Origin of the sequence: Dyella telluris, assembly GCF_014297575.1 — a bacterium.
Classification (GTDB): Bacteria; Pseudomonadota; Gammaproteobacteria; order Xanthomonadales; family Rhodanobacteraceae; genus Dyella; species Dyella telluris.
The window spans coordinates 3,889,420-3,944,217 of the sequence record NZ_CP060412.1; the positions used below are offsets into that span (position 1 = coordinate 3,889,420).

Consider the following 54,798-nt stretch of genomic DNA (forward strand, 5'->3'; position numbering starts at 1 on the left):
CGGCAAGGTCGGCGCCGCGCAGCATGATGCCGCGGATCAGCCGGATGAAGTGCGTCAGCGGCAATGCCTCGGAGATCCACTGCGCAGGCAACGGCATGCCGTCAAAGGGAAACATGAAGCCGGACAGCAGGATCGACGGCAGGAACACGAAGAACGTCATCTGCATCGCCTGGAATTGCGAGCGTGCCCGGGTGGAAATGAGCAGGCCCAGCGACAGGTTGGCGAGAATCAGCAGCACCGACGCCAGGTAGACATCCCACAGGCTGCCGCGGATAGGCACGCGGAACAGCCACACGCCCAGCATCAGCACCAGGGTGGTCTGCACCAGGCCGATGGCCGCATACGGCAACACCTTGCCAATCATGAGTTCCGTGCGGCTGACTGGCGTGGTGATCAGCAGTTCCATATTGCCGCGCTCTGTTTCGCGCACGATGGCCACGGCGGTGAACAGCACCATGGTCATGGTGAGGATGACGCCGATCAGTCCGGGCACGATGTTCACCGGGGAGCGTCGTTCCGGATTGTAGAAACTGACCACGCTGATCGGCGTCTGCGTCCGTGCGTGGAAATCGTCAGGCTGGTTGAGCGGGTATTGCGCCAGTTGCGCAGCGGCCGACTGCACCACGTTGTCGCTGCCGTCCACCATCACCTGGATGGCTTCGCGGCCGTCGAGCTTGCGGCGTTCGAAATCCGGCGGCACCGCGATGCCCACGCTGATGCGTCCTTCACGAAGCAGGTCCAGCAGTTGCTGCGGCGATTGCGCGCTGGCTTCGACCTTGATGACGCCGCTGGCGAGCAGGTCCTGCACGGCGGCGCGCGAACCGGCGGTCTGCGCCTGATCGACGACGGCGGCGGGCAGGTCGCGCAGGTTGAGGTTGATCGCGTAGCCGAACAGCAGCAACTGCATGATCGGCATGCCCATGATCATGGCCAGCGTCACGCGGTCGCGGCGCAGCTGGCGCAGCTCCTTCATGATGATCGCCCACAGCCGCCGGAAGTTCATGCCGGTTGCCCTTCGTGCTGTTCCGGCTTGCGCGTGGCAACGACGAACACGTCCTCCAGGTTCGGCGTCACGCTTTCGACGTCCATGGCGGTGTCCACGCCATGCAGACTCTGCCGGAACGCATCGAGGGTGACGTCGTCGCGGCGCATGAGCACGCGCAGTTCATTGCCGATCTGCGCCACGCTCAGGACGTCCGGATGGCCATCCAGCGCTTCCTTGGCCCGGCGGGGCGAGTCGGCACGGATCACGAACGTGCGGCCTTGCAGCTTCCCGGTGAGTTCCTTGGGTTGACCATCGGCGACCAGATTGCCGTTGTCGAGGATGGCCAGGCGGTGACAGCGTTCGGCTTCGTCCATGTAGTGCGTGGAGACGAGGATGGTGGTGCCCGCATCGGCGAGTTCGAACAGCTTCTCCCAGAAGTCGCGGCGCGACTCCGGATCCACCGCGCTGGTGGGCTCGTCCAGGAACAGCAGTTCGGGCTTGTGCACGATGGCGCCGGCCAGCGCCAGGCGCTGCTTCTGGCCGCCGCTCAGGGTGCCGGCCAGCTGTTCCTGCCGGTCGTCCAGGCGGTAGCGCTGCAGCAGTTCGTCCACGCGCGTGCGCGTGTCCTGGCGCGACAGGCCCTGCACGGTGGCGAGGAATTCCAGGTTCTGTCGCACCGACAGGTCGTCGAATAGCGAGAATTTCTGCGTCATGTAGCCGATGCGACGCTTCAGTGCTTCGGCCTGCCGTGGAATGGCCAGCCCCAGCACGTTGATCTCGCCGGCACTCGGCGTCAGCAGCCCACACAGCATGCGGATGGTGGTGGACTTGCCCGAGCCGTTGGGGCCGAGGAAGCCGTACACGCAGGCACGCGGCACATCGAGATCCACCTGGTTCACCGCCACCAGCGCACCGAAGCGCTTGGTAAGCCCCCGCGCGTGGATGGCCGTGTCAGTCATGAATGCGCTTGCCCGGAAACTCGGCGGAAACGGGGAAACCCTGCGGGAGTTCGCGTGCATCCGTGCCCAGGGCAATTTCGGCCAGATAGCTGAGCCGCGTGGCGTCATCGCCGCTCAACGCGTAGTAGGGCGTGAAGGTGGGTTCGCTGCGAATCATGCGCACCTTGCCGCGAAACTGGCGCTTGCCGTCATGCAGGGTGACGATGGCTTCGTCACCCACCTGGATCGATGGCCGCAGCGCAGCGGGCACATACACACGCGCATAAGGCGTGTCGCTGGCAAGCAGGATCACCAGGGGTGTGCCCGGTTGCGCCTGGTCACCCAGCTTGTAGGGCAGGCTGTCCACGCGCACGTCGCGCGGCGCGGTGAGGTCCAGCTTTTCCCGGTCCACTGCACGCGATGCCGCGTTGGCGGCTGCGGCGGCCACCTGGGCCTGGGCCTGCGCGATGTCTTCCACGCGCGAACCGTTGACCAGCTGGTCCAGTGCGGCGCGGTCGGCTGCCACGGCGGCATCGGCATTGCCGGCGGATGCCTTCGCGCGATCCAGGTCTGCCGCGGAGATGTAGCGCTGCAGCGACAGGGCGGAGAGCCGCTGGTAATAGGCGTTCGCGTCGCGCGCCTGCGCCTGTGCGCCGGCGAGGTTGGAGCGCGCCTGGCGGATCTGTTCCTCGCGCGGGCCGCGCTGCAGTTCAAGCAGCGCCTGTTGCTGCTGCTGCAGGTCGGCACGCGCAGTGTCCAGCGCCGCCTGTGTGCGCGTGGTTTCCAGCTGCATGATGCGTGTGCCGGCGGGCACGTATTGGCCCTCGCGCACGTCGATGGTCACGATGTGTTCGGCGGCCGGCGCGGGCAGGGTGATGCGGTCGAATTCCACCGTGCCCAACACCTGAGGCGGCGCAGGATGGCAGCCGGCAAGCGCGATGGTGGCCAGCAGGCCCAGCAGGCGACGATCAGTCTTCATGACGCGGCTCCATGCCGTGCCCCAGCAGGGCGAGTGCGTGTTGCGCGAGAACCTCGGTACCCAGATCGGCCTGGAAGATCTGCCGCCAGATCGGTGCGCCGGCGGCGGGGAACATGGTCAGTCCAATCAGCGAGACCACCAGCAGACGTGGATCGAGCGACGGGTTGATGACACCCTCTCGCTGCGCTTCGGCGAAGCGGCTGGCCAGGAAGCGCGGCAAGTCGGGCCCGATGCGGGTGAGCAGCAGTTCGCGCAGCGCGCCACCTTCGCACAGCACTTCGCGCACCCAAAGGGAAGGGAGCCATGGATGGGCGTCGACCAGGCCGAGCATGCCTTGTACGAAGCGCGTGACCATGGTGCGCACATCGTCGCCGGCGGTGGCGACGCCTTCGCGCAGCTGCATGATCGCGGGCATCAGGCGCTCGTCGAAGATCGCGTCGCGCAGCGCCTGCTTGCTGCCGAAGTAGTAGTTGAGCATGGCGGGCGTTACGCCGGCCTGCGCGGCGATGCCACGCAACGAGGTGGCCGCGATGCCGTCCCGGACGAAACAGGTCAGCGCCGCATCGAGCAGCTTGGCGCGCAGGTCAGGGCTGTCGGTGCCGGGGCGGCCGGGGGCGCGGCGAGGAGGACGGGTCGAGGAGGTCATGGTGACCGTAATTAATCATATGTTTAATTAATTTCAAGTCATTGATGGGTGGTGATTTTGTCGCAGCACAAAAAAAGGCCGGCGCAATGGCCGGCCTTTGGGTGAGGCAGTGACTGAGGGCTTCAGCCGTTGGGGACCACCGGCAGGCTGATCGAGCTGGCCGTGCCGGGGGTGTGCCACACGCGCTGCGTCGCCTTGCGGTAGTCGGCAGGCTTGGCGTCGAAGATGTTCGGCACGAAGGTCTGCGGGTTGCGGTCGTACAGCGGGAACAGGCTGGACTGCACCTGCACCATGATGCGGTGACCCGGCTGGAACACGTGGTTGGTGGTGGGCAGGCCGAAGCTGTAGAGCAGCGGCTGGTCGGGCGTGAGCGCGGCCGGGTGCTCGAAGCTGGTGCGGTAACGGCCACGGAAGATGTCCAGCGACACGGCCAGCTCATAGCCACCCATTTCCGGGTTGGACGGGACGGTATCGGGGTACACGTCGATCAGCTTCACCACCCAGTCGCTGTCGGTGCCACTGGTGGAGGCATACAGGTTCACCTCCGGCGCGCCGCCGATGTGCACCGGTGCGGTGAGCGGCTCGGTCACATAAGTGAGCACGTCCGGACGCCCATCCGCAAAGCGCTGGTCGTTCACCAGCCAGCGGGTCCACGCGTCGTGGTCGGCGAAGTGTACCGGGCGCGGCTGGTACGGCACGGGCTTGGCCGGATCGGACACGTACTCGTCGAACTTGGCGGCGTCCGCGGCCGGCGCGTTGAACGACAGCGCACCGTTGGCGCCCAGATAAAGCGCCTTGGGCTTGTTCGCGCAGCCCTTGTCGCAGCTCAGCGGCCAGGACTTGTAGCGATCCCAGTGGTTTTCACCGGTGTTGTAGATCAGCACGGGCGGCGTGTTCGCCTTGGGCGCACCGGCTACCAGATACTGGTCGAAGAACGGCTTGAGCACGTCGCGGCGGAACTGCAGGGCGGTGTCGCCGTCCCATTGCAGCGGGCCCAGCGAGCGGCCTTCGTAATTCACCTGGCTGTGGCGCCACGGGCCCATCACCAGGTAGTTCTTGTCGTTGCCCTTGTCCTTGGGTTCGGTGGCTTCGTAGCTGTGGATGGCACCCCACATGTCTTCCTGGTCCCACAGGCCCTGCAGCCACATGGTGGGCACGCTCAGCGGCTGCGCGGCCATGATCTTGTCCAGCGCCTGGCCCTGCCAGAACGCGTCGTAGGCCGGGTGTTCGTCCAGCTTGCGCCAGAACGGCAGCTGCTCAAGGCCGTGCGCACGCGCGTAATCGCCGGCGGAACCGGCGCTGAGGAAGTTGCTGTAATCGTCATAGCCCACGCGCGGCACGCCGCTGCCCTTGCCCTTCTTCTCGGTCTGGCCGGTGATGTAGTCGAAGTTGGTCTGGCGGTAGGCGCCGTAATGGAACCAGTCGTCACCCATCCAGCCGTCCACCATCGGGCTTTCCGGTGCGGCCACCTTGAGCGCCGGGTGCGGGTGGATCAGCGCCATCACCACGGTGAAACCTTCATACGACGAACCGAGCATGCCCACGCGGCCGTTCGATTCGGGCAGGTTCTTCACCAGCCAGTCGATGGTGTCGTAGGCGTCGGTGGAGTGGTCCACTTCACTGGAGTTGAGCGGGCCGCGCAGCGGACGCGTCATCACGTACTCGCCTTCCGAACCGTACTTGCCGCGCACATCCTGGAACACGCGGATGTAGCCGCTGTGCACGAACACCTCGTCGCCCTGCGGCAGGGTGGCGTCCATGTGCGGCGAGACGAAGCGCTCGGTGCGGCCGCTGGCGTCATACGGCGTGCGCGTAAGCAGGATCGGCGCGTTGTGCGCGCCCTTGGGAATCACGATGACGGTGTGCAGCTTCACGCCATCGCGCATCGGGATCATCACCTCGCGCTTCACGTAGTCGTAGCCGGCGGTGTCGGCGACGAAGGCCTTCTGCGGCACGTCGGGCGTGAGCGGCGCCGTTTGCGCATGGGCCAGGGCGGCGGTGAACGCGGCAAGCGTGGCCACGGCGAGCAAGGTGTTGCGGATGGGCATGAATCCTCCAGGCGGGCAGCCGCGCGGGCCGGTCCGGTGAGTGAAGCGGAAGGGTGGTTCAGTCATGGACTGTAAGCGAGCTGTCATCCGGCTCCCACCATGACTTCCTGCCTATGCCGATCTTATGCGCAAGAATGGGAACGCCGTCATCGTCTGCGCTACCCACACTGGCTGCCACCGTACCGGAAGGCCCCGCCATGAAAGCGAACACGCGAGAGGACTACCTGCATCGCATCGACCGCGTGGTCGCCGTGCTGCAGTCTGCGGTAGAGCAGGGCGGCGAGCTGCCCGAACTGGTGCAACTGGCCGAGGTGGCGCACCTGTCGCCGTTCCACTTCCATCGCATCTACCGGGCGCTGTCGGGTGAAACGGTGGGACAGACGGTGGCCCGCCTGCGCCTGCTGCGGGCCCTGCAGTTGCTGGCCGGGGCAGGCGAACGCATCACCGACACGGCGCTGGCCGTGGGCTATGAGACGCCGCAGGCCTTCGCCCGGGCATTCCGCCAGGCATTCGATGCCACGCCGAGTGAACTGCGTGGGCAGCGGGAACGCCTGCACGAGGCGATGCAGCGCCTGCGCCTTCCAGCCACGCCGGTGCAGGCGAGCGAGCCGGTGCTGAAGGTGGAGGTGGTGTCGGTGGAGCCGTTTCGCGTGGTGGCCGCCCGATACGTGGGCGATCACCGGGCGCTGGATCAGGCGTATGGACGGCTGTTCGAGTGGGCCGCCGGCCACGCGCTGCTCGAACGCATGGCCGGCATCTACGGTGTGCCGCACGACGGCATGCCGGACAGCGTCCCTGACGAGGGTGCCTTCGACTGCGCGCTCGCCTTCGCAGGCAATGAGGTGGCGATCGACGCCCATACCTTTGCGCTGCAGCTCGGCGGCGGCCTGTGGGCACGCTGGCGGCATATCGGTTCCTATGACCGCCTGGGCGTGCTCACCGACCGGCTCATCGCCGGCTGGTTGCCGGGCAGCGGTTACCGGCTGCGCGACGAGCTGCCGTTCCGGCACTTCCTGGACGATCCGGAGGACACGCCCGAAGCGGTGCTGCGGGCAGATATCTACCTGCCCGTGGCGCCTGTCTGAAACTCGGTGGGCTCAGCCGCCGCCCCCGGCCCACGGGTCATAACTGCCGAACGACCACAGATGACCTTCCAGGTCGCGGCAGCTGTAGCCGGCGCCGCCGTAATCCTTCTCGGCGTATTCGTCGATGATGATGGCACCGGCGGTCCTGGCCTGTTCGTAATGCGCCTTGCAGTCCGTCACCACGACATAGGGACATTGCGTTTCGCGTCCGTCGGCCTGGTCCGGCTGGATCACGCGCTTGCCGAATTCGTTGTCCCGCACCGAGCCCAGCATCAGCATGCCGTTGCCATAGGTGAGCTGGGCATGCGCCACGCCGCCCTGGTCGTCGTCGTAGACCGCGTGTTTCTCGAACCCGAAGGCCTTGCACAGCCAGTCGATGGCGGCATGCGCATCGCGATAGCGCAGGCCGGGGATGATCGTGCTGCCGGAAACGCGAGATGTGCTCATGGCCGTGGGCTCCGTGGTGGGATGCGTCCAGCCTAGCCCTTCCGCAAGCGTTGTCTTGTGGATTTTCCGAGTGCACGGGGGAGCAAGCCGCATCCCGGGCGGGGACGGTCTGGCGAAAGATCACAAGGCATGACAAGGGATCACGAGGGATTCACCGGCCCGGGTGCCATGCTTCGTCTTCCCCATTTTTTCACCCTCGGGAGCAAAGGCATGAGCAAGATCCGTGTGGCCGTCTTGGTGGGCAGCCTGCGCAAGGATTCCTTCAACCGCCATCTGGCGCGTGCGGTGGAACGGCTGTCGCCGGCCGACTTCAGCTTCGACCATGTGCGCATCGACAATCTGCCGCTGTACAACCAGGATTTCGACGCCGACTACCCGCCCGAGTGCAAGCGGCTCAAGGACGAGATCGCCGCCGCCGATGCGCTGCTGTTCGTGACGCCGGAATACAACCGCTCCATTCCGGGTGTGCTGAAGAACGCCATCGACATCGCCTCGCGCCCCTGGGGCACCAACTCCTTCGCGGGCAAGCCGGGCGCAGTGATCGGCATTTCCGTGGGCGCCACCGGCACGGCGCTGTCGCAGCAGCATCTGCGCAACGTGCTCTCCTACCTCGATGTTTCCGTGCTGCCGCAACCGGAGGTATTCATCCAGAACAAGGATGGCCTGCTCGATGCCGACGGCAAGATCGGCAACGAAGGCACGCAGAAGTTCCTGCAGGGGTTCGTGGACCGCTATGTGGCCTGGGTGAAGCTGCACCTCAGGCGCTGAGCCTAATTGTCGTCTGTAGGAGCGCACTTGTGCGCGACAGCCGCGCCTCGTTGTGAGGCCGACATGCTGCGGTCGCGCACAAGTGCGCTCCTACATGGACACGGTGGCGTGTTACGCCTCGGTGCCCGCGGCCCCCGAGCCGCAGAGTTTCTCCAGCATCTGCACCTGCACGTTGCGCACCGCTTGGGAGAAGCTTCACCTCAGGCGCTGAGCATTACTGTCGTCTGTAGGAGCGCACTTGTGCGCGACAGTCGCGCCTCGTGGTGAGGCCGACACGCTGCGGTCGCGCACAAGTGCGCTCCTACATGGACAAGGTGGCGTGTTACGCCTCGGTGCCCGCAGCCCCCGAGCCGCAGAGCTTTTCCAGCATCTGCACCTGCACGTTGCGCACGGCCTGGTTGCTGGCCGGCTTGATGCGGCTGTAGCGACCGTCGGCGTGCAGCATCCATGAGCTGGAGTTGTCCGCGAGGTAGAACTCCAGCTCCTTCTTCAGGCGAGCCTGCAGCTTCTTGCCTTCCACCGGGAAGCCAGTTTCCACGCGACGATCCAGGTTGCGTTCCATCATGTCGGCGCTGGCAAGGTAGAACAGTTCGTCGCCGTTGTTGAGGAACCAGTACACGCGGCTGTGTTCCAGGAAACGCCCCACGATGGAGCGGACGCGGATGTTGTGCGACACCCCCGGCACGCCGGGGCGCAGGCAGCACATGCCGCGTACAATCAGATCCACCTTCACGCCCGCGATGCTGGCCTTGTACAGCGCCTTGATCATCTTGGCATCGGTTACTGCATTGACCTTGATGATGATCTGCGCCGGCTTGCCCGCCAGTGCGTGCGCGGTTTCGCGGTTGATCATCTCCAGCAGCGTCTTCTTCAGGGTGAAGGGCGCATGCAGCAGCTTTTTCATCTGCAGCAGCTTGCCCATGCCGGTGAGCTGGCTGAAGAGTTTGTGCACGTCTTCGCACAGCGACAGGTCGGAGGTGAGCAGGCTGTAATCGGTGTAGAGGCGGGCGTTGCCGGTGTGGTAGTTGCCGGTGCCCAGGTGCGCGTAACGCACCAGTTCCTCGCCTTCGCGACGCTGGATCAGCATGAGCTTGGCGTGTGTCTTCACGCCCACCACGCCGTAGATCACCATGGCGCCGGCCTGCTGCAGGCGAGAGGCGAGCGAGAGGTTGGATTCCTCGTCGAAGCGCGCACGCAGCTCGATCACCACGGTGACCTCCTTGCCCGCGCGCGCAGCGTCCACCAGCGCGTCGACGATTTCGGAGTTGGCGCCGCTGCGGTACAGCGTCTGCTTGATCGCCAGCACGTTCGGGTCTTTCGCTGCCTGGTGCAGCAGGTCCACCACCGGGGCGAATGATTCGTACGGATGGAGCAGCAGCACGTCGTGGCGGCCGATCACCTGGAACAGGTCTTCGGCCTTCTTCAGCGCCTTGGGAATGGATGGCGTGAACGGCGGGTACTGCAGTTCCGGGCGGCTGCTCTTGGTGATCAGGCCGAACAGGCGCGCGAGGTTTACCGGGCCGTTCACCTCGTACATCTCGGCGGCGGTCAGGCCGAACTGGCGCAGCAGGTAGTCGGTGAGTTCCGGCGGGCAATTGTCGGCCACCTCCAGGCGCACCGCGTCGCCGAAGCGGCGCGAATACAGCTCACCGCGCAGCGCGCGTGCCAGGTCCTCGACGTCTTCCGGGTCGATGGTGAGGTCGGCGTTGCGGGTCAGGCGGAACTGGTAGCAGCCACGCACGGACATGCCGGGGAACAGCTCCTCGGCATGCGCATGGATGATGGAGGAGAGCAGCACGAAGTTCTCGCCACCCTCGGACACGTCATCCGGCAGGCGGATCAGGCGGGGCAGTACGCGCGGCGCGGGCACGATGGCCAGGCCCGAATCGCGACCGAAGGCATCGGTGCCTTCCAGCTGCACGATGAAGTTGAGGCTCTTGTTGACCAGCAGTGGGAACGGATGCGTCGGGTCCAGGCCAATGGGCGTCACCAGCGGCGCTACCTCATGGCGGAAATAGCGACGCACCCACATCTTCTGCTTGCTCGACCACTCGTTGCGGCGAACGATGCGGATACCGTTGCGTGCCAGCTCCGGCAGGATCTTGTCGTTGAGGATGGCGTACTGGCGTTCGATCTGCTTGTGCGTGATCTCGCTGATCTCGGCAAGCGCCTTGCGCGGCGTCACACCGTCGGAGCCGACGATTTCGTGGTCGAAGGCAATCTGGCTCTTCAGGCCTGCCACGCGGATCTCGAAGAACTCGTCCATGTTGCTGGAGAAGATCAGCAGGAACTTCAGGCGCTCCAGGATCGGCTTGCTCTCGTCCAGCGCCTGCTCGAGCACGCGGATGTTGAACTGCAGCTGGGAGAGTTCGCGGTTGATGTAGAGAGAAGGGTCGTTCAGGTCCGGAGCGACAGGTGCGCTCGGCACCTCGGGAGCCGCGGCGACGGGGCTGCTGGTTTCGGTGACGCGCTCTGCGCTCGGTCGGACGACATCAGTACTCATCGGTTCACCGTTCGATGGGCGGGCGCGAGGGGAGCCGCGCTGATCCGCGAAGAAACATAGTAAGGCGCGGATTACGACCGGGCCATGGCAGAACAGCGCGGCAGCGCGCTGTCACAGGATCGACATATTGACGAGTGGATCTGACCAAACCGTGACACTGCCTTCACGCATGTCACGAAGCCGTGATGTGCAAGGCCCAAGCCCCCGACTTTTCCTGTAGGAGCGCACCCTGTGCGCGACCTCCGACGGAGCGATATCGACACGGCTCTGCGGTCGCGCACAGGGTGCGCTCCTACAGGAGGCGCCACCGCGCTCAGGCGGCAGGCGATGCCAGGTAGCGACTCGGTGCCATACCCAGCACGCGGCGAAACGCGGCGGTGAACGCACTGGGGTTGCCGTAACCCAGGTCCACCGCAACCTGGGTGATCGCTTCGCCGTTGCTCAGCCGCGTGAGTGCGGACAACAGGCAGGCCTGTTGCCGCCACGCGGTGAAGCTCATGCCGGTTTCCTCGCGGAAAGTGCGGGTGAAGTGGCGGCGGCTCATGCCGGCGCGGCGGGCCATGTCGTCGATCCGCACTTCCTGCGAAGGCTCCTCGAGCAGGGCGCGGCACAGTGCGGCGAGGCGCTTTTCGTGCGGCAGCGGCGTGCTGAGCGGCAATACCGGCATGCGCCGGATCTCGTCCAGCAGCAGCGCCATGATGCGTCCGTCGCGGCTGTCCAGCTCGTACTCGGGCGGCAGATCCACCGCTTCCAGCAACAGCTCGTGCAGCAGGGGAGAGACGGCGATGACCTGGCAACGATCCGAAAGACCGGCGGCCTGAGCGGCTTCCGGCGTGACATAGGCGCTGCGCGTGGTCACCGGGCCGCCCATGTGCACCTCGTGGGTGACGCCGGGGGGAATCCACAGTGCGCGCCGCGGCGGCACCACCCAGCTGCCTTCGCTGGTGATGGTGGTCAGCACGCCGGTGGTGGCGTAGAGCAACTGCCCCCGGCGGTGGGAATGCGGGGGCAGCACATGGTGCGAGGGGTACTGGTTGCCCGTCGCGAGCACGTCGCGGGGCGTCTGGTCATACGCTTCGACAAGGGCGTTGCGCACGGGTTTGGCCCATTTTCAACAGAAATTGACCCGGTGATGTGTGCGGGCCTGGCTCCCAGACTCTAAGGTGTCGTCCCGGGCGGCGCAACCGCGTCGTCCTGCCGCACCCGTCCCCTCTGCGAGTCCTCATGCAAACCCGTGTCGAAGACGTAGCCCTGTCGCCCGCGCCGCCTGCCGCGCCGCTGGCCACCCCGCCGCCCGCCGCCTCTGCGGCCACTGCCGAGCACGCCACCGAGTTCGGCATCCTGGGCGCGATCAGCTTCTCGCACCTGCTCAACGACATGATCCAGTCGTTGATCCTGGCCATCTATCCGCTGCTCAAGAGCGGTTTCAACCTGAGTTTCGGCCAGATCGGCCTGATCACGCTGACCTACCAGATCACCGCATCGCTGCTGCAGCCGGCGGTGGGCATGTTTACCGACAAGAAGCCGATGCCGTATTCGCTGCCCATCGGCATGGGCTTCACGCTCTGCGGCCTGCTGCTGCTCGCGTTTGCACCGAATTTCCCGGTGTTGCTGGTGGCTGCCGCGCTGGTCGGTACGGGGTCGTCGGTGTTTCACCCGGAATCCTCGCGCGTGGCGCGCATGGCATCGGGCGGGCGTCACGGCCTGGCGCAGTCGTTGTTCCAGGTGGGCGGCAATGCCGGCTCGTCGCTGGGGCCGCTGTTGGCGGCCTGGATCATCGTGCCGCATGGCCAGCACAGCGTGGCGTGGTTTTCGCTGGCGGCACTGCTGGCCATCGTGGTGCTGCTGCAGGTGAGCGCCTGGTATCGCGACCATCACGCCGTGCGTGGCAAGGCCAAGGCGCGCCATGCATCGCACGTGGTGCTGAGCAAGGCACAGGTGGCGTGGTCGATTTCGATACTCGGGCTGCTCATCTTCTCCAAGTATTTTTATCTGGCCAGCATCAGCAGCTATTACACCTTTTACCTGATCCACAAGTTCGGCGTGTCCGTGCAGAACGCCCAGACGCACCTGTTCGTGTTCCTGTTTGCGGTGGCGGCCGGTTCGCTGATCGGCGGTCCGGTGGGCGATCGCATTGGCCGCAAGTGGGTGATCTGGGCATCCATCCTGGGCGTGGCGCCGTTCACGCTGTTGTTGCCGCACGCCAGCCTGTTCTGGACCGGCGTGCTCACCGTGATCATCGGCCTGATCCTCGCTTCGGCGTTCTCGGCCATCCTGGTCTACGCGCAGGAGTTGATCCCCGGTCGCGTGGGCATGGTGTCGGGCCTGTTCTTTGGCTTCGCCTTCGGCATGGGCGGCATCGGCGCGGCCGTGCTCGGTCACATCGCCGATGCGCGCGGCATCGAATACGTCTACGGCCTGTGCGCCTATCTGCCGCTGATCGGCATCATCACCGCGTTCCTGCCCAACCTGGAACGCAAGACCGCCTGAGTCGGCCTCAAAGGGTGTGCGGTTGCACACCCTCGCGGGTCATCTTCACCGGCTCGATCGTGCCATCGGCATTGAAGATCATCTTGTCGATGCACACCTGGCGATGATTGCCGTTGGTGTCACCCAGCGGATGGCGGTGGTAGACGATGAACCAGCTGTCGTCGCGCTCGACATGGAACAGCGAGTGGTGGCCCGCACCGGTGCCGATGGTCGCATCCTGCTGCAGGATCTTCCCGATGCGCTTGAACGGTCCCATCGGCGAATCACCGATGGCGTAGGCCACCGAATAGTCGGGCCCCGTCCAGCCGCCTTCGGACCACATGAAGTAGTACTTGCCGTTGCGCTTGAACATCATCGGGCCTTCCACGTACTCCGGCGACGGCGTGATTTCGCGCCAGGTCTTGCCGTCGGGCATGGCTTCCACGCCGGTGAAATCCGGCTTGAGCTTGACGATGTTCGCGTGCTTCCAGCCGCCGTAGATGAGGTACCAGCTGCCGTCGTCGTCATGGAACACGTACGGGTCGATCGGCTGTGCACGGTTGTGGAAGGCATCCACCAACGGATGGCCGAGCAGGTCCTTGAACGGTCCCTCGGGGTGATCGGCCACCGCCACGCCAATGCCGCCGACCTCCTTGTCGCTCTGGATGTCGTTGGCGGCGAAGAAGAAGTAGTACTTGCCGTCCTTCTCGGCCATGGCCGGTGCCCACATGGCTTTCTTCGCCCACGGCACATCGGCCATGCGCAGCACGCCCTCATGCCTGGTCCAGTGCACCAGATCGTCGGAAGAGAACGCGTCGAAGCGGGTCTGCTCGCTGTAGCGCTCCGACGTGGTCGGGTAGATCCAGTACTGGTGCTGGAAGATCGCCGCTTCCGGGTCGGCATACCAGCCGGGGAAGACCGGATTGGCGGCGTGCGCGAATCCGGTCAGGGCAAGCCCGGCGGTGAAAGCGGCGAGGTGGAACAACTTCCTGCACTGACGCATGCGATGGGCTCCGGGCGTTTGACGAGAGCGTCCGAACCTAGCGCATTCTGCTTTTAGACGGGGCGATTATTGCGTGCCCCTCACTGTAGGAGCGCACCTTGTGCGCGACCGCGGCGCCATGTCGTTTCGGTTTCGTCAGGTGGTCGCGCACAGGGTGCGCTCCTACATGGGGAGCATCGAGCCATGGGGTGAGGCTGTGTCAAACCACCACCGGCTCCGGCTCCAGCTGCACGCCGTACTTCGCGCGCACGCCCTCGATCACCTTCTGCGCGAAGGCCCACAACTGTGCACCCGTGGCACGCCCGTGGTTCACCAAGACCAGCGAGTGGCGGTTGGAGATGCCGGCGTCGCCATCGCGCTCGCCCTTGAAGCCGCTGGTTTCGATCAGCCACGCGGCGGAGAGCTTCCAGCGCCCATCACTGCCCACCCACGAGACCAGCTCGGGGTGTTCGCGCTTGAGCGATTCGCCCAGCGCAGCGTCGACGATGGGGTTCTTGAAGAAGCTGCCCGCGTTGCCGACCACCGCCGGGTCCGGGAGCTTCTTCGTGCGCAGGTGCACCACGGCCTCGGCCACGTGGAAGGGCGCCGGCTTGGCGATGCCCATGCGGGCCAGTTCCTCGCGGATGCCGGCGTAATCCATCCGCAGCTCGCGGGTGCGGGGCAGCGCGAAGCGCACGGCGGTGACGATGTAGCGGCCCGGCTCGTGCTTGAACACCGAGTCGCGATAGGCGAACTTGCAGGCGGTGCGATCGAGCACGGCCACGCGGTGCTCCTGCGTGTCCCAGGCTTCCACGCTTTCGATGAACTCGGCCACTTCCGTGCCGTACGCACCGATGTTCTGGATCGGCGCGGCACCGACCGTGCCGGGAATCAGGATCAGGTTTTCCAGGCCGGCAAAGCCCTGGCCCAGGGTCCAGCGCACGAAGTCGTCCCAGCGCTCGCCCGCGGCCACGGCAATGCGGGCCACGTCGCCATCCTGCTCCACCTGCACGCCGCGCGTGGCCATGGCCAGCACGGTGCCGTCGAAGTCGCCGGTGAACAGCATGTTGCTGCCTTCACCCAGCACCAGCAGCTTGCCGTCGCGCACGGCGGGGAAGTCGAGCAGTTCGGTCAGCTTGGTGGCGTCGTGGATCTCGGCCAGCAGGCGCGCACGCGCATCGACGCGCAGCGTATTGCGGCTGGCGAGCGAGGCATTTTCAATCAGCGTGTAGCCGCCCATGTCGATGCGTTCAGCCGGCATGCGTGTCTTCCCGCTGGCGACGGATTTCGTCCACGCATTCGCCGACCAGCGCCGGTCCGCGATAGACCATGCCCGAGTAGATCTGCACCAGCGAGGCACCGGCGTCGATTTTCTCGGCCGCATCGCTGCCGTCGAGAATGCCGCCCACGCCGATGATGTCCAGCTGGTTGCCTACGCGCTTGCGCATGCCGCGCAGCACGGCGGTGGAGCGCTCGAACAGCGGCTTGCCGGACAGGCCGCCGGTTTCGTTGCCGTGTGGGTCGCTGGCCACGGCCGAGTGGTCGATGGTGGTATTGGTGCAGATCACGCCATCCACCTTCGCCGCCAACAGCACGTCGGCAATGGCGTCCAGTTCGGTCTCGCTCAGGTCCGGCGCAATCTTCAGCAGCATGGGCTTGCGCGCGCCGCTCTGCGAACCCAGGCGTTCCTGTGCCTCGCGCAGCGTATCGATGAAGCGGCGCAGCGTGGCCTCTTCCTGCAGGTCACGCAGGCCCTGGGTGTTGGGCGAGGAAATGTTCACCGTGATGTAGCTGGCCAGTGCGTAGACGCGCTCCAGGCAGAACAGATAGTCGTCCACCGCCTTGTCGTTGGGCGTGTCCTTGTTCTTGCCAATGTTGATGCCGAGCACGCCGCGATAGCTGGACTTCTGCACATTGCGCACCAGCGCATCGACGCCTGCATTGTTGAAGCCGAGGCGGTTGATCACGGCCTGGTGGTTCGGCAGGCGGAACATGCGCGGCTTGTCATTGCCCGGCTGCGGGCGCGGCGTGGTGGTGCCCACTTCAACGAAGCCGAAGCCCAGCGCGCCGAGCGCGTCCAGGTGGTCCGCGTTCTTGTCCAGGCCGGCCGCAAGGCCCACCGGGTTCGGAAAGCGGATGCCGAAGGCCGTGGTCGGCAGCTCGGCTGGCGGCTTGGCCAGCAGATGGATGAAGTTGCTGCGATGGGCAACGTCCAGGCCGTAAAGGGTCAGGCCGTGAGCGGTTTCCGCATCGAGCGCGAACAGTAGCGGGCGGATGAAGTTGTACATGGTCAGGTCAGGGTGCCCACGAAAATAACGGTGTCGTAGTCGAAGCTGATGCGCCCGTCGACGGCGGTGCGGTCGAACAGGTCGCGCAGGGCGCGCATCATCGGTTCGTGTTGCGGATGGCCCTCGCGCGGTGCGTAGGACGAGGACAGCAGGCGTCCGGCCACGCCATCGTAGTCCAGCCGCTGGCCGTGGTCGAAACGGCCCATGGCGCGGTAGCCGCTGCCGAACCATGCACGCATGCCCGGTTCGTCGCCGTAGCGCTCGGCCACGCTGGTGTAATCGGTGCCGTACTGCTTCAGCAGGGCCTCGTAGCCTTCCAGGAACGGCGTGCCCAACAGACGGCGGGAATTCCAGATGATGGCTGCCAGCCCGTCGGGGCGCAGGATGCGGGCGAACTCGCGGCGGGCGGCGTCCTGGTCGAACCAGTGGAACGCCTGTGCCGCGATGACCAGATCGATGCTGCCGCTGTCCAGGCCGGTGCCGGTGGCCTGGCCGTCGACGGCCCTGAAGCGAGGGTTGTCGCCCAGCCAGCTCTCCGCGGCCTCGCGCATCGGCGCGTTGGGTTCCACGGCGGTCACGCGATAGCCGCCATCCAGGAACAGTTTGCTGGAGATGCCGGTGCCGGCGCCGATGTCCGCCACCTGCCACTGGGGCGTGACAGCGAAGGTGTCCTGCAGCCAGTGCAGCATGGCGACGGGGTAATCCGGCCGGTAACGCACGTACTCGACCACGCGGTCGCTGAAGCGCTCAGTCGATTTGAAGTCGGTCATGGCATTACCCCGTGAGCAGTTGGCCGCCGTCGACACACAGCGTCTGGCCGGTGATCCAGCGCGCGAACGGCGAGGCGAGGAACAAGGCGGCGTGAGCGATTTCTTCGGGCTGGCCGAAGCGGCCGAACGGAATCTTGGCCAGGGTGCGCTGGTAAAGCTCGGGAGCGTCCGTCTTGCGGCGATCCCACAGCCCATCGGGAAACTCGATGGAGCCCGGTGCGATCGCGTTGACGCGGATGCGGTGTTCGGCCAGCTGCAACGCCTGCGACGTGGTGTACTGGTTCAGCGCCGCCTTGACCGCCGCATACGCAGGCCCGCGCACGCCGGGGTGAAACGCCGCAATCGACGAGGTATGCAGGATGCTGCCGTGCGACGACTGTTGCAGCCAGGGCAGGGCATGGCGCGAGGCGCGCACCGCGGCCATCAGGTCCACGTTGAAACCGGCGGCCCAGCCTTCGTCGTCGTCGGCAAAGCCATAGCCGCTGGCATTGTTAACCAGCACGTCGATGCCACCGAGCACGTCGGCCGCTTCTTGTACGTAGCTTTCGATGGATGCCGCGTCAGCAAGATCGCAGGAGCGTGTGTGCGTCGTCACGCCGAACGCGGCCATGGCATGGCGCACCTCGTCCAGCGCGGCCGCACCGCGCGCGCAGGTGGATACCGACGCACCTGCTTCGGCAAAAGCGAGTGCGATGCTGCGGCCTATGCCCTTGCTGCCACCGCAGACGACGACGCGATACCCGTGGAAATCGAAGGGGCTGGAGGCCGCATTCGCTGGCGTGCGCGTGTCTGTCATGGACGTGGTCAATGCGGAAGGTTGTGAAGCAGGCTGGCCCCGAAGCCGAAACCGAACACCAGCAGGACAATGACGAACACGGTGCAGGCCAGTGCAAAAGCCACCTGCGCATAGCCAAGCACCAGCCCGGCCACGGCCAGGCCGTCACCGTCGACCGAGCCGGGCTGAGCCCGCCGGATTTCGCCGCGGGCCATATGCCCGCAGACAATCGCTACGATGGAGCCGATCAGCGGCAGCAGCGTCCATCCAGCGATGCCGAAGACCAGACTGAGCACGGCCAGGGTGCTCGTGGTGCGTTGGGCGGTGGGCTGGTAGCTCATGTCACGCGAGTCCTGCATGCAGTGGAAAGGGGTGAGTTACCAGCGGGTGGCGTGGTTTTTCAACACCACCACCTGCAACACGACGAACGTGGCGATGAGAACAAGCAATGCGACCTGCGTGTATGCCAGGAGACGTGCAGCCTTGGCCAGGCCCGCACCGAGCAGTGCACCGTTGGCGCGGCGGATCTGCCGCTGTGCCGTCAGCCCGCAGATCAATGCAATGAACGATCCGGTCAGTGGCAGGGCGATGAAGTTGTAGAGCCACATGCTGGCCATGAGCATCCCGGCCACTGGCAACGCCGTCCAGGCCAGGACTCCAAAAGCCAGCCCGAAAATGGCCAGGGAACTGTACGTGGGTACTGCCTGGATTGCCTGCGCCTGCTCCATCGTTACAACTCCCCTGTCGTTGTGAGGCGTGCCGGACTTCCCGTGTCCACGCACCCCGGCCTGGGCCGGGGTGCGCCTGTTACCGTGTTACAGATCGAACTTGATGCCCTGCGCCAGCGGCAACGAATTCGAGTAGTTGATGGTGTTGGTCTGGCGGCGCATGTAGACCTTCCATGCATCCGAACCCGACTCGCGGCCACCGCCCGTTTCCTTCTCGCCACCGAAGGCGCCGCCGATTTCCGCACCGGACGTGCCGATGTTGACGTTGGCGATGCCGCAATCGGAACCGGACGCCGACAGGTACTGCTCGGCCGACTTCAGGTTCTGCGTGAAGATGGCCGAGGACAGGCCCTGCGGCACGGCGTTCTGCAGATCGATGGCTTCATCCAGCGTCTTGAACGGCATCACGTAGAGAATCGGCGCGAAGGTTTCCGTCTGCACCACTTCGTCGCTGTTCTTCACGCCCGACACGATGGTCGGCAGTACGAAGTTGCCCTTGCGGTCGGTGAGCGCGGCGCCGCCGGTGAGCACCTTGCCGCCCGTGGCCTTGGCCTTTTCGACGGCGGCGAGGTAAGCCTTCACGGCCTCGGGGCTGTTGAGCGGGCCCATCAGCGTAGTGCCCAGCGTCGGGTCGCCGATCTTGCCTTCCACCTGCTTGTACGCGGCCACCAGCTTGTCGGTGACGTCGCCGATGATGGACTCGTGCACGAACAGGCGGCGCGTGGTGGTGCAACGCTGGCCGGCGGTGCCGACGGCGCCGAACACGATGGCCGGGATGGCGAGCTTAAGGTCCGCGGTTTCGTCCACGATGATGGCGTTGTTGCCGCCCAGTTCCAGCAGCGAACGACCCATGCGCTTGGCAACGCGCTCACCCACGTGGCGGCCCACCTTGGTGGAACCGGTGAAGCTGATCAGCGGAATGCGGTGGTCGTCGACGAAGGCGGCCGAGAGATCCGTGCCGGCGTCGTTGAACAGGAAGAAGATGTCCGGGAAGCCGGCTTCCTTCAGCGCATCGTTGACGATCTTCATCGTGGCGATGGCCGACAGCGGGGTCTTCGGCGACGGCTTCCAGATGCAGATGTCGCCGCAGATGGCAGCAAGGAAGGCATTCCACGCCCACACGGCCACGGGGAAGTTGAACGCGCTGATGATGCCCACCAGGCCCAGCGGCTGGTACTGCTCATACATGCGGTGGCCCGGGCGCTCCGAATGCATGGTGTAGCCGTAGAGCATGCGGCTCTGGCCCACCGCGAAGTCGGCGATGTCGATCATCTCCTGCACTTCGCCGTCGCCTTCGGGCTTGATCTTGCCCATCTCCAGCGCCACCAGCGAACCGAGCGCATCCTTGTGCTTGCGCAGCGCTTCACCGCACAGGCGCACGGCCTCGCCACGGCGCGGGGCAGGGGTGGTACGCCACACCTTGAACGCTTCCTGCGCGCGCTTGACGATCACGTCGTAGTCCGCCGCACTCGAAGCGTGCACGGTGGCAATCACGTCGCCAGTGGCGGGATTGACCGGGTTCAGCGTGCCAGCGTCGGTCGTCTTCGACCACTCGCCATTACCCAGGTACGTGCCCGACTGCGTGTTGCCAAGCCCGAGGGCGGTGAGGATTTCGTGGGACATGCTTCGCTCCAGACCGTGGCGCCAAGGAAGCGCCGGGATGAAAACGGCCATTCTAGCAGGGGGCACCTGACCGGGTTCGCGCCGCTGGTCGATCCATGACAGAATCCCCGCCGCTGCCCCCGTAGCTCAGTTGGATAGAGCGTCCCCCTCCTAAGGGGAAGGTCGTACGTTCGAATCGTATCGGGGGCACCATTTTCAACCACTTGCGTGGTTGCTGCGGCGCGCCATCCCGGCGTCAGTCGCTCGATTCGCCGCCGTGTCCATCCGCGCCCGCGCGAAACAGCCGGCGCATCCCGTCGCACAGCCGCTGGATGTCGGCCGGCGTGCGGATGTCGCGGGCATCGTGGTCCAGCAGGGGAATGGAGGCTGTCGAAAGCTTCGGCAGTTCCGACTGGGCCAGCTCAAGCAGCCCCTGGGCCGATTGCAGCAGATCCTTCAGCCATGCGTCCCGGTGCTGTTCCCGGGCGCCTCGCGATAGCTCGCCAAGCCCGTGCGCAAGATCGTCTACCCATGCCAGCAGTACGCGTTCAGTCGAAAAAGGCATTACCCACTCATGCAGCAGCTCGGGACGCGGTGCACGCGCGTGATACGGGTGCCGTCGTCGGATGTCGCTTCTCGTCAGGGCCGTGACGCTGTAGGTCAGCTTATGGCGAAAATGCCCCGGTCGAGCACTTCCGCCTGCACGTGTCCGGACACCGCGTCCTGGTCCACGGCTTCACCGCTGAGTTCTTCCTGTGCCGATCCAGCGCCATAGATATGGGCGCGCCATGCCACCCGTCCCTGCAACTGATCGACCTCGCAAAGCACCTGGAGTTCGTGGTCTGCCTCGTCCACGACGTTGAAATTCATGTTCATGCGTGGGCGCCCCTGACGCCCGCGGATCCGTGCTGCGGTTGAAGTGAAAAAGAGTCCGCGCGTAGCCGTGGTCGGCGGCTTTTGTACCCCTGGCACGCGGTGCTTCCGTTTATGGCAATCAAGGAACGTGCCATGCCGGAGAGGTCGCTCCATTGACAGCGCAGGACATCCGCTGGCGCATGCGAATGCATCGATGCCGCGCTAGGCTAGGCGCCTGCTGCGCTTGCTTGCCACCAGGGAATGCCACCATGCGAATCCACTCGCGCCGTTCGGTCGTTGGCCTTCTGTTGGCCTGCCTGTGCGGGGTCGCAGCGCAGGGGTGGGCGCATGCACAGGAGCTGCAGCAGGCCAGCTACACCGGCACGCTGGGGCCGCAGCGCATTGGCCTGATCCTTCGCATGGACGGCAAGCAGGTGGCGCCCAGTCGCTACTACTACTTCCGTCATCTGGTTGACATCCCGCTCACCGGCGAACTGCGAGCCGGCACCTTCACCCTGCATGAGCAGGACGCCACCATGACGCTGCATTTCGTGGGCAACGACAGCGAAGAGGGTGAGGCGCTGGATTTCGACAACAGCATCGGTCTTGAAGGCCAGTGGACCAACGGCAAGGTGACCTTGCCGGTGAGGCTGCAGGGCGGTGGCCTGTTTTCCGCGCCGCCGGCCGGGCATTGGTATCAATCCATCACCGATGAAGCGGACGAGGTGTTTGAAGCGCGCACCAAGGGCTTCTGTGCCGCCGTGGCCAAGGGGGACAGCGCACAGGCCGCGCGCTACGTGCATTTCCCCTTGCGCGTGAACCACGGGCCTGGCCAGCACGAGCAGATCACCGATGCCCGGCAGCTGGCGGCGGAGTGGAGCCGCATCTTCACGCCCGCGTATGTGGCCGGCATCGCCGATGCGTCGCCGCACAGCATGGATATCGTGCAGGGCAGTGCCATGCTGGGCAACGGGCTGGTGTTCTTCAGCGACAAGGGCGCCGACGTTCTCAACCTGCCGTAGCGACGGCCGGTTGCCCCGGCTTCATGACGTCAGGCGAGGATGCCGTGCTCGCGTGCGTAAGCGTACACGTCCAGGTCGTTCTTCAGCCCCAGCTTGTTCATCGCATCCATTTTCTGGCGGCTGATGGTCTTGACGCTGCGATTGAGCTGGCCGGCAATTTCGGTGACGGTGAAACCCGAGGCAAACAGTCGCAGCACTTCGGTTTCGCGCTTGGACAGCGCCGGGCGATCATCGGCATGCCCGCCGGGGCCGCCTTCGTCGATCAGGTGGCTGATGCTGGTGCTGAGGAACGATCGCCCGTGTGACACCGCCTGCACGGCCAGCGTGAGTTCCGACAGCGCATCGGTCTTGCTCATCAGGCCGCGCACACCGGTGGCGAGGATGGCCTTGAGCACGCCGCCGTTGTTCACCATGGTGAGCACCACGATGGGCAGCTCGGTCTTGCGGCGGCGGATCATGCCGAGCATCTGCAGGCCGTCGGCCACCTGGCCACCGGGCATGCTGAAATCGGTGATCAGCAGGTCGCAAGGCTGTTTTTCGACCGCATCGATCAGCTCGGCCGGCGAGCCGACCTCAGCGACGACATGCGCGCTGTTGCTGTTTTCGAGCAGCGCGCGTACGCCACTTCGAAAAATGGGATGGTCGTCAGCAAGAATGATCCGAAGGCCCACAGTTTGCCCGTCCGAGAGTTCGTCTAGCCAACATAGGGTAGCTGTTCGAATTAATGCGCCATGTAGGCATGCGCTTACAAGGCGTTTGTAGTCTTCAGACAGCGCTCATGAAACCTGATACGGCTGGCATGTCCGGTGCCCACCGGGTTACAAACCCGCTTGCCCCGATCACGCTGCAGCGGGTGCATTTTAAAGCCGAGAGTACTCCTTTCGTCATTGCGAAATTCTACTTAGATGGCCATCTGCGTAGAGCGAATCGTCACCTTGGTTCACGGGGATTCGACAATTTCTCGGCTCTAATCGATTCAGGGAGGCGCTCGCGCTGTACGGCGGTGTGTATCTCGCTACGACACGGGGGCCGAAGGAATGATTCCCGGCCTGTTCGTTCGAGATCGCGTTCGGTAGCTACCCACTGAAATCCCCGTGCACCTCAGCTCGGGTGCGCGCTCGTCTTGTACGGCTCCCCCTTGGCGTTAGAACAGGAGTGTTCCTATGCAGCCATGGCTTTGCCCAGAGAACCCCCGGGCATATCGAACGCGTGCGCTTCGCACCCTTCTTGCCGCCTCATGCGCCGTGGCGCTTGCCCCGGCCGCATTTGCCCAGTCGTCGGATGACCTCAAGGCCGAAATCGCCCAGATGCGCCAGCAGATGCAGGCGCAGCAGCAGGTGATGCAGAAAATGCAGCAGCGCCTGGATCAGCTGGAAGCCAAGGAATCGGCACAGGAGAAGACCGCGCAGGCTGCGCCCGCCACGCCTGTCGCGCCCACCGGCACGAAGGCGCCGGCGACGCCCATCGTGTCGTCCGCCTCGGCGCCCGCGCCATCGACACCACCGGTCTATCGTCCACCCTCGGCTCCTGCGGGCGTGGCGGAACCTCTGCCCGAGGGTTACGTACGGCTGGGCGATACAGGCAACCTGTTGAAACTGGATCTGGTGGCGCAGCTCGACACCATGATCGACAACAAATACATGGGCTCGGCTGACCTGTTCGTGCCGTCATCGATTCCGGTACGAGGGCAGCCGTTCTACGACAGTGGCTGGCGCACCAACCTCAGCGCGCGGCAAAGCCTGTTCCGCATGGATTTCCGCCGCGATACCGACTACGGCACGCTGAAGGTGGTCTACAAGAACAACTTCTTCGGCAGCGGCAGCGGCGACATGCCGTACAACATGCAGCTCTTCTACGGTGAGCTGGACAACGACCGCTACACCCTGTTGGCCGGCTACAACATTTCCGCGTTCACCGACATCGACGTGTTCCCCAATACGCTCGATTACGAAGGCCCCAACTCCTTCACCTTCAAATACGGGCCGCAGATCCGCTTCTCACCGGTGCTCTATCGCTCGGGCGACAGCAAGCTCACGCTGCCGCTGTCGATGGAAAAGCCCAACGCCGACATCACGGCCATCGCCAACTATTCGCCGTATTCGCGCCTGGCGGACTTCACCGCGGGGCTGCGCTGGCAGGCACCGGACTGGCATATCCAGTGGTCCAACCTGTTCCGCAACCTGGGCATGCAGAACAGTGAAACCGGCCAGACCCAGCGCACCAAGGCCTTTGCCACGCAGCTCACCGGCAGCACATCGCTGTTCGAGCGCGACAGCGCGCAGGGCTGGGTCAGCAACGGCCATGGCTATGCCAACTTCCTGCAGGACATTTCCGGGCTGGGCCTGGATGCGGCCTTCACCACCAACGGCGAGCTGCGCGCCATCCGTGCGCGGGGCTACGGCGTGGGCTACACCCATGGCTGGACAGACAGCCTCAGCTCCAGCGCGTCCTATGGCTATCTGCGCGTCAGTCCTTCGTCGGACATGCTGATCAATCGCGACGAGCTGCCCAAGAGCACCAAGTTCGCGTCGCTCAACCTGGCCTGGCAGTTCAGCCAGCGCGCGATGCTGGGCATCGAATACCTGTGGGGCCAGAACATCCTGCTGACCGACGCACGAGGGCAGGGGCAGCGTGTGCAGACCACCTTGCGCTACGACCTCAACCCCTGACGGGGCACGCATGCGCCACGCCACCGGCCACGTCGCGTGACCGGTGGCCATCAGGCAAGGGACGACATGGCCGCGCAACCGGTAAAGAAAATGGGCCTGCTTGCTGCCTCGTCGCTGGTGGTAGCGAACATGGTGGGCACGGGCTTGTTCCTGCTGCCCTCGAGCATGGCAGGCGTGGGCAGCATTTCGCTGCTGGGCTGGATCGTCGCCGCGATCGGCGCCAGCGCGCTGGGTCTGGTATTCGCCCACCTCGGCATGGTCGAACCGCAGGCGGGTGGGCCCTATGCCTATGCCCGCGATCACCTTGGGCCGTTCGCCGCATTCCAGACCAACTTCCTCTACTGGGGCGCCAACGTGATCGGCAACGTGGCGATTGCGGTGTCGGTCACCGGCTATCTGGCCGTGTTCTTCCCCATGCTCAAGAACCCGTGGTTCGCCAACGCCAGCACGGCGGCCATCATCTGGCTTTTCATCTGGCTCAATACGCGCGGCGCCAACGTAGTGGGGCACTTCACCACCATCAGCACGGCGGCGGGCATCCTGCCCATTGCGTTCGTGGGTCTGCTGGGCTGGTTCTGGTTCCGCACGGATGTATTCCAGGCTGGCTGGAATCCGGAAGGGATGTCGACCTTCAGCGCCGTCCAGCGCAGCGCCTCCATCGCCCTATGGGCCTTCCTGGGCGTGGAAAGCGCCGCCGTGTCCGCCGGTGTCATCGAGAACCCCAAACGCAACGTGCCGCTGGCCACGGTGGTCGGACTGGTGGTGTCCACGCTGATCTACATCGCCTGCTGCACGGTGATGATGGGCCTGCTGCCCAACGACGAGCTGCGCATTTCCGGCGCCCCGTTCGCCGATGCGGCGCGTGTGATGCTGGGCAACTGGGCCGCCATCGTCATTTCGCTCGCTGCCATCCTGAAAGCCGCGGGAGCGCTGGTGGGGTGGATCCTCATCGTGGCGCAATCGGCGCAGGCCGCCGCACAGGACGGCATGTTCGCCACCACATTCGCCGTCACCAACCGGTATGGCATGCCGGTGCGCAACCTGGTCATTACGGGCGTGTTGATGTCGTTGCTGCTGGTGCTCACCACCTCGCCGGATATCGCCACGCAGTTCGCCACCATCACCAGTGCCACCGTGGTGCTGATGGCGTTGCCGTACATCTATTCGGTGGTGGCCATGTGGCGGCTCAACCGCACGCTGGGCCTCACGCCGCGTCGGCGCAATTTCCTTATCGTGGTCGGCTTGCTGGCCTGCGCGTATTGCGTGGGCGTGGTGCTCGGGCAGTCGGCGGAGCTCAACCGCAAGGCGCTGGTGGTGTTGCTGGTGTCCACGCCACTGTTCGCGCTGGTGCGGGTGCAGGCGGTGATGAAGACCCGGGCTCATCGCCACCGCGGCCATCGGCGGGGCTGAACCGCCACGGGCAACCGGGTCTGGGTGTTCGCCGCTGCGCAACATCCGTACGGTCGGGGGCCGCCCGGCGTGCCTCAACAGAACCCTTCAGCCCGCCCCGGGCCTGGTTCCGGCCTGGCGTGGGTGCGATGGTGCCCTGCAAAAGGGGCGTAAAAACATGCGCTTGCATCCATGACCTTTGCCACGCGAGGGTTTTGGTCAGCTAGGCGTAAGTTGCCGTGGAAAGTTTCCCCCCAGTACGCCATGTCGCCGCGATTCCCCTCATCGCCGGCTCCCCCCGACCTGGCGCCGTAGGCGAAAAGGAGTTCCAGATGGCGGTACTCGTCGGCATTTACCTGATCCAGGGCGACGCGTTCGATATCGTGCGCCAGGGCAAGACCCAGTGGACGGGTACCTGGACACTGTTCCGATCCCCCGGGCTGGACCGCACGCACTGGGAACCACTGACCAGTGGCGAGGCGGCAACCCTGTTCGCCACCGCTGCCATGGCCGCCCGTGCGGGTGAGGACGAGGGCGTGGCCTTCGCCCGCGAGCTGCAGGGTGACGATGGGCTGGAGCCCATGTTGTGGAACGCCGCGCCGACCACGCCGGTGGTGTCGATGCAGAAGAAGACTTTTGCGGGCGGCTGGTGCTGATCCGCGCCGGCTGAGCCGGTTGCCCGGCGACACCTGTACGGTGGTTGAGTCCTCACGCGGCAGGCCGTCCGGCGAGTGTGGTCACGTGCGCCGGTAGCGCGATAATGCTTTTCCACGGCAACTTGCCGGGACACAGGAAGGCAACGGGCCGACCATGGCGCGTACCCTGCTAGCGCTGTTGGTGCCCGAGGCCGAGCCGGTCGTCGGCAGTTTCCGCGAGCAGCACGATCCTGCCGCGCGCCGCGGACTGGGCGCGCATATCACCTTGATCTATCCCTTCATGGACAGCGAGCTGTTCACGCCCGCCGTGCTGGGGCGGCTGCGCGATGTCGTCGCGGATATTCCCGCCCCCATGTTCCGCCTGGAACAGGTGAAGACCTTTCCTTCGGTGGTGTGGCTGGCCCCCGAACCCGCCAGGCCGCTGATCCAGATCGCCACTGCGCTGGAGCGTGCCTTTCCCGACTACCCCAGGGGCGGCGGCGCCTTCCCCGACTACGTGCCTCACCTGTCGGTGGCGCGACATGTGCAGCACGAGCAGCCGGCCATCATCAACGAACTGCAGGCCCGCCTCGCCGATCACGGGCCGATCTACGGCTGGTGCGAAACCCTGTCGTTGCTGGTCAGCGAGAACCGGCGATGGCGGGACCTGGCGCACTATCCCTTCATGCACTGACGTCATCACACCAAGGAGCAACCATGGCAAACCCGATGAGCGACGAAGACATCATCCAGGAAGCCTACGCCGAGCGCCTGAAGGCCGTGTTCGACAACTACGCCGATGTGGCGCCTTCCGATCCTGATGGAGCGAAAGCGAAGTTCGTGGCGGGCGTGACGTTCCTGCGCAAGGTGCGTGCCAGCGCGTTGCAGGCCCTGCCGCCGGATGCCGCGCCGGCGGCATCGGCCATGGCCACGCGTGCCAGGACGGCCACGAAGGCGACCAAAAAGAAGAAGGCGTAACTGCCGGTCCGCGGCAACATCAAACCGGGTTCGCGCTGATTCCGATAGCGGCTGCGCGCAAGCCATCGTCGCGGATGGATGGGGCAGGGGCATCTATCCGCGGAGTGCTTGGCGAGCCATCCAATTCAGAAGTGTCCCATGTCGCCCCGCGCGGCACGCTCTCTATCATTCCGGCTGCCGATCCCAAACCGCGGCTCGGTTCGCTCAGGTGCATGTCCGATCACATGGCCTGCCATTCGTGCAAACACTCGCTGCGCTCCGGAAGGTCGCCATGACTGAGAATTCATCGGTGCGGGAATTTCCCGTGGTGCTTTGCGCGAGCGAAGACAGCACCGTGCCGACAGACGCGCACCATGACGACTCGGCCGCCCCGCACGACGACGACCTTGCCGACGTGGCCACGGTCACCGCCCACTGGCGGCACCCGTATGCCGACGGCGACCTCGTCGATGTCGCCGACGTGGAAGAGGTCGAGTGGCTGGAGCGGGAAACCGCCGTCATGACCATGCGCGAGCTGCACAGTTTCGGACACGGCGTGCGGCTCTATTTCCATCCCGCCGAACTGATGTTCTACGCCGCCATCTACATGGACGACCTGTTGTGGCGGGCGGTGAAGTCAACCGAGTTCGACCTGGCCGAAAAGGCCTTCGAGGAATTCGCCGTGCAGGTGAACAGCCGCGCCCGCGCGGAAGTGCGTCGCGTGCAGCTGGAAGCGAGAAACGTGCAGCTGAAACGGCATATCGCCGAATCGGAAGCCAGGGCCGAGCGGCTGCGCGTCAACATGCAGCGCAACGCCGCCCAGAAGCAGCGCGCCATGCAACGCGACAACGCGTTGCGAAACGACATCAAGCAACTCGAGGCCACGCGCGTACAGGCACAGCTGCATGCCAACCGCACCCTGCGGCAGATCGGCCAGCTGCATTCCAGTTGCGCCGCCGAGCTGCCACGGCCGCGCAGCCTGGGCTCGATGTTCCGCAGGCGTTGAGCAGGCTGGCGGCATAGCACCGTGATGGCCACGAAGAGGCCCGGCATAACCGGGCCTTTGGGTATTCGCCATGTCACCGGATCAGCGGCATCGCCAGACCCGGTGTGCAACGTGGTTCAGAACGAATAGGCCACCGTGGCGCCGACACCCCAGTCCGGGCTGCCATCGGTGAAGCCCTTGGTGACATAGGCCTGCGCCTTCCAGCCGGCAGCGAACTTGTAGGCGTAGTAGCCGGTGAGTTCATTGCGGGCGAAGCTGGTATCCGATGCCTTCTCGCGATAGTCGTAGTACGCGCCGAAGCTGCTGTGGGTATCGAGCTTGTAGCTGGCGCCCACGTTGGCACCGAACACATCGTTGAGACGGAGGTACTGCGAGCTGCCCAGCCACGTGTAGCTCACGCCACCGAACACCGTCCACTTACCGAAGCCCTTGTACGAGTCCACGGCAAAGCTGTAGTCGTTCTTGCCAGTGCCCAGGCCCTTGTCCGCGTCGGCCGTACCGAACTTGATCTTGCCGGTGACGTCGATGCCAAACTGCGCGCTGGTATCGCGGTAAGCCTCGTAGGTGGCGGCGGCGGTGATGTCGCCCAGGCCAGAGGCCGAGCCGGCCGTTTCGGTGGTCGGCGTGGTGCTGCCCGACGCATTGCCCTTGCCGTGGCCGCGACCCTTGGGGTTGCTGTTCTTCACCGGACCAATGCCGGGGATGACGTTGTCGGCACCCGTGACGTGGATATACGGCACGTCCAGCTTGAACGACCAGCGGTCGATGTCGTAGCCGAAGATCACCGGCACCTGCGTGATGTCGGTGGTGGTCGAGGTGCCGTAGTTGCCGGTGGTGTAGTCGATGCCCGCGCCCACCTTGATGGTGGAGCTGTCATCGGCGTGCGCGGCTTGTGCCATCAGGCCCAGTACGCCGAGCGCGCAGAGGGTGCTGGTGTTCTTGAGGTTCATGGGTTTTCCTGGGGTGTAGCAAGGAGCACGGAGGCCCCGAAGGGACCTCCGCGTGGTTCGGTAAAGGAAAGGAATCAGCGACCGCCGCGTTCGGGCTTGTCGGGACGCTCGGGCTTTTCGGGCTTGTCCGGATGCTCGGCCTTGTCGGGGCGATCGGCCTTGGCCACCTTGTCAGCGTGATCGTCCTTGTCGGACTTGTCAGCCTTGTCGTTCTTGTCGGCCATCTCCGACTTCTCACCGTGCGCCATGTCTGCCTTGTCGGGCACCGGGCCGTGCGTCTTAGCGTCGGCCAGCACATCGCCCAGCTTCAGGCCCAGCGTCTTGCTGACCTGGCCCCAGCCCTTGTCTTCACTGCGCAACGTGAGCACGCCGGTGAGCTCTTTCGTTCCACTCGGGCCGGCGATCGCACCGCCGTTCAGTGCCGCTGCGATCTGTGCGGCCGTGGGCTGCGTGATACCCGCCGCCTTCAGTTCGGCCTGCGCCAGCGACAGCGCAATGTTGACGTTGCCATAGCCCAGCTGATGCGTGGTGGGCGTAAAGCTGACCTGCGACGCAGGCGTGGTGGCCGTGGCCGGCGTGGTGAGCACCACGGTGCTGCCGCTGTGCAGGCCAGTCACCAGCGCCTGCGCATTGGCAGTAGAACCGGCAAACGTGGTGTACGAACCGGTGAGCCGGGTGCTGTCCTGCGTGCCCTTGGCCGAAGTGGATGTCGCGGTGGTGGCAGTGGTGGTCGTGGCCGACGTGGTATCGGCCCATGCCGCGGCGCTGGTAACACCCAGGCCCATGGCGACGCTCAAGGCGGTAAGTACATGCACTCTTTTTTTCATGGTCTGCCTTCTGAAGGTAGTGAACCGATTTCCTTCGAGGCACCCCAACGGGCACAAGATGAACTCCGCACCTGCCGCGCGGTGGTGTAGCAGGAACCTGCTTACCGAACGGCCTCGGCGCGGATACTGGCCGAGCGCAAAGCGCAAGAAAAGAGCGCGGATTCGCAGGTTCAGGAAGCAAGCAAAAGTGCTTCAGCTGCCAGTCAAATAGCCGTCCATTTCGTGAATTTCATCGCATAAAACAGGCCTTTCCTTGCTGCAGCCTGTCCGCATCCGAAGGTGTTGCTGAACGACAAAAGCCGCTGCTGGCTTAACGCTGGCTTGCGATACCTGATCTGGCACGCACTTTTCTGTGCGATGTTGTATGCGACGGATGTAAGCGCATGCGGTGAAGAACCGTCACTGCCTTGCGATACCCGTCGAAGGTTTCCAATTCCAGCGAGGTTCCATACATGAAACGCCTTCTTTCGTTCGCCATTGCAGCAGCCTTGCTTGCCAGTAGCGGACTGGCCATGTCCACGCCGCAGGACGACCACGATCACGGTCACGGCGACGACAAGCACTGGGACAACGGTGACCACGGCCACAACCCCAAGGACGAAGGGCGCCATGACAATGGCAACCACAAGGGCTGGTACAAAAAGGGTGATCGCCTGCCGCCGCAGTACTACGGCCGCGAGTACTACGTCACCGACTACGACCGCTACCACCTGCGCCGTCCGGACCCGGGTTATCGCTGGGTACGCACCGATGGTGGCCAGTTCTATCTCACGCTGATATCCAGCGGCGTCGTCATCGACGTTTCCGGCGGCTACTGATTGATGCCTTATGCGGTGAGCCGGGGCAGGGGCATGTTGCGTGATGGCCCCTGCTTCGGTGGTTTCCCTATCCACGGTCAGTGATGCGCCTAGTTGCATGGGTTTGACAGTCAGGGGCGGCGCATCGGCAGGCAGCCGATGCGCCAGGGGTATCGGCGCCGCGGGGGCTCATGTGCGCGGCCACGGCGTGCGCCACACCGGCCAGGCGCGGCAGCTAGGCGAGCCCGCGAATCTTTCTTTCCGCATGAATCACGGCGATCAGCTCGGTGGCCACATCGGACCAGCGCTGGACCGCGCTGTCGTCGCGGGCAATGGTGTCGTGCACAAAGGCGAATTGCGTGCCATCCCGCCAGACCTGCGCAATGTAGGTAAGGGTGACCGGCGATCGGGTGGTGGTGAGTTCGTAGCGGAAAGTCGATCCTGCGTGATTGAACCAGTGCGACGATCTCGCCACGGCATAGCCTCATGTCCCCTGTTCCCACCCATCTAAACGGGCGCATCATTCGCTGAATACCCTGACTAACGGCCTAGGCCGCGCACGTGCGCGTGCTGCGCGAAATTTCAGTCACGCGAAAGCTTCGGGGCTGCCATTGATACTGGTTCTTGTTCAGCGCCTCGAACCCACGGTGGATGCGCAAGGCCACTGACTCGCCGCATTCATCGCAAAGTGGCTATTGAGGGCGCCGCCTCGTGCGCGCTTCATGGCGCACGGGGCGGCTCGAGCGAATTGCCCGCGCGCCCGGTGCCGCCATCGCAGAAGGACCCACCCATGAAAGGTTTTCGCGTTGTGTTTATCGCTGCCGTCTTCCTTGGCCTGGGCAGCGCCATAGCGCCGCTGCACGCCTCGCAGGACACGCCCAAGGCCCAACAGGGCAAGGCCAACCTTGCCGGCGTGCACGACTTCGATTTCCTGGTGGGCAACTGGCGCAGCCACCACCGCAAGCTCCGCGAGCGACTGGCCAACAGCCACGACTGGGAAGAGTTCGACGGCACGCTGAGCATGCACGAGCTGATGGACGGCCACGCCAACGTGGACGACAACGTGTTCTACACCAAGGAAGGCACCTATCGCGGCGTCGGCCTGCGTTCCTACGACCCGCAAACCGCGCAATGGGCCATCTGGTGGCTCGACGGCCGCGACCCGTTCGGCCAGCTCGACCCACCCGTCAAAGGCCATTTCGAGAACGGCGTCGGCACCTTCTATTCCACCGACACCCTGCGCGGAAAACCCGTGCGCGTGCGCTTCGTGTGGTCAGGCATCACCAAAACCACGGCCCACTGGGAACAGGCGTATTCCGCTGATGACGGCAAAACGTGGGAAGTGAATTGGGTGATGGATTTCACGCGAGCACCGTAAGGGCAGGGCGTCCCACAACCCCGTAGCCCGGATGGAGCCAACGGCGGAATCCGGGGTTCAACGATGCGGTGCATGTCGTGCTTGCGCGGGCGTGGCGATCCCGGATTCTCGCTGCGCTTCATCCGGGCTACGAATGCGCGCCTGACCCCGTAGCCCGGATGGAGCCAACGGCGGAATCCGGGGTTAAACGATACGGTGCATGTCGTGCTTGCGCGGGGGGGGGCGATCCCGGATTCTCGCTGCGCTTCATCCGGGCTACGGATGCGCGCCTTGACCGTAGCCCGGATGGGGCCACCGGCGGAATCCGGGGTTCAACGATGCGGTGCATGTCGTGCTTGCGCGGGCGTGGCGATCCCGGATTCTCGCTGCGCTTCATCCGGGCTACGGATGCGCGCCTTGACCGTAGCCCGGATGAAGCCAACGGCGGAATCCGGGGTTGCGCGGCCTCGCACACTCCTTCGCCCTTCCTACTCCACGCCTCGCACACCTCGACTGTTACTTCGCATCACCCGATCAAGGTCATAGCGAGCCTGCAACAGCAGAGTGATGTGTGGATATACCCCCAGCGCAAGCAGCTTCTCCTTGCCTGCGATCCTGTACTTCATTCGCCAGTAACGCGCGCCATCAGGTTTCACTAGCAGATATAAGCCGCCGCCATCTGCGAGTTTGAAGGGTTTGGTAGAGGGCTTCGCCTTGCGTATGGCGGTATCGGTAAGCATGTGGGGGTACCTGTGCGGCAAGTGCTGACGCGCACCCCGAAAAGCGGGGGTATTAGCAAGTTCTTGCGAACCGTATCACTGCCATGTACCCCCGTAAATACCCCCTGATACCCCGAGCTTGGCTGATATCTCGTGGGACGCCCTGATACCTTCGGGCATAAAAAAACCAGCTATTACGCTGGTTTATCTTCGTTCTCGGGTTTCGGTGGTAGTGCCTGAAACCCCTTACTGGTACCGGTGATAGGACTCGAACCTACACTCTGTCGCCAGAAGCGGATTTTGAGTCCGCCGCGTCTACCATTCCGCCACACCGGCATTGCAAGCGGGCCATTATGCCGGGTTCAGTGGACGGGGTCGAGCCCCAGCTGGCGGTCGGTGCGCTGGTATTGGTTGTCGCCCAGCGGCTGGAACACGGCGCAGTGGGTCATCTGGCCGGAGTAGATGTGCAGGCTCACGGCCACGGCGTCGCCGCTGGGGTTGCGGATGGTGTGGTACTCGTGGGGCGGGATCAGGCTGCCGGCGGAGCCGGGGCCGGCCTGGATGGAGCCCACGGGCTGGAAGCAGTAGTTGCCGTCTTCATCGGCCAGGCGCTCGTACTGGACCACTTCCAGCGCGCCGCTCCACACGCCTTCCACGCACCACATGCCGCAGTGGTCGTGGATGGGGGTGCCCTGGCCGGGGCCCCAGGTCATGGCCACCACGCAGTAGCCGTGCTGTTCGCTGCGGTAAAGCTCGCGGCGGGCGTAGCGGCCTTCGGCGGTCTCGAAGACGCAGTCGGGAAGCTTCACTTCCTGGCCGCGGATGAGGTTGCACAGGCTGTTGCGCAGGCTGTCGGTGACGGCGCGCGTGGTGCCCTGCGAAACAGCATCGTCGATGGCGTCGATGAGCTGGCGGGAGCCGGGGAAGTCCAGGGTAAGCATGGTGTTCTCGGTAGGTCGTGCAGCCGGTCCATCTTAGCAGCGCCGAGGCAGGGGCGCTGTCAGCCGTTCATAATTGGCCGAGAAAGCCTCCGATGGCACGGCTGTAGTTGGGAATGTCCACCAGGAAGGCGTCATGGCCCTGCGGGGAGTCCAGCGCCACGAAATCCACGCCGGCGCCGGCGGCGCTCAAGCCCTGGGCGATCTGCTCCTGCTGTTCCAGCGGAAACAGGATGTCGGTGCTCACGCCGATCACCATGGCCTTTTCCACGCGGATGCGGCTGAGGCCTTCCATCACGCTGCCATTGCCGTACTCGGCCATGTCGAACCAGTCGCTGGCGCGCGACAGGTACAGGTAGCTGTTGGGGTCGAAGGTGTGCACGAAACGCTGGGCGTGGCCTTCCAGGTAGGACTCCACTTCGAATTCCGCGCCGAAGGGGTTGTCGTCGCGCCGTTCGGGATCGAGACGGATGCGTGCGAAGCGGCCGTTCCATTCCATGGCGGAACGGTAGGTGATCACGCCGAGCTTGCGCGCGATGCTCATGCCGTCGGTGGGGTAGCTGTCGTCGCGGTAGTGGCCCTTGTTCCAGTGCGGGTCGAGGCGGATGGCCTCGCGCTGCAGCGAGCGGATAGCGATGGCGAAGGGCTGCGCCTGCGGTGCGGTATCCACGCTGATGTGCGCGCGCACGCTGCCGGGGTGCAGCACCATGTAGGCCAGCGCACTCATGCCGCCCATGGAACAGCCGATGAGGCAGGCGAGCTGATCGATGCCCAGGCTTTCGATAACGACGTGCGCTGCGTTGGCCACGTCTTCCAGTGACAGCTCGGGAAAGTCGAGGCGATAGGGTTCGCCGGTGGCCGGGTTGATCGATGCGGCGCAGGTGGAGCCCTTGTCGCTGCCCAGCGAATTCACGCAGATGACGAACCAGCGCGAGGTGTCGATGGCCTTGCCGGGGCCGATCATCGCCTCCCACCAGCCCTCGGAGGGATCTTCCGCGTTGGAGGCGGCGTGCGCGCTGGGCGAGAGGCCGGTGAGGATGAGCACGGCGTTGTCACGCGCGTCGCTCAGCATGCCCCAGGTTTCGTACGCCACGCGGGCATCACGCAGTGCTCCGCCGCGTTTCATCGCGAAGGGCGAGGGCAGGGCGCAGTAGCGGCGGGCGTCGTGGGCCATGGATGTCCTTTGGGGCTGCTGACAGAGCGTTGCGGGCGGCCGGCAGGGCGGGCGTGGACGGCGCGCAGGACATGGAGTTTACACACCCGGGGATGGTGATTCCGAGGGTGGGCGGTGTTGGCGGGCGGATGGCGCGGGTGTTTTAGTGGTGGCTGCTGGAGGCGTTCCGCGATCTGGGCGAGACCACATCCGCCCTCACCGTCATCCCTGCGAAAGCAGGGATCCAGTGCCTTTCAGACGCTGCGGAAAATCGAAAAGTCGCTGGATCCCTGCTTTCGCAGGGATGACGGTGAGGGTTCGTGCAGGTGAGTCGCAAACTTGAGCGACGAGCGCAAACAGGCGCTCAAATGGCCGCGCAAACCGGCCCTCAATGAACCTTGTCGATGCTGATCTTGATCGGCACATGCGTGTTCACATCCACCACGCCGGCATCGCCTTCCAGGTCACCCGGCTGGGCGATGGCTTGACCGCTCTTGCTGATGCGGGCGCCCACGAACACGCGCGATGCCGAGGACAGTTTGAGTTGCGGCGTCATGCCCATGCCATCGTTGAGGGTGACGGTGGCGGGCAGGGCGGTGGCGTCCATCTTTGCCACGGCCAGCGGCATCGGCGGGCCCTGTTCGGCGCGGGCGTAGACGAACAGGGTGTCGCCCTGCGCCAGCTTGTCCTTCAGCGCGGGCGACAGCGCCACCTGCACCTGCAGCGAGGGCTGCGTGGCTTCCGCGGCTGGGGTTTCCGGCGCGGCCTTGCCGCCGTTGGCGCGTGCGTCGGCCACGGCGATCTGCTCCTGCACGGCCTTGGCCACGTTGGAGTTCGGGTCGAGCTGGGGCTGCAGCTGGCGCCACGTCGTCGCCGCCTGGGCGAACTGGTCGTGCTGGAACTGACTGATGCCGAGCAGCCACAGGCCACGCTGGCTTTGCGGGTCAATCTTCACCGCGCGCTCGAGCAGTTCCTGCGCGCGGCCTTCGATGCGGTGGTCGTCGCGCAGCAGCGAATCGGCTTCGGCCCAGCCGACCATGGCCACGGCGTTGTCCGCGTCGAGCTTGAGCGCGTGATCGTAGGCATCGCGTGCTTCGGCGGCGCGATGCATCACGCTGTAGGTCTGGCCCAGCAGCATCCAGCCCTGCAGGTCGTCAGGCTGTTGCACCAGATGCGCTTTCAGCTCATCCACGGCCTGGTCGATGTTCATGCCGGCGCTGGCCTTGGGCACGCCATTGAGCGCTACCGGCGTACCCACGGCGAGATACAGCCCGATGGCCGCCACCGGCAGGCAGAACGCCATCACCATGGCCAGTGCGAAAACATTGCGCGGACGGCCCTGCTGGCGCCCGTGGCGCAGCATGGGCAACAACAGCAGGAGCAGCGCCGCGACGATCATCGCCGCGGCGATCAGAAAGAAAGCCAGCCTCACCAATCGTCCCCTTCTTCAGCAGGCTTGTCGTCCACGGTGGCGACGGGCGCGGCGCGAACGCGCCGGCGCACGGTCACCACGACCACGGCCGCACCGGCCAGCAAGATCACCAATGGCCCGAACCACAACAGCAGCGTGCCGCCTTTCACCGGCGGGTCGTACAACACGAAATCGGAATAGCGGTCCACGAGGTATTGCTTGATCTCGTCGTCGCTCTTGCCCTGCTGCATCAGGTTGAACACTTCATGCCGCAGGTCGCGCGCCAGGTCGGCGTTGGAGTCGGCCAGGTTTTCGTTCTGGCAGACCAGGCAACGCAGCTCGCGCGTGAGGTTCTGGAAGCGGACTTCTTCGGCGTGATTCTTGAAGGGCAGCGGGTCGATGGCCTGGGCGAAGGCAAGGCCCGCAAAGAACAACAAAGCCAACTGTAGGAGCGCACCCTGTGCGCGACCCCATGCTCGCCGCTTCGTCCGGTGGTCGCGCACAGGGTGCGCTCCTACAGGAGAGCTATGGATGTCACCGCTCATGGCTGCTCCTTGGCGAGCGCAGCGATGGCCGGCTTCAATTCTTTTTCGATCACGTCCGGCGTCAGCGGGCCGATGCGCTTGTAGCGGATGATGCCCTTGCCGTCGACGAGGAAGCTTTCCGGCGCGCCATACACGCCGAAGTCGATGGCGGTGCGTCCTTCGCGATCCACGATGACCATGTCGTACGGGTTGCCGTGCTTGGCCAGCCAGCCCTTGGCGTCGCCTTCGTCATCCTTGTAGTTGTAGCCGATGACGGGCACGCCGATGGACTTGCCCTGCGCCATCAGCACCGGGTGTTCTTCGCCGCAGGCGATGCACCAGCTGGCGAAGACGTTGATGAGGTAGGGCTTGCCGAGCAGGTTGTCGCGGCTCACGGTTTGCGCGGGATCATCCAGCTTCGGCAGCACGAAGGCGGGCGCCGGTTTGTTGATCAGCGGCGAGGGCACCTCGCGCTGATCGTGCTGGGTGTTCCACCAGATGCCGAAGCCGAACAGCACCACCAGCAGCAGGAAGCCGAAGAACGGAATCAGTCGGCTCATGCGCGCGACTCCTGCAGCACGGTGGCCGGGGTGGCCTGCGTTTCCGCCACGCGCTTGGTGCGGAAGCGACGGTCAGCGGCCGCGAAGAAACCGCCCAGCATCATGAACAGGCCGCCGGCCCAGATCCAGCGCACGAAGGGCTTGTCGTAAAGGCGCAGCGCCCATGCACCTTCCGGCTGCTTCGGATCCATCGGTTCGCCCAGCGCCACGTACAAGTCGCGGAACAGGCCGGGGTTGATGGCCGATTCGGTCTGCACCTGGCCGCGCGTATAGGTGCGCTTCTGAGGATGCATCACGGCCACTTCGCTGCCGTTGCGCATCACAGTGACCGTGCCCTGATCGCCCTGCCAGTTGGGGCCCTGCGTGTGTTGCACGCCGTCGAAGCGGAATTCGTAGCCACCGATAGTTTCGGTCTGGCCTGGCGCCACGCGCACGTCGCGCTCCACGCTGAGCGCATTGGTGAGCAGCACGCCGGCAAGAAACACGCCTACGCCGAAGTGTGCGAGCAGCATGCCGGCCATCTCGGCCGGGTAGCGGCGACCCGCCGGCATCTCGCGCCAACGCTTGAACACGTAAAGCAGCGTGCCGAAGCCGCACCACACGGCGGCAGCGGTGCCGGCAATAGCCTTGGTTTCACCGCCGGTGGCGAACGCCGCGAGGATGGCGCAGGCAACGGCTGCCAGACCGGCACGCCACATCACCTTCTTCAGCACCGGCACGTCGCTCTTGCCCCAGCGCAGGTAGGGGCCGAACGGCAACAGCAGCACCACCGGAATCATCAGCAGCGTGAACAGGAAACCGAAGTAGGGCGGGCCTACCGAAACCTTGCCGATGTTCAGCGCATCGCCCACCAGCGGGAACAGCGTGCCGAGCAGCACCATGGCCGCCGCCACGGTGAGCATCAGGTTGCCGATGAGGATGGCGGTTTCGCGCGACACCACGCTGAAGGGCTTGCCGCCGGCCACCTTCGGCGCGCGCATGGCGTACAGCAGCAGCGAGCCACCGACGACCACGGCGAGGAAGCAGAGGATGAACAGGCCGCGACGCGGATCGGAGGCGAAGGCATGCACCGAGGTGAGCACGCCCGAGCGCACCAGGAAGGTACCCAGCAACGACAGCGAGAAGGCGAAGATGGACAGCAGGATGGTCCACGCGCGCAGGCCGCCGCGCTTTTCGGTCACCGCCTGTGCATGGACCAGCGCCGCGCCAACCAGCCACGGCATGAAGCTGGCGTTTTCCACCGGATCCCAGAACCACCAGCCGCCCCAGCCCAGTTCGGCATAGGCCCACCAGCTGCCAGCGACGATGCCGGCGGAAAGAAAACCCCAGGCCACATTGGTCCACGGACGCGCCCAGCGCACCCAGGCCTGCTCCAGTTCGCCGCCAAGCAACGCAGCGATGGAGAACGCGAACGCCACCGAGAAACCGACGTAACCCATGTAGAGCACGGGCGGGTGGAAGGTCATGCCCGGGTCCTGCAGCACCGGGTTGAGGTCACCGCCATCGGGCGGCATCGGCAGCAGGCGCGCGAACGGGTTGGAGGTGAAGATGATGAAGGCGAGGAAGCCCACCGCCACCAGGCCCAGCACGCCGAGCACGCGTGCCACGAACACCTCGGGCAGGTTGCGGCTCAGCACGGCCAGCGCCAGCGTCCACAGGTTGAGGATGAAGATCCACAACAGCAGCGAGCCTTCGTGCGCGCCCCACACCGCGGCCACGCGGTAGTACCAGGGCAGCGCGAGGTTGGAGTTGTCGGCGACGTACTGCACCGAGAAGTCGAACGACACGAACGCCCACACCAGCAGCACGAAGGCGAGCGATACGAACACCGCCTGTCCCGCCGCCGCCGGGCGCGCCACGGCCATCAGGGCGGTGTTGCCGCGCCATGCGCCGATCAACGGCAGGATGCCCTGCGCCAGCGCAAGCAGCAGGGCGAGGATCAGCGCGAGTTGACCGAGTTCGGGCGTCATTGCGGCTTGTCCTGTCCGGCTTCTTCGTTCACCTGTTTGCCTTCGTGGGCCTTGGCCATGGCGTCCTTCAGCTCCTTGGGCATGTAGGTTTCGTCATGCTTGGCCAGCACTTCGGTCGCCATGAAATGGGCGTTGTCCATGTGTCCCGTGGCGATCACCGACTGGTTGTCGCGGAACAGGTCCGGCAGGATTCCGTTGTATTCCACCGGCATCGAACCGCTGGCATCGACCACGGTGAAGGTGACCTTCAGCGAGTCCTTGCTGCGCTGGATGGAGCCGGCCTTCACCATGCCGCCGAGGCGGAAGCTCTTGTAGCTGCTGGCCTGGCCGGTCTGCACCTGACTGGGGGTAAACAGGTAATTCATGTTCTGCTGCAGGGCGAACACGATCAGGCCCCCCGCAACGACCGCCGCGGCGATCACGAGAATGACGATGGTAAGCCTGCGCTTGCGTGTGGGGTTCATGCTCATTCGCGTAGGTGCCCCTCAGGGCGCAGATGGGTTGCGTTGCTGGCGTGCCGCCTGTCGCGCCATGCGGCTGCGCAGTTCGCGCAGGTTGCGGCGGCGGCGCAGCCACGGGTTGAGGTAGTCGGCGATCAGTACGATGAAGAACACCGCGTAGGCCGGCCACACATACATGGCGTAACCGCCCATGGCGAGGAAGGCGCTCATGCGCGGCCCTCCCGCTCTGCTATCTGTCGCACCCAATCCTTGCCGCTTTCCATCGACAGCAGGTCGGTGCGCACGCGGCCAAACAGGCTGGCGATGTAATAGAACTTGGTGGCGGCCATCATGGTGAGCAGCGGCCACAGCATGTCGGTGCTGATCTTCGAAGGACCAAGAATGCGCACGGTGGAACCCTGGTGCAGCGTGTTCCACCAGTTCACCGAGAAATGCACGATCGGCACGTTGATGATGCCGATGATGGCGAGGAAGGCCGCGGCGCGCGCGCCTTGCCGGCGATCTTCAAACGAGTGGTACAGGCCGATCACGCCCATGTACAGGAACAGCAGCACCAGCTCGGAGGTGAGTCGTGCATCCCACGTCCACCACGTGCCCCACATCGGCTTGCCCCACAGCGAGCCGGTGACCAGCGTGATGAAGGTGAAGGCCGCGCCGATGGGTGCCGATTCCATCGCCACCACTTCGGCGAGCTTGATGCGCCACACCAGCGAAATGAACGAGGCGACCGCCATCAGGCCGTAAATAAAGAGACTCATCCATGCGCAGGGCACGTGGATGAAGATGATGCGGTAGGCATCGCCCTGCTGGTAATCAGCGGGGGCCAGTACCAGGCCACCGTAAAGCGCGATGACGCCGGTGATGAGCGCAAGCGCCAGGGCCCACGGACGCACGATGCCGGCGAAGCGGTAAAAGTTCGGCGGGGAGCTGAGCTTGTGAACCCAGAGCGGGATCCAGTTGGCCATCGTCGTTATGCATCCAGAGCTATGCGGAGGGCAGTGGCACAGGCCAGGGGGGCGAGCACCAAGGCCATGACCAGCGCGGCACCCAGCCAGGCGATGGGCGCAAGCCACGGCAGCCCCTGTTGAGCCGCGGCGACAGCGCCTGCGGCAAAGATCACCACGGGTACGCAAAGCGGCAGCAACATCAGCGCCAGCAGCATACCAGAGCGTCGCGTGCCGGCCGTCAGCGCCACCAGCACCGCGCCAAGCAGGCTCAGCAGCGGCGTAGACAGCAGCAATGCGTAGACCAAAACCGGCATCACGGCGGTCGGCAGATGCAGCATGCCAGCCAGCAGTGGTGCGATGACGATGAGTGGAAGAGCCGTGGTGATCCAGTGCGCCAGGATCTTCATGCCCAGCATCAGGGCCAGCGGTTGCGGCGACAGCATGAGTTGTTCGAGCGAGCCGTCGTCGATGTCGCTGCGGAACATGGCGTCCAGTGCCAGCAGCATGGCCAGCAGCATGGTCACCAGCACGGCACCGCCGGCGATGCGCTGGAGCAGGGCATCCTCCGGTCCCAGTGCGAACGGGAACAGCGTGATCACGATCAGCGCGTACAGCACCGGCATGACGATGTCGCCACGGCGACGCCAGGCCAGGGTGAGATCGCGGCGCAGCACGGCGGCGCAGGCGGAAGCGAGCGGCGCGTGACTCATGCGTGCATGCGTATCCGTTTCGGCTCGCCATGGAGAAAGCTCACCGCACCATGGCTGGTCACCAGCGCGGCGCCGCCGGCGGCGGCGTGCCGTTCAAGCAGGCGGTTGACCAGTTCGATGCCGGTACGGTCGAGGTTGGCGTACGGTTCGTCGAGCAGCCACAGGGTGGCCGGCAGCAACAGCAGGCGGGCGAGCGCGGCGCGCTTCTTCTGGCCGGCGGAGAGCCGCCGCACCGGCTCGTCTTCATAGCCGGCGAGACCGATGTCCGCGAGCACGCCTTCCACCGTGCATCCGTCGCGCGTGCCGAACAGGCCGGCGGCGACGGCGAGGTTCTCCCGTGCACTGAGATCAGCCTTCAGCCCCAGATGATGACCGAGGAAAAGGACGTCGCCCAGATGCTCGTCGCGTCGCCAGGGCTGGCCGCGCCAGTCCACCGTGCCCTCGTCAATGTGCAGCAGGCCGGCCAGGATGCGCAGCAGGGTCGTCTTGCCGCTGCCGTTGTCGCCTTCCACCAGCGCCACTTCGCCCGCGAGCAGGCAGAAATCCAGCGGACCGAATACGGGTTCGTCCTGGCGGTAGAAGGTGAGCGCCCGGGCCTCCAGCAGAGGCTGAGCGACGGCGGTGGAGGCAGTCATCACCCGATTGTCCGCAATGCCCGGCGGGCTTGTCCATGCGGCGAGGTGACGCCAACAAAAGTGGCGGGCGCGGGCCTTGGAAACAGGTCGTCGGATGCCATGCGGGCAGCGCCTAAGCCCCGGGTGGGAGGCGCAATTGGGCGGGCGTGGCACCCCGGCCATGGACGTAGCCGAACTGTCCAAAACGAAGGGCGAGCGCATCGAGCGGGGCGGTATCCGGCCCGACCACCCACAGGCTGGGTTCAATCCATCGCCCATCCCGGCTGACGCCCCGGCCGGGGCGGATCAACAAGGTTTGCGGGAACGCGCGCAGGACGGCGAGCAGCGCACGCTGGGCGCCCCGGTTCTGCGGCCGGGGCGTGGGTTCCGAGCGTGGGTTCCATGCGGTGATGAAACCCCAGGCATGGTCCCCGGCCAGGGTTCGCAGGGGTGGTGACAAGGCTTGTCCGATACGGATGGCGGCGTAGCCGCCGCGCGCCAGGCGCACCCGGTAGTCGGTGGCCTGATACGCGGCGAGCAGGGCGTCATCCATGCCGCAGGTCGGGCAGCGGCGGAAGCGTGGCGCGCAGTGCATCGACGGCGGCGCCCAGATCCACCGCAGCGGCGTCGGTGGAGCCGCGCAGCAGTTGGTCCAGCAGCACGTCCTGCGCGCGGCCGCGTTCGTACGCGTAGGCATAGGGCAGGTGGGTGAAGGTGACCATGCGATAGCGCGCCATGAAATGCCCCGGCGCGTGCTCGGCCAGCAGGGCACCCAGCGCCCGCTTGGCGAGGTAATGCGGATCGGCGACCGAGTCGCGCATCTCCACGTAGTTCTCCAGCGCCATCGCCGCGATGGCATCGCTGTTGGGCTGGCGGATGCGCTGGAACTCGGCGAACACGTCGGCGGTGTCATCCGGCGCTTCGGCCAGCAGCGACGCCAGCACCACGGTGTCTTCGAAACCGCAGTTCATGCCCTGGCCGTGGAACGGCACGATGGCGTGGGCGGCGTCGCCCACCAGCAGTGCGCGTCCATCCAGATGCCAGCGGTCGAGGTACAGCGTGGAGAGCGTGCCCACCGGGTGGCCGTCGTAGTCGTTGGCGAAGTCGGGAATCAGCGGCAGCAGGTCGGGGAAATCTTCTTCGAAGAAGGCTCGCGCCGTGTTCGCACCGCCCAGCGTGTCGAAGCTCGGGTGTGGCCCGTGCGCCGGCAGGAACAGGGTGACGGTGAAGCTGCCTTCGGTATTGGGCAGGGCGATGCACATGTAGCCGCCACGCGGCCAGATGTGCAGCGCGTGCGGCTCCAGCGCGAACTGGTCGTGGCCGCCGCTGCGGCCGACCAGGTCGGCGGAGAGACCACCGGCCGGCGGGATCTCCAGTTCCTTGTAGCCATGGCCCAGCGACTCCACGCGCTCGCCCAGCGGCGAGTGCGCATTCATGGCTGCGCGCAGGGCAGAGCCCGCACCATCGGCGCCGATCACCACCGGTGCGTCCAACTCGCGCGATACGCCTTGTTCGTCCACCAGACGGATGCGCCGCTGGTCGAAATCGGCATGGGCCAGCGACTGGCCGAAGTGGAAATTCACGCCGGCCGCTTCGGCGGCATCCAGCAACAGCATGTTGAGCGCGCCGCGCGAGACGGACCAGATCACCTCGCTGTCGTCCACGCCATAGCGCTGCAGCCCGGAGCGGCCGTCGCGCGTGTGCACCATGCGGCCGCGCATCATCACCGCACGCTGCAACACATCGTCGGCCAGGCCGGCTTCGCGCAGCGCCTGCAGGCCGCGTTCGGCCAGGGCGAGATTGATCGAGCGACCACCCGTGAAGCCGGCAATGCGCGGGTCAGGGCGTTTCTCGAAAACGTCGACGGCGAAACCACGTCCCGCCAATTGCTGCGCCAGCAAGGCGCCGACCAGGCCGCCGCCGATAAGAGTGATGTGCTTCGCCATGAAGTCCCGCTGCGTAGGTGGCAACCGCGTAAAGCGCCAAGAGTAGCGGGTCGGGGGCGGGGAGGGCGATGCGCAGTGCGGCAAGGCGCGGGTAGTGCGCTACGACGTCGCCATGACGGCGGTGGCCCGGGAACCGCCATTCCCGCTTTCGCGGGAATGACGGGATCGTTTTGGTCATGCCGAGCGAAGGAAGGCGCGGCCTTCGCTTCACTCAGAAGCTCATGAAATACCCGCCGTTGACCGGCAGGTTGGCACCCGTGATATAGCCGGCGTCATCGGCGGTAAGGAAGGCCACGGCGCGGGCGATGTCCCCCGGTGAACCCAGCCGGCCCACCGGAATGTCGGCAATGATCTGCTCGCGGATGTCCTGTGCCACGGCAGCCACCAGCGCCGTATCGCAGTAACCCGGCGATACCGTATTGACGGTAATGCCCTTGCGTGCGGTTTCGCGCGCCAGCGCCATGCCGAAGCCGTGCACGCCAGCCTTGGCGGCGGAGTAGTTGGTCTGGCCGAACTGGCCGGTCTGGCCGTTGACCGAGCTCAGGTTGACGATGCGGCCGAAGCCGCGCGTGCTCATGCCTTCCACCACATTGCGGCAGGTGTTGAACACGCCGTCCAGGTTCACGCGCATCAGTTCGTGCCACTGCTGCGGCGTCATTTTGCGCAGGCTGGTGTCGCGGGTGATGCCGGCGGCGTTTACCAGGATGTCCACGCTGCCGTGTTGCTGTTCGATGCGGCCGATCAGCTCGGCGCAGCTGTCGAACTGGCTGACGTCGCCGGGCTCGAACCGGATGGCGCCGTTGAGATCGGCCGTTTCCTGCTGAAAGGCGCGCAGTCGTTCTTCGCGCCCGGGCAGGTCAACCGCAATAACCTGGCGACCGGCCTGCGCCAGCTGGCGACAGATCTCGGTACCAAGGCCGCCGATGCCGCCCGTGACAAGGGCGACGCGCGCCGTGCGTGTGTTCGTGATCATGTGAAGGACTCGTGCACATGCCGCACAGCAGCACGTGTTGTGCTGCAGCGGCGAGTGAGACGGAGAAGGGTGGCTCGCGGGCGCGAGCCGGGCGGGATCAGCCCGGCTTCTTGGTCGTGCCGCGCGGCGGCGTCTGGGTCTGCGTGGCGGTGTTGAGCAGGCCGCTCTGCATGTTGCGCCAGGCTTCCATGTTGCGCTCGGTCAGGTCGTTGAGCATGGACCAGGGCGTCTGGCCGAGCAGGCTGTTGAGCTGCGTGCGGAACTGCTGCTGCTGGTCCAGGAAGACCTGCAGGCTGCGCTCCAGGTACGGGCCCATGAACCCCTGCAACGAGTCGCCGTAGAAGCGGATGATCTGGCTGAGCAGCTGGGGAGACAGCATCGGCTGCCCCTTTTCCTCGTGCTCAGAGATGATCTGCAGCAGGACCGAGCGAGTCAGGTCCTCGCCGCTCTTGGCGTCGCGGACTTCGAAGGTTTCGCCGTCCAGCACCAGCTGACGGACCTCTTCCAGCGTGATGTAGCTGGAGATTTCCGTGTCGTAGAGCCGACGGTTCGGATACTTCTTGATGATGCGGATCGTTTGTGCCATGCACACAAACTAGCAGAAGGTATTGCGGCGCACCAGTCGCCCAACTGGTATTCATTGCTGCACTGGTCAGTTGCAGCAATTCCTGTTAGATCAATCACATGCCTGTTTGTGCCGGTTTGTGCCGGATTGAGCTCAATCCGGCACATGAGGGCGGCCCGGGGTCAGTGGGCGGGGCCGCCGGCGGAGCCAAAGGGCGGCTTGGCCAGCCAGATCACCGGGATCAGCACAATGAACAGCACCGCGCACAGCAGGAAGATGTCATTCACCGCCAGGGTGAGGGCTTCCTTGTTCACCATCTGGTCGACGATGCCCAGCGCCTGCTGCTGACTGCCGCCGCCATGGGTCAGCTGCGTCAGGATCTGGTTGGTTGGCGCGCTGGCGGCCGTCACGTTCTCGGTCAGGTTGGCGTGGTGCAGGATGCCGCGGTGCTGCCATAGCGTCACCGTCACCGCCGTGGACACGCTGGAGCCCAGCGTTCGGAAGAAGTTGGCCAGGCCGCTGGCACTGGCGATTTCCTCCGCGGGCAGTCCCGACAGGTAGATCTGGTTGAGCGGGATGAAGAAGCAGGGGATGGCCACGCCCATCACGAATCGGGGCAGCACCAGGGTGGAGAACGACGCACTGGTGTCGAAGGTGGAGAACCAGTACGAGGTGGCCGCGAACACCACGAAGGCGAACGTCACCACGGCGCGCAGTTCCAGTTTCTGCATGTTCTTGCCCAGCACGGGCGAGAGCAGGAAGGCGAGGATGCCCACCGGTGCGGTGGCCAGGCCCGCCCATGTCGCCGTGTATCCCAGCGTGGTCTGCAGCCACAGCGGGAACACCACGTTGATGCCGAAGAACGCGAACATGCCCAGCGACAGCGCGACGACACCCGCCGTGAAGTTGCGTTGCTTGAACAGGCCAAGGTCCACCACCGGGTGTTTGGCGTGCAGTTCCCACACCACCAGGAAGGTGAGTGAGACCAGGGCGATGATGCCCAGCGTGGCAATCAGCGGCGAGGCGAACCAGTCATGGTCGTTGCCGTTGTCCAGCATGAACTGCAGGCAGCCCACGCCGCCCACCAGCAGCACCAGGCCGACCACGTCGATGGGCGACTGGTACGTCTTGGTTTCGCGCTTGCGCAGCAGGGTCCAGGTGATGACACCGGCAAGGATGCCCACCGGCAGGTTGATGTAGAAAATCCACGGCCACGAGAAATTGTCCGTGAGCCAGCCGCCCAGGATGGGTCCGAAGATGGGCGCAACCACTACCGTCATCGCCCACAGGGCGAGCGCGATGCCTTGCTTGGCTTTCGGGTAACTCGCCAGCAGCAGGGTGAGCGACAGCGCCACCATCGGGCCGGAACCTGCGCCCTGCATCAGGCGCGCAAACACCAGCATGGGCATGGAGGTGGCCAGGCCGCACATCATCGAGAAGACGACGAACAGGCCGACCGAAACCACGAACGTTTTCACTTCGCCGAAGCGGCGCGCGATCCAGCCGGTCAGCGGCTGCATGATGGCGCTGGCCAGCGAGTACGAGCTGATCGTCCAGGTGCCTTCGTTGGCGCTCACGCCAAGGCTGCCGGCGATATGAGGCACCGCGACATTGACGATGGTCATGTCCAGCACCTCCATGAAGGTGCTGAACGCTACCGCGATGGTCAGCAGGACCAGCGCGGCGCCGTGCAAAGGCGGCAAGCCTTCGGCCGTCTTTTCTTCGTTGGAATTGTCAGCCATGGCGGCGTGTCCGTCGTGGGGTCAGTTCGCGTCGCGCTGGCTGAGGTTGGCCTGGATGACCTTGGAGGCTTCTTCGTCGGCCTTGCTGGCCATCTGGTCATAGACCGAGGTTTCGGCGACCGGCTGGCCGTTGCCCTGCGCCGCGTTCATGCCGCCCTTGTCGTCGGTGATGTCCACCGTGACATCGGTGGACAGGCCCACGCGCAGCGGATGCTGGTCCAGCTCCTTGTCGTCCAGCGCAATGCGCACCGGCACGCGCTGCACCACCTTGATCCAGTTGCCGGTGGCGTTCTGTGCCGGCAGCAGCGAGAACACCGCGCCCGTACCGGCGCCCAGGCCGATCACCTTGCCGTGGAATTCCACGCCGCTGCCGTAAACGTCGGCTTCGATCTTGGCGGGCTGGCCCACGCGGATGTGGCGCAGCTGGTTTTCCTTGAAGTTGGCATCGACCCACAGGTTGTGCAGCGGCACCACGGTCATCAGCTGCTGGCCCGGCTGCACGCTGTTGCCCACCTGCACGCTGCGCTGGGCAACGTAGCCGGTTACCGGCGCGAAGATACTGTTGCGCTGGGCGGCGATCCACGCCGAACGGAAGTTGGCGCGCGCCTGTTCCACGGCCGGGTTCTTGGCGATCACGGTGCCTTCGATGGCGGCGTGCGCGGCGTACGCCTGCGCCTGGGCCGCATCGAGCGACGCCTGGGCCTGATCCACCGCGTCACGCAGATGCTGCACGGTCTCGGGCGCTTCGGCCTGAGCGGCGATCAGCGGCGCGCGGCGGGCGAGGTCGGCCTGGGCCTTCTTCAGATCCACCTTGGCCTTGGCCACCTGGGCATCGGCGCTGGTGGCCGAATCGGTCTGCTGGCGCACCTGGCGCACGGCCTGCGCCAGCGAGCTGCTGGCCTGCTGCAGGCGTACGTCGGCATCGGTGTTGTCCAGTTTCACCAGCACCTGGCCGGCTTCCACACGCTGCGTATCGTCGGTAAGGATGGCCACGACGATGCCCGGCACCTGTGCGGAGATGGCCACCTGGTTGCCGCCCACGTAGGCGTTGTCGGTCTGCTCGCGCCGGGAGAACACGAACAGCCACAGCACCACCCATGTCGCAGCGGCAAGGATGAAGACAAGAGCAACGATCAGCAGTGCGCGTCGACGCTTGGCCGGATCCTTGGCGGCCATGCCGCTGTCGTTATCGTTCTTGTTGACGGCGGACTCAGTGGCGCTCATGGGCGGCGTCTCCGGAAAGGTTCAAAGGGGAAGAGGGGCGTTCGCTGGAGGCCTGCTCGGGCAGGCTGGCGCGGTAACCGCCACCCAGGGCCTTGATCAGCGAGATATCGGTGGACAGCGCCTGCGCCTGCAGGCTCACATCGTTGTCCTGTTGCTGCAGCAGCTGTGCCTGCGCGCTCAGTGTTTCGCGACGATCGGTAACGCCGCGCTGTACGCGCGACTGCGCCGTGGCGAGCAACTGCTGGTTGGCGGCAATCTCGCGCGCCTGTTCCTTGCGGCGGCCTTCGATCTGGTCGGCGGTGAGGCTTTGCGTGGCAACGTCGCGTGCGGCGTTCAGCACCGCGCTGTTGTATTGGGCCATTGCCGTATCGAGCTGGGCCTTGCTGATGCCGTAATTCGCTTCCAGCAGGCCGCCGGTGAAGATCGGCAGGTGCAGTGCCGGTGTCAGGCCGAACACGCGGCTGCCCGAGCTGAACATCTTGTCGAGATCGATGGTCGACAGACCCGCCATGGCGCTGAGGCTGATATCCGGGAAGAACTGCGCCCGCGCCACGTCGGTCTGTCGCAGCGCCGCTTCGACTTGCCACAGGCTGGCGGCGATGTCGGGGCGACGCGCGATCAGGTCGACGCCGACGTTGTCGGGCAGGCCCGTGGTGACGCCGGGAAGGGCGCGCGGCTGCAGCGTTGGCAGCTGCGCAGGCGACACGCCGCACAGGCTGGCGAGTGCGGCCTGGCGGATACGCGCCGAGCTTTCGATGGCCACCAGCGACTGTCGCGCGGCGGCCGTCTGAGCCTTGGCGGACTGCAGCGTGTCCGGTCGGTCGACGCCTTGCTTCACGCGCAGGGTCGCGATCTGCTCCATCTGTTCAGCCGTCTGTACGGACTGCTTCGCAAGCGCGACGCGCGACTGGTCGGCGAGCCAGCCGAAATAGGTATCGGCAATAGTGGTCTGGATGGCGAGTGCCGCGGCGCTGTGCTGCGCTTCGGCAGCGTGGGCCTGATCCACGGAGCCTTCGATGGTGTTGCGCTTCTTGCCCCAGAAGTCGAAGTCGTACTGCGCCTGCACGCCGATGTCGCCCTGGTTGTACCAGGTGAAACCGAGGAACTTGGGCGGAATCAGGCCCGTTTCACTCAGGCGCTGGCGTTCCACCTGCGCGCTGCCGTTCACGCTGAGGCCGGATTGCGCGGTGGCGGCACGGACGGATTGCTGCGCCGAATCCACGCGGGAGCGGGCTTCCGCCAGGTCCGGCGAATCCTGCATGGCCAGATCGATCAGCTGGTCAAGCTGCGGGTCGTTGTACTGCTTCCACCAGGCGGTGTCGGGCCAGCCGGCGCGATGGCCGGTGTCCAGGCCCGCGAGAGGGACGTCGTCCCGGATCGGCGGGCGATTGAGCTTGGCGGGAACAGAGCAGCCCGCGACGGCAAGCACGACGGCGCAGGCGAGCAGCGCGCGACGGCCAAGCCCGTGACGGAGGGGGCGATGTGGGGTCATGGACGGGAGTCCGATTGGGTGAGCGAGTCGATGTTGACGGCTATCTGGCGAAGAAGGCGGTCGAGCGTTCGCTTGTCATTGGCGGTCAGCGTGGCGTATGCACGATGAACATTCGGGAAAAGCGGCGGAAGGATCTTGCGCACCATCCGTTTGCCGGCCGTGGTGATGCTTAGCACGATGCGGCGACGGTCTTCCGCGCTGGTGGCGCGAGTGACCAAGCCTGCCTTCACCAGCACGTTGGCGATGCGCGTCATGTTGGTGGCGCCTTGCTGTGCGTACTCGCACAGTTCGGATGGTGTCGCACTCCCGGTAGGGCTGCTGTAAATCATCATCAACGTGCGGAAATCGCTGTCATTCAGGCCATACGGCTTGAGGTTGCGTTCCAGCTCGTCGAGCAGCGTGCCACCCACCAGCAATAGCAGGCGCGTGAGTACGACTTCCTGGAGGGGAAGCTCCGGGAATATCTCGCTCACACGGCCAATCCCCTCGTCCATATGGGCGAGACATTCGGGCATCTGTTTCATTTCACCAAAGAATAGTTCGCCAGTGAAGTATTAAGTCTAGCCTCGGGCCTGCATGGTCCGCAAGCATCAGGGCAGGCGGAACAGGCGCCTGGCGTTTTCGGTGGTAGCTTGTGCGACGGTTTCGGCGCTTTCGTTGCGCAGCTGCGCGATGGTGTCCAGCACTTCGACGATATATGCGGGCTCGTTGCGTTCGCCGCGATGGCAGGCGCCGGGCTGGTCCGGTGCATCCGTTTCGAGCAGCAGGTGCTCGATGGGCATACGTGCAACGATGCCGCGCAGGCGTTGCGCCCGTTCATGCGTCACCGGGCCGCCCATGCCGATATGGAAACCCATTTCCCAAAGTCTTTCGGCCTGCTGCAGGCTGCCGGAGAAACTGTGGACCACGCCGCGCAGGCCGCCCATGCGACGCATGGTGGAGGTGACTTCGTCCATGGCGCGCCGGGCGTGCACGATCACGGGCAGATCGAAGTCGCGGGCCATGCGCAGCTGCTGCTGGAAGTATTCGCGTTGCCGCCCGACATCGAGGTCGGTCAAGAAATAGTCAAGTCCGATCTCGCCCACAGCGACGGCGCGATGGGTCTCCAGCCACGTCCTGAGCTCGCTGAGGTGCTCGGGGCGGTGCTGGTCGATATAGATGGGGTGCATGCCGTAGGCGGGGTGGGCCTGGGCATATGAGGCGCAGAGGGCCTCGATCCGCGGCCACGAGGCCTGGTCGATCGCCGGCACCACGATATGGCGTACCCCAGCCTCGCTGGCGCGCTCGAACATGGCCGGTAAATGGGCCGCAAAGCTCGCATCATCGATGTGCGCATGGCTGTCGGTGAGTTCGAGCACAGTATTGGGTGTCCTGAATTTGGAAAAATGGCTGGTTTCGGTCTAAGCAAATATTCAGTGATCGAGAGGTTCAATATTTGTGCTTGGATCGAATTCGAGCTCGGAGCGGGGCGCTCCGTAGGTCCAGACAGGAGAGCATTATGAACAGGTTGGTCGTTTCGGCGCTGCATGTCGGCTTCGCCGGTGTATTGGCATTGGGTCTTTCGGCATGCAACAAGGACGCGAATGCGGACGGTGGCGTGGGCGGCATGGCGCAACAGGATGGCGGCGCCAATGGCGCCAAGTACGCGCGCGTCGTCAGTGTGACCCCGGTCCGTGATGCCGCGAGCGCGCCGCAGCAGGTGTGCCATGACGAGGTGGTGACGACGCACAAGCCGGTGCAGGACACGCACCAGATCGCCGGCACGGCCATTGGTGCCGTGGCAGGTGGCCTGCTGGGCAACCAGGTGGGCGGCGGCAAGGGCCGCACGCTGGCGACCGTTGCCGGCGCCGTGGGCGGCGGTTATGCCGGCCATGAAATCCAGAAGAACCATCAGGCAAATGCCACCCAGCAGAGCACCCAGCGTCATTGCGAAACGGTGCCCGGTAATGGTGGCGATAAGGTGGTGGCGTACGACGTGAGTTACGAGTACAACGGTGTTACCCGCACTGTGCGCATGGACCACGATCCGGGCGACAGGCTCCAGGTGCAGGAAGGTGTGGTAGCCGTTTCCGACGCTCACTGAGGATTCACGCCATGGATACACTGCTTCGACGTTTGGCTGTCGTAGGGCTGGTTGCTGCTGTAGCGCTTCTTTCGGGATGTGAAACGCCGCCGCAGCGGCAGACCGTCTATAGCGGTTCTTCCAATCGGTGCGAGCAGTGTGGCGTGGTGAGTGATGTGCGGCAGATCGAGACGCAGAAGAGCTCGTCGCCGCTTGGCATGGTCATCGGCGGCATTGCCGGTGGCGTGATCGGCAACCAGTTCGGCGGTGGCAGCGGCAAAGTGCTGACCACCGTTGCCGGTACCGTTGCCGGCGGCGCCATTGGCAACCAGGTGGGCAAGAACTCCGGAGGCCCGGACGTTGCGTGGCAGGTTACGATCAAGCTGGACGATGGTCGCTATGCAACGGTGACGCAGGCGGCCGATCCGCAGGTTCGCACCGGGGACTACGTGCAGATCCGCAACAACCTCGTCTATCGTCTCTGATAAAAAAGACGTCTGGACGTCCAAATGAAAAGGCCCTCGAAAGAGGGCCTTTTTTTATGCGGCATGGTTGCGCTGGTTAATTGTTGACCACGTAGAAGGCGTGTTCGCCGATGGTCTTGACGCGCTTGTTCGACCATGTGGGTGTGACGGCGAGTGTGGCGAAGGCGTCTGCGCGTGGCACGTATACCGTGCGCTCTCCTTGCGGCAGGCTCCAGTTGCTGATCGAGTCACCCGCAATCTTCCACGCCTTGGTCCAGGAGTTGAGATCGGTGACTTCGAAAGTGCTCGCGGTTGTCGTCAGCGCGAACTGACGCGGGGAGGTAACGACCTCACAAACGCTACCGCCCCAGGTGCCGCGATCGCGACGACGAAGGGCCACTTCGGCCACGGCGTACTGGCCGATGGTCGACTCACTGCGTGCCTCGAGATAAACCGTCGTGGCCAGGCAGGTCTGGTCCGCGAGGGGCTGGGGTAGCACGGACGCTAACCACAACAGCATCGAAAGTTTCATTGTCTGCCTCCAGCGTGCTGTACGTTCGAGGTCGGTAATGCTGACTTCGCGCGCCGTTGCGGTGGACGGGCGGGCAGGCCGTTCCACCTGGATTGATCACCGCGACCGAAACTTGTGGTCAGGCGGCTCGCCACGGGATTGTGGCCACTCGAGCGGTTGATCCGGTACCACTCAAAACTGGTTGTGCTGCAAAGGCATTGCTCGGGTACTGAACGACCTCGTGCCTGCAACTTCTGGCCGCGCATGGGGCGGCATGTACACCGGTATCACTACCGGGTCGCGCCGATCCGGACCCCTCCGGTTCGTCGCGTATGTCGACACCCTCGGGCAGTGGGGTGTCGTCGAATTGGTTGGCGGAGCCTAGTGGCCGGTTTCCGATCTGGCAAGTGCCAGGCAGTTCAGGTTCACACCACGCTCACATTGTCATTTCAAACGTGAATCCTTGCGCAACGGCGTTTTCATCACGCTGGCCAGCTATCGAGAACGTTCAGCGAGACACCTTCATTGGTGACGATGTTCGACGCGTTTTCGATCGCATTCATTAGACCATCGTCTATGACAGCGAGCGCCGAAACGGTGGCGTCAGCGTCGACGACATCAAGCAACTGGATGCCGTTCTCGCCGCGTTGGTGCAGCACGGTGCCCCCCGTTGCATGCTGCGACAATACGACGCAATGCATATGCCGCTTGAGCCCGCCGCGATAGTGCAGGCGCGCAACGATCTCCTGGCCCGGGTAGCAGCCCTTGTCGAACGCAACGGCCTGAAGTCGTTCAAGCGACAGCGATTGCGGCAGCAGCTTGCCGAGCACGTCGTCCGGCAACCACGGCCAGCCCATGCGAATCTGCGGCAGTCGCCATGCGTCGTTGGAAGATGCTGCGCCGACGATCAGGCTGTGATCGCCGCAGCCGATCACGTAGGCATCGCCTTCACGATGGACAGCGTAAGTCTCCACCGCGGGCCCGCGGCCGAGGGGGCGTGGGCCGGGCACCGTCACCTTCACCTTGGAGCGGAAGACGAAACGCTGGAGCGATTGCGCCATCGGCGCGGCGTCGCCACCGCGCAGCAACACCAGGAAAGCGTCATCGGCCAGTCGCGCAAGGTGGAACAGGGCGAGCACGCGCCCCTGCGCGTCGAGCCAGGCTCCGAACTGCCATGTGCCGACGGCCAGCGACTGGACGTTGCTGCTGAACTGGGCCTGCGCGAACGCAGCGGCATCGGCACCTTCAAGCAGCAGGGTCTGGGCGGAGTATTCTGTCGTCATAGCTGGGCGAGGTAAGGGCAGGGGGCGGGAGATGCAAGTACTGCCGACCCTA

Annotated in this window: 59 protein-coding genes and 2 tRNA genes (2 of these 61 cut by a window edge); 15 read left to right on the top strand and 46 right to left on the bottom strand. The window is 65.0% G+C overall.

Going from position 1 to position 54,798, the window contains the following annotated elements; translation table 11 throughout:
- From H8F01_RS17015 to H8F01_RS17035, 5 genes are all read right to left on the bottom strand, one after another.
- On the bottom strand, positions 1–1,003 hold the 5' portion of the coding sequence (locus tag H8F01_RS17015; protein ID WP_187056242.1) for an ABC transporter permease. The gene continues 89 nt to the left of window position 1, outside the view; only the first 1,003 of its 1,092 coding nucleotides appear in the window; its start codon is at positions 1,001–1,003; its stop codon lies off the left edge, out of view.
- Positions 1,000–1,929 carry an ABC transporter ATP-binding protein gene (locus tag H8F01_RS17020; protein ID WP_187059345.1) on the bottom strand — a complete coding sequence of 310 codons (930 nt, stop codon included), beginning with the start codon at positions 1,927–1,929 and terminating at the stop codon, positions 1,000–1,002. The genes H8F01_RS17015 and H8F01_RS17020 overlap by 4 nt, the downstream gene beginning before the upstream one ends.
- Positions 1,930–1,936: 7 nt before the next feature.
- Positions 1,937–2,902 (bottom strand): HlyD family secretion protein, encoded by a 966-nt coding sequence (locus tag H8F01_RS17025; RefSeq protein WP_187056243.1) that lies wholly within the window; start codon positions 2,900–2,902, stop codon positions 1,937–1,939.
- Positions 2,892–3,548, bottom strand: coding sequence for a TetR/AcrR family transcriptional regulator (locus H8F01_RS17030; RefSeq protein WP_187056244.1), 657 nt, complete (start codon positions 3,546–3,548; stop codon positions 2,892–2,894). Before H8F01_RS17030 ends, H8F01_RS17025 begins: the two co-directional genes overlap by 11 nt.
- A 122-nt stretch (positions 3,549–3,670) precedes the next feature.
- Positions 3,671–5,596 carry a CocE/NonD family hydrolase gene (locus H8F01_RS17035; RefSeq protein WP_187056245.1) on the bottom strand — a complete coding sequence of 642 codons (1,926 nt, stop codon included), beginning with the start codon at positions 5,594–5,596 and terminating at the stop codon, positions 3,671–3,673.
- Between the two features lie 197 nt (positions 5,597–5,793).
- Here H8F01_RS17035 and H8F01_RS17040 point away from each other — a divergent pair, with 197 nt between their 5' ends.
- A complete protein-coding gene (locus tag H8F01_RS17040; RefSeq protein ID WP_187056246.1) occupies positions 5,794–6,681 on the top strand; it encodes an AraC family transcriptional regulator in 888 nt (295 codons plus the stop codon).
- Between the two features lie 12 nt (positions 6,682–6,693).
- On the opposite strand, the gene H8F01_RS17045 is transcribed toward H8F01_RS17040, so the two are convergent.
- Positions 6,694–7,128, bottom strand: a complete 435-nt coding sequence (locus H8F01_RS17045; protein WP_187056247.1) for a VOC family protein — start codon at positions 7,126–7,128, stop codon at positions 6,694–6,696.
- 210 nt (positions 7,129–7,338) lie between these two features.
- On the opposite strand from H8F01_RS17045, the gene H8F01_RS17050 reads away from it, so the two are divergent.
- Positions 7,339–7,896, top strand: a complete 558-nt coding sequence (locus tag H8F01_RS17050; RefSeq protein WP_187056248.1) for an NADPH-dependent FMN reductase — start codon at positions 7,339–7,341, stop codon at positions 7,894–7,896.
- 322 nt (positions 7,897–8,218) lie between these two features.
- On the opposite strand, the gene ppk1 is transcribed toward H8F01_RS17050, so the two are convergent.
- Entirely contained in the window at positions 8,219–10,399 is a 2,181-nt protein-coding gene (gene ppk1, locus H8F01_RS17055) for a polyphosphate kinase 1 (RefSeq protein WP_187056249.1), read from the bottom strand.
- Between the two features lie 313 nt (positions 10,400–10,712).
- Positions 10,713–11,495 carry an AraC family transcriptional regulator gene (locus tag H8F01_RS17060; protein ID WP_187056250.1) on the bottom strand — a complete coding sequence of 261 codons (783 nt, stop codon included), beginning with the start codon at positions 11,493–11,495 and terminating at the stop codon, positions 10,713–10,715.
- Between the two features lie 128 nt (positions 11,496–11,623).
- Here H8F01_RS17060 and H8F01_RS17065 point away from each other — a divergent pair, with 128 nt between their 5' ends.
- Entirely contained in the window at positions 11,624–12,889 is a 1,266-nt protein-coding gene (locus H8F01_RS17065) for an MFS transporter (RefSeq protein WP_238481030.1), read from the top strand.
- A gap of 7 nt (positions 12,890–12,896) precedes the next feature.
- Here the strand turns inward: H8F01_RS17065 and H8F01_RS17070 are convergent, their stop codons facing one another.
- The 8 genes from H8F01_RS17070 to amaB form a co-directional block, all read right to left on the bottom strand.
- Positions 12,897–13,871 (bottom strand): glycoside hydrolase family 43 protein, encoded by a 975-nt coding sequence (locus tag H8F01_RS17070; RefSeq protein WP_187056251.1) that lies wholly within the window; start codon positions 13,869–13,871, stop codon positions 12,897–12,899.
- Between the two features lie 199 nt (positions 13,872–14,070).
- Entirely contained in the window at positions 14,071–15,090 is a 1,020-nt protein-coding gene (murB, locus tag H8F01_RS17075; RefSeq protein WP_187059347.1) for a UDP-N-acetylmuramate dehydrogenase, read from the bottom strand.
- A 10-nt stretch (positions 15,091–15,100) separates the two neighbouring features.
- The gene (locus H8F01_RS17080) at positions 15,101–16,138 is read right to left on the bottom strand and encodes a quinone-dependent dihydroorotate dehydrogenase (RefSeq protein WP_187056252.1); all 1,038 of its coding nucleotides are present in this window, start codon (positions 16,136–16,138) and stop codon (positions 15,101–15,103) included.
- Between the two features lie 2 nt (positions 16,139–16,140).
- Positions 16,141–16,908 carry a class I SAM-dependent methyltransferase gene (locus H8F01_RS17085; protein ID WP_187056253.1) on the bottom strand — a complete coding sequence of 256 codons (768 nt, stop codon included), beginning with the start codon at positions 16,906–16,908 and terminating at the stop codon, positions 16,141–16,143.
- Positions 16,909–16,912: 4 nt separating this feature from the next.
- Complete coding sequence (locus tag H8F01_RS17090) at positions 16,913–17,704, bottom strand: SDR family NAD(P)-dependent oxidoreductase (RefSeq protein WP_187056254.1); 792 nt, start codon at positions 17,702–17,704, stop codon at positions 16,913–16,915.
- Between the two features lie 8 nt (positions 17,705–17,712).
- Positions 17,713–18,024 (bottom strand): DUF4190 domain-containing protein, encoded by a 312-nt coding sequence (locus H8F01_RS17095; protein ID WP_187056255.1) that lies wholly within the window; start codon positions 18,022–18,024, stop codon positions 17,713–17,715.
- A gap of 36 nt (positions 18,025–18,060) precedes the next feature.
- Positions 18,061–18,411: a hypothetical protein gene (locus tag H8F01_RS17100; protein ID WP_187056256.1), complete on the bottom strand. Its 351-nt coding sequence runs from the start codon at positions 18,409–18,411 to the stop codon at positions 18,061–18,063.
- An 87-nt stretch (positions 18,412–18,498) separates the two neighbouring features.
- Positions 18,499–20,034, bottom strand: a complete 1,536-nt coding sequence (gene amaB / locus H8F01_RS17105) for an L-piperidine-6-carboxylate dehydrogenase (RefSeq protein ID WP_187056257.1) — start codon at positions 20,032–20,034, stop codon at positions 18,499–18,501.
- 115 nt (positions 20,035–20,149) lie between these two features.
- On the opposite strand from amaB, the gene H8F01_RS17110 reads away from it, so the two are divergent.
- Positions 20,150–20,226, top strand: a tRNA-Arg gene (locus H8F01_RS17110).
- 43 nt (positions 20,227–20,269) lie between these two features.
- On the opposite strand, the gene H8F01_RS17115 is transcribed toward H8F01_RS17110, so the two are convergent.
- Together H8F01_RS17115 and H8F01_RS17120 are read right to left on the bottom strand one after the other, a co-directional pair.
- A complete protein-coding gene (locus H8F01_RS17115; protein ID WP_187056258.1) occupies positions 20,270–20,578 on the bottom strand; it encodes a hypothetical protein in 309 nt (102 codons plus the stop codon).
- A gap of 95 nt (positions 20,579–20,673) precedes the next feature.
- Positions 20,674–20,889 carry a hypothetical protein gene (locus H8F01_RS17120; RefSeq protein WP_187056259.1) on the bottom strand — a complete coding sequence of 72 codons (216 nt, stop codon included), beginning with the start codon at positions 20,887–20,889 and terminating at the stop codon, positions 20,674–20,676.
- A gap of 248 nt (positions 20,890–21,137) precedes the next feature.
- On the opposite strand from H8F01_RS17120, the gene H8F01_RS17125 reads away from it, so the two are divergent.
- The gene (locus H8F01_RS17125) at positions 21,138–21,890 is read left to right on the top strand and encodes a hypothetical protein (protein WP_187056260.1); all 753 of its coding nucleotides are present in this window, start codon (positions 21,138–21,140) and stop codon (positions 21,888–21,890) included.
- Positions 21,891–21,919: 29 nt separating this feature from the next.
- On the opposite strand, the gene H8F01_RS17130 is transcribed toward H8F01_RS17125, so the two are convergent.
- Positions 21,920–22,561: a response regulator gene (locus H8F01_RS17130; RefSeq protein WP_187056261.1), complete on the bottom strand. Its 642-nt coding sequence runs from the start codon at positions 22,559–22,561 to the stop codon at positions 21,920–21,922.
- 573 nt (positions 22,562–23,134) lie between these two features.
- Between H8F01_RS17130 and H8F01_RS17135 the strand changes: the two genes are divergently transcribed.
- The 6 genes from H8F01_RS17135 (at position 23,135) to H8F01_RS17160 (ending at position 28,546) form a co-directional block, all read left to right on the top strand.
- Complete coding sequence (locus H8F01_RS17135; protein ID WP_187056262.1) at positions 23,135–24,559, top strand: DcaP family trimeric outer membrane transporter; 1,425 nt, start codon at positions 23,135–23,137, stop codon at positions 24,557–24,559.
- 66 nt (positions 24,560–24,625) lie between these two features.
- Positions 24,626–25,969, top strand: coding sequence for an amino acid permease (locus H8F01_RS17140; protein WP_187056263.1), 1,344 nt, complete (start codon positions 24,626–24,628; stop codon positions 25,967–25,969).
- A gap of 311 nt (positions 25,970–26,280) precedes the next feature.
- Positions 26,281–26,604, top strand: coding sequence for a hypothetical protein (locus H8F01_RS17145; RefSeq protein ID WP_187056264.1), 324 nt, complete (start codon positions 26,281–26,283; stop codon positions 26,602–26,604).
- A gap of 154 nt (positions 26,605–26,758) precedes the next feature.
- The gene (locus H8F01_RS17150) at positions 26,759–27,277 is read left to right on the top strand and encodes a 2'-5' RNA ligase family protein (protein ID WP_187056265.1); all 519 of its coding nucleotides are present in this window, start codon (positions 26,759–26,761) and stop codon (positions 27,275–27,277) included.
- 23 nt (positions 27,278–27,300) lie between these two features.
- Positions 27,301–27,561, top strand: a complete 261-nt coding sequence (locus tag H8F01_RS17155; protein WP_187056266.1) for a hypothetical protein — start codon at positions 27,301–27,303, stop codon at positions 27,559–27,561.
- A 271-nt stretch (positions 27,562–27,832) separates the two neighbouring features.
- The gene (locus H8F01_RS17160) at positions 27,833–28,546 is read left to right on the top strand and encodes a DUF2968 domain-containing protein (RefSeq protein WP_187056267.1); all 714 of its coding nucleotides are present in this window, start codon (positions 27,833–27,835) and stop codon (positions 28,544–28,546) included.
- Positions 28,547–28,662: 116 nt separating this feature from the next.
- On the opposite strand, the gene H8F01_RS17165 is transcribed toward H8F01_RS17160, so the two are convergent.
- Together H8F01_RS17165 and H8F01_RS17170 are read right to left on the bottom strand one after the other, a co-directional pair.
- On the bottom strand, positions 28,663–29,496 hold the full coding sequence (locus H8F01_RS17165; RefSeq protein WP_187056268.1) for a transporter: 834 nt from the start codon (positions 29,494–29,496) through the stop codon (positions 28,663–28,665).
- 74 nt (positions 29,497–29,570) lie between these two features.
- A complete protein-coding gene (locus H8F01_RS17170; RefSeq protein ID WP_238481031.1) occupies positions 29,571–30,323 on the bottom strand; it encodes a hypothetical protein in 753 nt (250 codons plus the stop codon).
- 452 nt (positions 30,324–30,775) lie between these two features.
- Here H8F01_RS17170 and H8F01_RS17175 point away from each other — a divergent pair, with 452 nt between their 5' ends.
- Positions 30,776–31,141 carry an RcnB family protein gene (locus tag H8F01_RS17175; protein ID WP_187056269.1) on the top strand — a complete coding sequence of 122 codons (366 nt, stop codon included), beginning with the start codon at positions 30,776–30,778 and terminating at the stop codon, positions 31,139–31,141.
- 214 nt (positions 31,142–31,355) lie between these two features.
- Here the strand turns inward: H8F01_RS17175 and H8F01_RS17180 are convergent, their stop codons facing one another.
- Entirely contained in the window at positions 31,356–31,595 is a 240-nt protein-coding gene (locus H8F01_RS17180) for a hypothetical protein (RefSeq protein WP_187056270.1), read from the bottom strand.
- 315 nt (positions 31,596–31,910) lie between these two features.
- Between H8F01_RS17180 and H8F01_RS17185 the strand changes: the two genes are divergently transcribed.
- The gene (locus H8F01_RS17185; RefSeq protein WP_222615675.1) at positions 31,911–32,498 is read left to right on the top strand and encodes a hypothetical protein; all 588 of its coding nucleotides are present in this window, start codon (positions 31,911–31,913) and stop codon (positions 32,496–32,498) included.
- Positions 32,499–32,965: 467 nt separating this feature from the next.
- Here H8F01_RS17185 and H8F01_RS17190 read toward each other — a convergent pair whose 3' ends face one another.
- The 22 genes from H8F01_RS17190 to H8F01_RS17295 form a co-directional block, all read right to left on the bottom strand.
- Positions 32,966–33,217 (bottom strand): Arm DNA-binding domain-containing protein, encoded by a 252-nt coding sequence (locus H8F01_RS17190; protein WP_222615676.1) that lies wholly within the window; start codon positions 33,215–33,217, stop codon positions 32,966–32,968.
- 229 nt (positions 33,218–33,446) lie between these two features.
- Positions 33,447–33,532 (bottom strand) — tRNA-Leu (locus H8F01_RS17195).
- Positions 33,533–33,558: 26 nt separating this feature from the next.
- The gene (locus tag H8F01_RS17200; RefSeq protein WP_187056271.1) at positions 33,559–34,137 is read right to left on the bottom strand and encodes a cysteine dioxygenase family protein; all 579 of its coding nucleotides are present in this window, start codon (positions 34,135–34,137) and stop codon (positions 33,559–33,561) included.
- A gap of 67 nt (positions 34,138–34,204) precedes the next feature.
- Positions 34,205–35,308 (bottom strand): homoserine O-acetyltransferase MetX, encoded by a 1,104-nt coding sequence (gene metX, locus H8F01_RS17205; RefSeq protein WP_187056272.1) that lies wholly within the window; start codon positions 35,306–35,308, stop codon positions 34,205–34,207.
- A gap of 367 nt (positions 35,309–35,675) precedes the next feature.
- The gene (locus H8F01_RS17210; protein ID WP_187056273.1) at positions 35,676–36,719 is read right to left on the bottom strand and encodes a tetratricopeptide repeat protein; all 1,044 of its coding nucleotides are present in this window, start codon (positions 36,717–36,719) and stop codon (positions 35,676–35,678) included.
- Positions 36,716–37,141: a cytochrome c-type biogenesis protein gene (locus tag H8F01_RS17215; RefSeq protein ID WP_238481032.1), complete on the bottom strand. Its 426-nt coding sequence runs from the start codon at positions 37,139–37,141 to the stop codon at positions 36,716–36,718. The genes H8F01_RS17210 and H8F01_RS17215 overlap by 4 nt, the downstream gene beginning before the upstream one ends.
- A gap of 98 nt (positions 37,142–37,239) precedes the next feature.
- Positions 37,240–37,782, bottom strand: coding sequence for a DsbE family thiol:disulfide interchange protein (locus H8F01_RS17220; RefSeq protein WP_187056275.1), 543 nt, complete (start codon positions 37,780–37,782; stop codon positions 37,240–37,242).
- The gene (locus tag H8F01_RS17225) at positions 37,779–39,752 is read right to left on the bottom strand and encodes a heme lyase CcmF/NrfE family subunit (protein ID WP_187056276.1); all 1,974 of its coding nucleotides are present in this window, start codon (positions 39,750–39,752) and stop codon (positions 37,779–37,781) included. The genes H8F01_RS17220 and H8F01_RS17225 overlap by 4 nt, the downstream gene beginning before the upstream one ends.
- A complete protein-coding gene (gene ccmE / locus H8F01_RS17230; RefSeq protein ID WP_187056277.1) occupies positions 39,749–40,216 on the bottom strand; it encodes a cytochrome c maturation protein CcmE in 468 nt (155 codons plus the stop codon). Before ccmE ends, H8F01_RS17225 begins: the two co-directional genes overlap by 4 nt.
- A 21-nt stretch (positions 40,217–40,237) precedes the next feature.
- On the bottom strand, positions 40,238–40,423 hold the full coding sequence (ccmD, locus tag H8F01_RS17235) for a heme exporter protein CcmD (protein ID WP_187056278.1): 186 nt from the start codon (positions 40,421–40,423) through the stop codon (positions 40,238–40,240).
- On the bottom strand, positions 40,420–41,178 hold the full coding sequence (locus tag H8F01_RS17240) for a heme ABC transporter permease (RefSeq protein ID WP_187056279.1): 759 nt from the start codon (positions 41,176–41,178) through the stop codon (positions 40,420–40,422). Before H8F01_RS17240 ends, ccmD begins: the two co-directional genes overlap by 4 nt.
- A gap of 5 nt (positions 41,179–41,183) precedes the next feature.
- The gene (gene ccmB, locus H8F01_RS17245) at positions 41,184–41,870 is read right to left on the bottom strand and encodes a heme exporter protein CcmB (RefSeq protein WP_187056280.1); all 687 of its coding nucleotides are present in this window, start codon (positions 41,868–41,870) and stop codon (positions 41,184–41,186) included.
- A complete protein-coding gene (gene ccmA / locus H8F01_RS17250; RefSeq protein ID WP_187056281.1) occupies positions 41,867–42,505 on the bottom strand; it encodes a cytochrome c biogenesis heme-transporting ATPase CcmA in 639 nt (212 codons plus the stop codon). Before ccmA ends, ccmB begins: the two co-directional genes overlap by 4 nt.
- A 112-nt stretch (positions 42,506–42,617) precedes the next feature.
- A complete protein-coding gene (locus H8F01_RS17255; protein ID WP_187056282.1) occupies positions 42,618–43,037 on the bottom strand; it encodes a DUF3293 domain-containing protein in 420 nt (139 codons plus the stop codon).
- Entirely contained in the window at positions 43,030–44,430 is a 1,401-nt protein-coding gene (locus H8F01_RS17260; protein ID WP_187056283.1) for an FAD-dependent oxidoreductase, read from the bottom strand. Before H8F01_RS17260 ends, H8F01_RS17255 begins: the two co-directional genes overlap by 8 nt.
- Before the next feature lie 211 nt (positions 44,431–44,641).
- The gene (gene phbB, locus H8F01_RS17265; RefSeq protein WP_187056284.1) at positions 44,642–45,403 is read right to left on the bottom strand and encodes an acetoacetyl-CoA reductase; all 762 of its coding nucleotides are present in this window, start codon (positions 45,401–45,403) and stop codon (positions 44,642–44,644) included.
- A 97-nt stretch (positions 45,404–45,500) separates the two neighbouring features.
- A complete protein-coding gene (phaR, locus tag H8F01_RS17270) occupies positions 45,501–45,989 on the bottom strand; it encodes a polyhydroxyalkanoate synthesis repressor PhaR (protein ID WP_187056285.1) in 489 nt (162 codons plus the stop codon).
- Positions 45,990–46,150: 161 nt separating this feature from the next.
- Positions 46,151–47,710, bottom strand: a complete 1,560-nt coding sequence (locus tag H8F01_RS17275) for a DHA2 family efflux MFS transporter permease subunit (RefSeq protein ID WP_187056286.1) — start codon at positions 47,708–47,710, stop codon at positions 46,151–46,153.
- A 21-nt stretch (positions 47,711–47,731) separates the two neighbouring features.
- Positions 47,732–48,934 (bottom strand): HlyD/EmrA/EmrK family protein, encoded by a 1,203-nt coding sequence (locus H8F01_RS17280; RefSeq protein ID WP_187056287.1) that lies wholly within the window; start codon positions 48,932–48,934, stop codon positions 47,732–47,734.
- Positions 48,921–50,426 carry an efflux transporter outer membrane subunit gene (locus tag H8F01_RS17285; protein ID WP_187056288.1) on the bottom strand — a complete coding sequence of 502 codons (1,506 nt, stop codon included), beginning with the start codon at positions 50,424–50,426 and terminating at the stop codon, positions 48,921–48,923. The genes H8F01_RS17280 and H8F01_RS17285 overlap by 14 nt, the downstream gene beginning before the upstream one ends.
- Positions 50,423–50,899, bottom strand: a complete 477-nt coding sequence (locus H8F01_RS17290; RefSeq protein WP_338017284.1) for a MarR family winged helix-turn-helix transcriptional regulator — start codon at positions 50,897–50,899, stop codon at positions 50,423–50,425. Before H8F01_RS17290 ends, H8F01_RS17285 begins: the two co-directional genes overlap by 4 nt.
- A gap of 117 nt (positions 50,900–51,016) precedes the next feature.
- Positions 51,017–51,784 (bottom strand): TatD family hydrolase, encoded by a 768-nt coding sequence (locus H8F01_RS17295; RefSeq protein WP_187056290.1) that lies wholly within the window; start codon positions 51,782–51,784, stop codon positions 51,017–51,019.
- Positions 51,785–51,924: 140 nt separating this feature from the next.
- On the opposite strand from H8F01_RS17295, the gene H8F01_RS17300 reads away from it, so the two are divergent.
- Together H8F01_RS17300 and H8F01_RS17305 are read left to right on the top strand one after the other, a co-directional pair.
- Positions 51,925–52,509 carry a glycine zipper 2TM domain-containing protein gene (locus H8F01_RS17300; RefSeq protein ID WP_187056291.1) on the top strand — a complete coding sequence of 195 codons (585 nt, stop codon included), beginning with the start codon at positions 51,925–51,927 and terminating at the stop codon, positions 52,507–52,509.
- A gap of 11 nt (positions 52,510–52,520) precedes the next feature.
- Positions 52,521–52,973 carry an outer membrane lipoprotein gene (locus H8F01_RS17305; RefSeq protein WP_187056292.1) on the top strand — a complete coding sequence of 151 codons (453 nt, stop codon included), beginning with the start codon at positions 52,521–52,523 and terminating at the stop codon, positions 52,971–52,973.
- 76 nt (positions 52,974–53,049) lie between these two features.
- Here H8F01_RS17305 and H8F01_RS17310 read toward each other — a convergent pair whose 3' ends face one another.
- Together H8F01_RS17310 and ygfZ are read right to left on the bottom strand one after the other, a co-directional pair.
- Positions 53,050–53,484: a cell wall hydrolase gene (locus H8F01_RS17310; protein ID WP_187056293.1), complete on the bottom strand. Its 435-nt coding sequence runs from the start codon at positions 53,482–53,484 to the stop codon at positions 53,050–53,052.
- A gap of 461 nt (positions 53,485–53,945) precedes the next feature.
- On the bottom strand, positions 53,946–54,798 hold the 3' portion of the coding sequence (gene ygfZ / locus H8F01_RS17315; RefSeq protein WP_238481270.1) for a CAF17-like 4Fe-4S cluster assembly/insertion protein YgfZ. The gene runs 17 nt beyond the window's last position; 853 of the gene's 870 nt are visible here — the last part of the coding sequence; the start codon falls outside the window, past its right edge — the gene reads right to left on this strand; it ends in the stop codon at positions 53,946–53,948.

Coding starts and splice junctions, on each gene's coding strand:
- H8F01_RS17260 (WP_187056283.1), bottom strand. CDS start 44,430: ATGGCGAAGCACATCACTCTTATCGGCGGCGGCCTGGTCGGCGCCTTG.
- H8F01_RS17220 (WP_187056275.1), bottom strand. CDS start 37,782: ATGAGCCGACTGATTCCGTTCTTCGGCTTCCTGCTGCTGGTGGTGCTG.
- ccmD (WP_187056278.1), bottom strand. CDS start 40,423: ATGAGCGCCTTCCTCGCCATGGGCGGTTACGCCATGTATGTGTGGCCG.
- H8F01_RS17100 (WP_187056256.1), bottom strand. CDS start 18,411: ATGGAGCAGGCGCAGGCAATCCAGGCAGTACCCACGTACAGTTCCCTG.
- H8F01_RS17280 (WP_187056287.1), bottom strand. CDS start 48,934: ATGAGCGCCACTGAGTCCGCCGTCAACAAGAACGATAACGACAGCGGC.
- ccmE (WP_187056277.1), bottom strand. CDS start 40,216: ATGAACCCCACACGCAAGCGCAGGCTTACCATCGTCATTCTCGTGATC.
- H8F01_RS17030 (WP_187056244.1), bottom strand. CDS start 3,548: ATGACCTCCTCGACCCGTCCTCCTCGCCGCGCCCCCGGCCGCCCCGGC.
- H8F01_RS17080 (WP_187056252.1), bottom strand. CDS start 16,138: ATGTACAACTTCATCCGCCCGCTACTGTTCGCGCTCGATGCGGAAACC.
- H8F01_RS17185 (WP_222615675.1), top strand. CDS start 31,911: ATGAAAGGTTTTCGCGTTGTGTTTATCGCTGCCGTCTTCCTTGGCCTG.
- H8F01_RS17240 (WP_187056279.1), bottom strand. CDS start 41,178: ATGGCCAACTGGATCCCGCTCTGGGTTCACAAGCTCAGCTCCCCGCCG.
- ccmB (WP_187056280.1), bottom strand. CDS start 41,870: ATGAGTCACGCGCCGCTCGCTTCCGCCTGCGCCGCCGTGCTGCGCCGC.
- H8F01_RS17025 (WP_187056243.1), bottom strand. CDS start 2,902: ATGAAGACTGATCGTCGCCTGCTGGGCCTGCTGGCCACCATCGCGCTT.
- H8F01_RS17070 (WP_187056251.1), bottom strand. CDS start 13,871: ATGCGTCAGTGCAGGAAGTTGTTCCACCTCGCCGCTTTCACCGCCGGG.
- H8F01_RS17140 (WP_187056263.1), top strand. CDS start 24,626: ATGGCCGCGCAACCGGTAAAGAAAATGGGCCTGCTTGCTGCCTCGTCG.
- H8F01_RS17155 (WP_187056266.1), top strand. CDS start 27,301: ATGGCAAACCCGATGAGCGACGAAGACATCATCCAGGAAGCCTACGCC.
- H8F01_RS17275 (WP_187056286.1), bottom strand. CDS start 47,710: ATGGCTGACAATTCCAACGAAGAAAAGACGGCCGAAGGCTTGCCGCCT.
- H8F01_RS17310 (WP_187056293.1), bottom strand. CDS start 53,484: ATGAAACTTTCGATGCTGTTGTGGTTAGCGTCCGTGCTACCCCAGCCC.
- H8F01_RS17305 (WP_187056292.1), top strand. CDS start 52,521: ATGGATACACTGCTTCGACGTTTGGCTGTCGTAGGGCTGGTTGCTGCT.
- H8F01_RS17190 (WP_222615676.1), bottom strand. CDS start 33,217: ATGCTTACCGATACCGCCATACGCAAGGCGAAGCCCTCTACCAAACCC.
- H8F01_RS17085 (WP_187056253.1), bottom strand. CDS start 16,908: ATGACCGACTTCAAATCGACTGAGCGCTTCAGCGACCGCGTGGTCGAG.
- H8F01_RS17120 (WP_187056259.1), bottom strand. CDS start 20,889: ATGAACATGAATTTCAACGTCGTGGACGAGGCAGACCACGAACTCCAG.
- H8F01_RS17200 (WP_187056271.1), bottom strand. CDS start 34,137: ATGCTTACCCTGGACTTCCCCGGCTCCCGCCAGCTCATCGACGCCATC.
- H8F01_RS17160 (WP_187056267.1), top strand. CDS start 27,833: ATGACTGAGAATTCATCGGTGCGGGAATTTCCCGTGGTGCTTTGCGCG.
- H8F01_RS17145 (WP_187056264.1), top strand. CDS start 26,281: ATGGCGGTACTCGTCGGCATTTACCTGATCCAGGGCGACGCGTTCGAT.
- ccmA (WP_187056281.1), bottom strand. CDS start 42,505: ATGACTGCCTCCACCGCCGTCGCTCAGCCTCTGCTGGAGGCCCGGGCG.
- H8F01_RS17045 (WP_187056247.1), bottom strand. CDS start 7,128: ATGAGCACATCTCGCGTTTCCGGCAGCACGATCATCCCCGGCCTGCGC.
- H8F01_RS17125 (WP_187056260.1), top strand. CDS start 21,138: ATGCGAATCCACTCGCGCCGTTCGGTCGTTGGCCTTCTGTTGGCCTGC.
- H8F01_RS17255 (WP_187056282.1), bottom strand. CDS start 43,037: ATGGATGACGCCCTGCTCGCCGCGTATCAGGCCACCGACTACCGGGTG.
- H8F01_RS17170 (WP_238481031.1), bottom strand. CDS start 30,323: ATGAAAAAAAGAGTGCATGTACTTACCGCCTTGAGCGTCGCCATGGGC.
- phbB (WP_187056284.1), bottom strand. CDS start 45,403: ATGATCACGAACACACGCACGGCGCGCGTCGCCCTTGTCACGGGCGGC.
- H8F01_RS17095 (WP_187056255.1), bottom strand. CDS start 18,024: ATGAGCTACCAGCCCACCGCCCAACGCACCACGAGCACCCTGGCCGTG.
- amaB (WP_187056257.1), bottom strand. CDS start 20,034: ATGTCCCACGAAATCCTCACCGCCCTCGGGCTTGGCAACACGCAGTCG.
- ppk1 (WP_187056249.1), bottom strand. CDS start 10,399: ATGAGTACTGATGTCGTCCGACCGAGCGCAGAGCGCGTCACCGAAACC.
- phaR (WP_187056285.1), bottom strand. CDS start 45,989: ATGGCACAAACGATCCGCATCATCAAGAAGTATCCGAACCGTCGGCTC.
- murB (WP_187059347.1), bottom strand. CDS start 15,090: ATGGGCGGCTACACGCTGATTGAAAATGCCTCGCTCGCCAGCCGCAAT.
- H8F01_RS17285 (WP_187056288.1), bottom strand. CDS start 50,426: ATGACCCCACATCGCCCCCTCCGTCACGGGCTTGGCCGTCGCGCGCTG.
- H8F01_RS17090 (WP_187056254.1), bottom strand. CDS start 17,704: ATGACAGACACGCGCACGCCAGCGAATGCGGCCTCCAGCCCCTTCGAT.
- H8F01_RS17115 (WP_187056258.1), bottom strand. CDS start 20,578: ATGCCTTTTTCGACTGAACGCGTACTGCTGGCATGGGTAGACGATCTT.
- H8F01_RS17035 (WP_187056245.1), bottom strand. CDS start 5,596: ATGCCCATCCGCAACACCTTGCTCGCCGTGGCCACGCTTGCCGCGTTC.
- metX (WP_187056272.1), bottom strand. CDS start 35,308: ATGGCCCACGACGCCCGCCGCTACTGCGCCCTGCCCTCGCCCTTCGCG.
- H8F01_RS17175 (WP_187056269.1), top strand. CDS start 30,776: ATGAAACGCCTTCTTTCGTTCGCCATTGCAGCAGCCTTGCTTGCCAGT.
- H8F01_RS17065 (WP_238481030.1), top strand. CDS start 11,624: ATGCAAACCCGTGTCGAAGACGTAGCCCTGTCGCCCGCGCCGCCTGCC.
- H8F01_RS17150 (WP_187056265.1), top strand. CDS start 26,759: ATGGCGCGTACCCTGCTAGCGCTGTTGGTGCCCGAGGCCGAGCCGGTC.
- H8F01_RS17040 (WP_187056246.1), top strand. CDS start 5,794: ATGAAAGCGAACACGCGAGAGGACTACCTGCATCGCATCGACCGCGTG.
- H8F01_RS17050 (WP_187056248.1), top strand. CDS start 7,339: ATGAGCAAGATCCGTGTGGCCGTCTTGGTGGGCAGCCTGCGCAAGGAT.
- H8F01_RS17165 (WP_187056268.1), bottom strand. CDS start 29,496: ATGAACCTCAAGAACACCAGCACCCTCTGCGCGCTCGGCGTACTGGGC.
- H8F01_RS17300 (WP_187056291.1), top strand. CDS start 51,925: ATGAACAGGTTGGTCGTTTCGGCGCTGCATGTCGGCTTCGCCGGTGTA.
- H8F01_RS17225 (WP_187056276.1), bottom strand. CDS start 39,752: ATGACGCCCGAACTCGGTCAACTCGCGCTGATCCTCGCCCTGCTGCTT.